Here is a 52,341-nt window from a genome sequence, read left to right as displayed (position 1 = left end):
GCCGTTGTGGGTGATGGTGACGGTGCTGCCGGCTTCGGCGCTGCCGGTCAGCGTCGGCGTCGCGTCATTGGTGCTGTCGCCATCCTCGAGCGCACCAGTGATGGCTTCCACATCATCCGTCGCGGCGGTGATGGTCGGGGTATTGGGTGCCGTGATGTCAGCATCCTGCGGCACGGTAACTGCGGTGGAAGCTTCGCTCACGTTCCCAGCGGCATCGGTCGCGGTGGCGGTCAGCTCGGTGCCGGCTTCCTGTGTGGGGGACAGCTCGACCGAGAAGTTGCCATCCGCATCGACAACGGAGCTTCCTACGCTGTCGCCGGCGGCATTGGTGACCTCGATAGTGGCGCCGGGCTCACTGCTGCCGGTGAGGATGTTGCCATTGGTCTCGTCGAGGACAGGCGCCTCAGGCGCTGTGGTGTCCTCATTCGAGGAGGAGTTGTCATCGCCAGTGGCAGCGGCCACGCCGACACCGGCGGCCACGGCAACGCCGCCTGCCACGAGGCCAGCGGTGCTGATGCCAGCCCCCGCGCCTGCGCCCGTTGCAGCTTCTGCTCCCGCAGTGCCCGCACCTGCTGCTGCGGTAGTGAGTGCCGTCTCTGCCGTCGTCAAGGTCGCGGTACTGGTGAAGGGTACGGCCCCTCCAGCGCCAGCTTCACCCAGACCCACCTGAAAGAGCTCACCGGCGAACTCATCGCCTTGCAGATACAGATGGCTGAGCTCGGTGGGGTCTGTGTAGAAGTTCTCGATCGTGATCAGTTCCCCGTTTTCGAGGGTGACAAGCAGGTTGTCTCCCTGGCGGGTCATCGCCTCGATATCGCGAGGGTGAAGGTTCAGACTGACATCCGATGCTTCATTGAGGGGGATAGTGTCGACTTCGCGCAGGATAGCTTCCTGATTTGCGAGTTGGCCATGGGGGGCGATCTTGGCAGAGACTGGCATATGCGAATCCTCAATGGACTTCTTGAATGCTTTCCCGACTTCTTATTAATTATCAATAATCAACACGTTATTATGGCTCGGATCACTTTTCTAGTACTCAGGCGTCAATCTCTTGCGTTGGAGTATAGTTTATTCGTGCATCTGTTTTCTTTCGGCTGTGAATTTTCATGACTCAATGTCTCGTTACCTCCGTGAGCCACTGCTTTAGTGGAAGCTATGGAGCCGAGTGTCAAATTCAATAACGCCTGGCAGAAGCATTTGGATCATGCGCTGAGTATGGTTTTTCTAATCGCCAGTGCGACTAAAGATTAAGTAGAGCTAACTGGTTAATTTAGCGCCAAAAAATGATATTAATTTAAGGTATGCTTATAAACTGTTGGCTGCTGAGGTTTGGAATACGTTGTTTAAACGCATGAAATATGTTTTCGAGTAAGCAAAAAAAAGGCGCCACCCGTGAGGGTGGCGCCTTTGTCGTCCGTGGCGTGCCTTGTATCAATCAGCGCTGAATGGGGCGGGCATTCTCTCCGCCTTGCCATTCACGGTAGGCGTCGATCTGTGCCTGGGAGGCTTCGATCGGCGTCTTCATGACAAACCAGGTGACGGGCTCAGAGCATGGTGGGGTGGTAAGCGAGCCGGAGTACTGCCAGCCGGCATGTTCGCGTGGCAGCAGCAGGTTGGCAGACAGGCCGCTTGTCAGGGTCTCGGAGAGGCCGCGCTGAGGCAGGCGACTCAACAGGCGGCTTAGGGCCAGGTTGTCATGTCCTTCCTCGACCAGAACGGCCAGCACAGCCAGCTTGCCTTCCGGCGTGCTATGCACCAGATGGATTTCCATGGCGGCACGCTTGCCGTCGATGGCATGCTCTGACGGAATATGCAGGTGCACCTGCGACAGGGTGTACTGGATGCCATCCAGCGACATGGTATTGCCGCTGGCCCCTTCGATCTGCAGGGTGTGGCCCGTATCGCGCGTGACGAGCAGCGGCGAGTGGTAGTCGAGGTTCGGGCCCGCTTCATTCAGCGTGCGTGACTGGCTATCGATGTCGATCGGCGACTGCTGGCTGCCGGCCGAGCACTCAGCATAACCCGGGGTGAGCTCTCCCCAATGCTCGGGGCCATTGGCTCCGGCATTGGTGCCGTCCGCTGATTCATCCGCATAGCTCCACTCAGTGACCGATGTGCCCGGGGCGGGCGACGTAGTAGTGTCATCGGCGAGTGCCGGCAAGGATGACGAGGTGGTGGCAAGCAGCACAGCCACGGCAAGTGGGCGTAACAGTGCGCGGGGCGACGAGGAAGAGGCTGGCATTGAGTTGTCCTTGCTCAAGAGTCCGTAACCGATCAGTGTCCTGAGCCGCCGAAGGCAGTCAGAACTCAGATGAATGAAGGCAGTCAGTGTGCCGGACTCAGGGGCGAGGTCAAGATGACGCTGGAGTGTCACTAGGGCGTCGCATTCCAGCGTCAGTCTTCGCGGCTGTCATCGCGTCAGTAGTAAAGACAGTTGTCAAAACATGGTGGAGAGCGGTGTCAACGCTCGAGCCACAGGCATTCCACGTCGTCACCATGGTTGATCTGTGCATGGGGCGGAATCACGGCCAGTGCCTGAGCGCCGGCGCAGGAGGAAAGCACCGCCGAGTTCTGGTCCGGGAAGGCATGTGCCTCAAGCTGTCCATCACTGCCGGGCGACAGGGTGACGCGCAGATGATCCTGACGAATGGCAGTGTCGGCTGAGAAGGCCGCGCGTACCGTGAGACGTTTCAGTTCGCGCAATGCCGTGCAGTCGGTCATCTCGCCCAGTAGCGGACGAAGGAACAACCAGCCACCGACCCAGCTGGAGACCGGATTGCCCGGGAGGCCCACGACACGCACCGCGTTACCCCGGGGGCTGGTGATGCGCCCCAGCGCCAGCGGTTTGCCCGGTTTGATGGCCAGACGCCACAGATCCAGACTGCCGAGCGCTTCGATGGCGGGACGGACGTGGTCTTCCTCACCGACGCTGACCCCACCGCAGGTGACGATCAGGTCAGCCTGTTGCGCCGCCGAAGCGAGGGCGTCACGAGTGGCCTCGAAGGTATCGGCCACATTGAGCGGTGCCAACACCACCTCAGCTCCGAAGTCGCTGAGCATCTGGCTGAGCATCACGCGGTTGGAGTTGTAGATCTGGCCGGGCTTGAGCGGCTGGCCGGGTTCGATCAGTTCATCGCCGGTCGCGAACAAGGCCACTCGTACCTTACGGCGCACCATCACGTGACTTGCCCCCTGGCCACACAGAAGGCCCAGCGCGGCAGCGTCCAGTCGCGTGCCCGCCGCGAGCAAGCGATTGCCCTTGCTGACATCCCGGCCTTGAACGCGAATGTTGTCGCCGCGGGGGCGAGGCCCGGGCAGCCAGGCCAGAGTGGTGCCATCTTCGCCTTCACGCAGTGTCACCTCTTCCTGCATGACCACCACGTCGGCGCCGTCGGGGATTTCCGCCCCGGTGAACAGGCGCGCGCAACTCGCCACGGCCAGTGGCGTGGCAGGCTGACCTGCCGCGATACGCTGACTGATCGGCAGCCAGGCACCGTCACCGATGTCCGCCACGCGGGCGCAGTAGCCATCCATCTGGGAGTTGTCGGCAGGCGGCACGTCAAGCTCGGCATGCACGTCCTCGGCGAGCACACGTCCTGCGGCGTCACTGACTGCCACGCGCTCGGCTGGCATCAGCGGACAGTTGTCACGGAGCGCGGCGAGTGCACTGGCCAGGGGCGCCAGCCCCTTGGCACCGACAGGCACGGCGTCGCAGCCACATTCTGCCGCCGCGGAAGGCGACGGGCGAGAATGCGGGTCTTTACTGGCGTCAGTGGGCATGGGTTCCGCGCTCCGGGATCACCAGGTTGGCGAAGTTGCAGGGGCGGTGGCGGCTGTCGAGCTGCTCCTTCAGGATGCCGTTCCAGGCCGTCTTGCAGGCGCCGGTGGAGCCGGGCAGGCAGAACACCACGGTACGGTTGGCCAGCCCCCCAAGACAGCGGCTCTGGATCGTCGAGCTACCGACTTCCTGGTGGGAAAGCTGACGGAAGAGTTCGCCGAAGCCCTGGATTTCCTTGTCGAGCAGCACGCGAATGGCTTCCGGCGTGGAATCACGTCCGGTGAAGCCTGTGCCGCCCGTCGTCAGGATGACCTGCACGGCCGGGTCCGCGATCCACTCGCTGACCACGGCGCGCAGCTGGTAGACGTCATCGGGCACGATACGCTTTTCATGAAGCGTATGGCCAGCCGCCGTCAGGTTGTCGACCAGTGCGTCCCCGGAGCGGTCATTCTCTGCGGTGCGTGTATCGGAGACGGTCAATACTGCGATGGTGAGGCCGATCTGTTCGTCATTGCCGCTCATGATCAGTCCTTCTTGCCTTGTTGACGTGCCTCGAGCGCTGCCAGCTGCTCAGGGGTCGCCTTGGCCTGGTGATGTGTTTTCCACTCGGAATAGGGCATGCCGTAGACATGCTCGCGCGCCGCGTCGTAATCGAAGCTCACGCCGCGCTCCTCGCCAGCGGCCATCAGCCACTTGGACAGGCAATTGCGGCAGAAGTCGGCGAGGATCATAAGATCGATGTTCTGGACATCCTTGTTGTCATCCAGATGCTTGAGCAGACGACGGAACGCGGCCGCTTCCAGCTCGGTGCGGGTCTGGTCGTCCAGTTGGCTCAGGTCTTGTACGGCTTGAGGGGTCGGGTCGCTCATCGAATTCTCCTGAGAAGGCGCAGCTGGCGCCAGCCTTCATGCTGTCGGGGTGCCTGGTGGGCCCAGGCGGGATATCTGAAACTTTACGCAACTAATGCAGAGCTGTGAACCAGCGCTGCACGCCTGTGGTTTGGCAGGCGGGTTGGCCGGTGGAGTGCCAGTGGGTGGCAGAGTCGTGAAAGAGTCTGCGCGGGCAAGGGAGAAAGCGAGCGCGGGCAAGCGAAAACGCCCGGCAGGCGAACCTGACCGGGCGTTTCTTCACTCATCCAGCGGATGTCTGACGCCGCGCTAATTCGGACGTTGCTGACGTGCCAGGCTGTCGTCAGGTGCCGTGGCGGGATCTGCTGCCTGGTCCGCCGCTTCGGCCTGCTTGACCTCGTCGTACCACAGATTGTGGTGCTGCTTGGCCCAGGTCTCATCGACATAACCGGTCTTCATGCCCTCGAAGGCGCCCTCGGTACCCGCGGTACCGATATAGATGTGGCCGAAGGACACCGCGATCAGCATCAGCGAGGCAATGCCGTGGAAGACATTGGCCCACTGCATGTTGTCACGCGTCTGGCCGAAGATCGGGAAGTCGAGTACCAGTCCGCTGGCAATCACCACCAGGCCGACCGTCGCCAGAATCCAATACCAGGCCTTTTCCCCGCCATTGGCGAAGCCGGCGTCCGGATGCTTGCCCTTCATCATGCCGCCACCCTGACGGAACCAGTCAAGGTCATGCTTCTTGGGAATATTGAGCTTCAGCCACTTGGCCAGCACTAGGATCAGCATGATCGAGAACAGGGGGCCCACATAGTTGTGGATCACCTTGGTCGCCATGATCATGTTGGCCCAGAACACATCCCCGAACACATTGCGGAACACGAACTTGCCCCACAGCAGATTGATGCCGGTAATGGCCAGCGTCAGGAACAGCGTCGCCAGCGTCCAGTGCATGGCACGCTCCAGCGCCGTCCAGCGCAGCATCAGCTTGCCGCTACGCGGGTGGTCCAGATTGTTGCGTCCTACCAGCAGGTAGAAGATCACCAGCACGGCCAGCATGCCACCCAGTGCGATCAAGCCACCCGGCGAGATCCAGCGATTGCGGATCTGACGCCAGGTCTCGCCGCTCTGGTTGATCAGGCTGTAGTTGGAATCATGACGGCTGTCGATGGAGTTGCCCCCATTCTTGACCTGCCGCCAGGTATCGGCGTCCACCGTGCCGACCGCCTGACCGATCTCGCCGTCAGGGTTCGCGGCCAGTGCCTGAGGAGCCAGCCAGAGACTGGCCAGCATCAGGCACAGGAACATGGCGACCACGGTCAACCGTGAAGCTGTAAAGTGCGCGCGCATGTCGCCTCCTTACCCCTTGCGGGCTGCGTCGTAGGCCAGGTGGTCCGCCTGCTGAACGCTGCTGGTGGTCAGATTGGCAGAGGTTTCCGGATGACTGGCCTTGTCGACCGGCGACCAGGCGCCGTCTTCATGGCCACGGTAGACCACACGTTGACGGAAGATGTCGGAGACTGTCTTGGCATCGCCGGCCAGCAGGGCCTTGGTGGAGCACATCTCGGCGCACAGCGGCAGCTTGCCTTCGCTGATGCGGTTGGCGCCGTACTTCTCGAACTCTTCTTCCGGGCTCTCGGCCGGGCCGCCGGCACAGAAGGTGCACTTGTCCATCTTGCCGCGCTCGCCGAAGGCGCCTTGCTGCGGGAACTGCGGGGCGCCGAACGGGCAGGCGTACAGGCAGTAGCCGCAACCGATGCAGATGTCCTTGTCGTGCAGGACGATGCCGTCATCGGTCTTGTAGAAGCAATCGGTGGGGCAGACCGCCATGCACGGCGCGTCATCGCAATGCATGCACGCCACCGAGATGGAGACTTCACTCGGCTTGCCGTCATCCAGGGTCACCACGCGGCGACGCTGAACGCCCCACTCGGTTTCGTTGGCGTTCTTGCAGGCTGTCACGCAGCCATTGCACTCGATGCAGCGCTCTGCATCACACAAAAATTTCATCTGGGCCATGGTGCTTCTCCTTCACGGCCTGTCGCCGGGTTCCTCGGTCAACAGGCCGGATGATTCTGGTAACGGTTACGTCCGATCGTGTCTTGCGCTGCGCCCAAACCGCGTCACCGGGACGCGGCCATCACTCGAGTCAGGCGAGGCTGACGCGGCACAAGGTGACCTTGGTTTCCTGCATCAGGGTCACGGGGTCGTAGCCGTAGGTGGTCGCGGTGTTGGCCGATTCACCGAGCACATAGGGCACGGTGCCTTCCGGATAGCGGGACTCGAGGGATTCGCCTTCGTAATGCCCACCGAAGTGGAAGGGCATGAAGACGACATCCGGGCCGACACGCTCGGTGACCATCGCCATCACCTTGACGCGGCCGCCTTCGGCACCCTCGACCCACACCATGTCGCCGTCCTTGATGCCCTGGTTATTGGCCAGGGCCGGATTGATCTCGACGAACATCTCCTGCTGCAGCTCGGCCAGCCACGGAATCGAGCGTGTCTCTTCGCCACCCCCTTCGTATTCCACCAGGCGGCCCGAGGTCAGGGTGATCGGGTACTTGGCGCTGACGTCCTTCTCCTGAATGGAGGAGTAGAGCGTCGGCAGGCGATAGATGGACTCGGAATCCGGCCAGGTCGGGTAGTCCTTCACCAGATCGCGACGCGCGGTGTACAGCGGCTCGCGGTGCTTGGGAATCGGGTCCGGGAAGGTCCACACCAGGGCGCGTGCCTTGGCGTTGCCATACGGCATGCAGCCATGCTTGATGCACACGCGCTGGATACCGCCGGACAGGTCGGTCTTCCAGTTCTTGCCCTCCGCCGCCTGCTTTTCCTCGGCCGTCAGATCATCCCACCAGCCCAGCTGCTTGAGCAGCTTGTCGGTGAACTCCGGATAGCCATCCTCGATCTCGGCGCCCTTGGACCAGGAGCCTTCCGCGAGGATGTTGGTGCCGTTGTGCTCCACGCCGTAACGCGCGCGGAAGTTGCCGCCACCCTCGGCCACCGTCTTGGAGGTGTCATACAGGATGGGCGAGCCCGGGTGCCCCATCTCCGGCGTGCCCCAGCACGGCCACGGCAGGCCGTAGAAGTCGCCATTGGCCGGGCCGCCACGGGCCTTGAGCGTCTCGAAGTCGAAGGTGTGCCAGTTCTGCTGGTGTGCCTTCAGGCGCTCAGGGCTCTGGGCGGTGTAGCCCACCGTCCACATGCCGGCATTGAACTCGCGCGTGATGTCCTCGACGACGGGCACGCTGCCCTCGACCTTGATGTTGCGGAACAGCTCGTCGGCGAAGCCCAGTTTGCGAGACAGCAGGTACATGATCTCGTGGTCAGGCTTGGACTCGAACATCGGCTCGATGACCTGATCGCGCCACTGCAGGGAGCGGCTGGAGTTGGTCACGCTGCCGGTGGTCTCGAACTGGGTCGCGGCCGGCAGCAGGTAGACGCCGTCGGTACGGTCGTGCATGACGGCGGCGATGGTCGGGTAGGGGTCGACCACCACCATCATGTCCAGCTTGGCCATCGCCTTCTTCATCTCCGGCCCGCGGGTCTGGGAGTTGACGGCATGACCCCAGTAGAACATCGCCTTGAGCGCGGTCCGCTGGGAGATGCGGTCCGGGTTCTCGAGCACGCCATCGACCCAGCGCGAGACGGTGATGCCGTTGGTGTGCATCGGCTTGCCGTCGTGGTATTCGGTCTGGTCGTAGCGGTTCTGGATCCACTCGAAGTCGACGTTCCAGACCTTGGCCCAGTGCTTCCACGCGCCTTCAGAGAGGCCGTAGTAGCCCGGCAGGGAGTGGGACATCAGGCCCAGATCCGTGGCGCCCTGGACGTTGTCGTGGCCACGGAAGATGTTGGCGCCGCCACCGGACTTGCCGATGTTGCCCAGTGCCAGTTCCAGGATGCAGTAGGCGCGGGTGTTGTTGTTGCCGGTGGTGTGCTGGGTGCCGCCCATGCACCACACGACGCTGCCCGGACGGTTCTGGGACAGGCGACGCGCGACGTCGAGCATGTCGGCCTCGGGTACGCCGGTGATGCGCTCGACTTCCGCCGGCGGGAACTTGGCGACTTCGGCACGCACTTCATCCATGCCGTAGACACGCTGCTGGATGTAGGCCTCATCTTCCCAGCCGTTCTCGAAGATGTGCCACAGCAGACCCCAGATGTAGGCGACATCGGTGCCCGGACGCAGGCGTACGTACTTGTTGGCCTTGGCGGCGGTCCGCGTGAAGCGCGGGTCGACGACGATGATCTCGGCGTTGGAGCGCTCCTTGGCCAGCAGGATGTGCTGCATGGCCACCGGGTGCGCTTCGGACGGGTTGGAGCCGATGAATAGGATCGAACGACAGTTGTGCATGTCGTTGAAGGAGTTAGTCATCGCCCCGTAACCCCAGGTGTTCGCGACCCCGGCCACCGTGGTGGAGTGACAGATACGCGCCTGGTGATCGACATTATTGGTGCCGAACAGGGCCGCGAACTTGCGCATCAGGTAGGCCTGTTCATTACTGAACTTGGCCGAGCCCAGCCAGTAGATGCTATCGGGGCCATGCTCCCTGGTGAGCTCGAGCACCTTGTCGCCGACTTCCTCGATGGCCTGCTCCCAGGAGAGCTTCTTCCACTTGCCACCTTCGAGCTTCATCGGGTACTTGAGGCGACGGTCAGAGTGACCATGCTCACGCAGCGATGCACCCTTGGCGCAGTGCGCGCCGCGGTTGAAGGGGTGATCGAAGGCGGGTTCCTGCTTGGTCCAGACGCCTTCCTGGACCTCGGCATAGACGCCGCAGCCCACGGAGCAGTGTGAGCAGATGGTGCGCTTCGTCTCGACCGGGGCATCAGACACTTCGGTCTTGGCTTCGGCGCGTTTCATCATCGGGGCGGCCATGAAGCTCGCGGCGGCAAGGCCGCCGGTGGCGACACCGCTGCGTTTCAGGAACTGGCGGCGGTTGATTCCGAGTCCTGAGGTCTCTTTGGCAGAGGGGGTGGGGGTCAGTCGCATGACATCATCTCTCCTCGTCACCCGAATCATTGCCCGGGCCGCGTCAGCGGGTCAGGGGGCAATGTCGGGAGCGGCGGTCTTTCAGATCAGGGGCAGTCCTGATCCGTGCCGACTTGTCACTGTCGATGGCGGGCGGAAAGCTCTCCGCGCTGCCCGTTGTTCAGGCCGCTGGCCGAGCGCATGGCGCTGGCTCTGGGCACTGTCTGTCTGGCATTCAGTCACGCAGGGTGGCGTAGAAGGCCCTGACGTGATCACTCTCGCGATAATTGTCAGTGCCCTTGTCCTTGACGGGGGCCTCTGGCTCGGCCTGGTCCGGAATCACGGCACCGGCCAATGATCCTGCTGCGGCAACCCCTACGGTGCTGGCGCCTAATACGCGCAGGAATTTGCGGCGCCCCTGGCGCGCCTGGTTATGGCTGTCTTTTGCGTCATCAGTCTTCATGCTGATCTCCTGTCGGCAATGCTGCTGGGTGATGCGAGATGGATAGCGTTGCAGTCTCGAATGTTGCTTCACGTCATGCGTGACATCAGTGTCTTGCGTCGGGCGCCACCCTGGCTGGCATGACGAGCTGGACGGTCTCGGCCGTCACCTGCTCGCCAGAGTTGTTTTCGGTAGCCGCATGCAGCGGGATCGAATCACCGAGGTTCAGGCGCTCTGCCCGCAGAAAGGCCTGCCCCAGGTAGCCGACGGCGGCATAGAAGGGGCTCTCGCGTCCCGCGAGGTCGGCGCAGCAGCGCTCGCCCCAGCTGGCCACATGGCGGCGGAAGAAATTGACCTGCTCGCCGGGCACCTCATCGATCAGCATGGCCATCACTTCGCACAGTGCGCCGAGATGATCCTCGGGCTCATGCACATCGCTTTGACGTTCGAAGCCGAGGCGTTTCAGGTCCTGGCGCAGGGCAACCAACGGCATCTCCATCAGCGAGCCGGTGAGGTACCAGCTGGCGTAGGGCACTACCTCGCCCTGCACCACGCCTACCAGGCTCTGGAAGAAGTCGTCTTCCAGGCGGCGCGAGTCGCTGACGCGGGCGGCCAATGACAGCGACGCCAGCGCACGCGGCAATTGTTGCTCGGCAGCCCCGGGCAGGCTGATGGCGTCATGGTCGAGTTCGGCCAGAAAGCCGATCAGTTCCGCATCCGGCGCTGCGCGCAATAGCCGCGCCAGTAGCCGGTAGAGGTCGGCGCGCAATGCCTGCTGTTCTTCACTATGGCCTATCAGAGAGTCGGCCGCAGTGGTGTCAGGTGCACGATCGTCAGTCCCACCTGCTGCAAAGTCGTCGGGAGTCGACGTGGGTGATGTCATTGGCTCACACCTTGAGTTGGGCATCGGGATTGCGTGCCATTTCGTGCCAGATGTCCTTGACGCGGCAGTCGCTGCACATCTTCAGGCGCAGTGCACCATCGCCCTGGAAGTAGGCATGCGAGGCCAGTTTGGTCTGCATCGCCGTGATGGTGGCGGTGGAGCCGAACGGCGTGCCGCAGCTGATGCAAGGGAAGGGCACATCCTGCTTGATCAGCTGCGGTTCGCGGCGCACCTCGGGCTGCGGAGCAAAACCAGGCGTAAGGGTGATGACCTGCTCCGGGCATGCCTGCTCGCACAGGCCACACTGCACGCAGTCACCTTGAGTGAAGGATAGTGCAGGTGACGTGCGATTGGCCGAGAGGGCGCTGGTCGGGCAGACGGCGACGCATCCCTGGCACAGCGTGCAGTTGTCGCTGTCGACGTTCACCACGCCGAAGGGCGCGCCTGCCGGCACGGCGACGCTGTCCTGCGCCAGGTCCGCGACTGACAGTGTCGCCAGGTGATCGAGCACGCGATTGAGGCGTTCGCGCTTGCCGAGGCGTGCCTGTGGCTGACCCAGCAACCAGTCACGGGCGATCGGCTGACTGGGCTGCTGCTCTTCTTCACTGTCCGCGCCTGGTGCCAGAGCGACACACAGCGGCGTGATCAAGGGCAGGGCTTCAGCCTCACGGGGATCCATTTGCGGCAGGGGGGGAGGCGGCGAGACGAAGCGAATGCGCGGTTCGCCACTGTCCGCATTGGCAAGCCCCATGCTGTCGAGCAGGGTCAGTGCCAGGCGACGTTCGCTATCAAGCTGCTGGTGCTGGCCTGCGGGCAGGTCGTGGGGTAGTTCGACGATGACTTGCGTCGCACCAAGTGCGAGTGCGGCCAGCCACTCGTCATGGCCGGTGGCGGAGATTTCCTCGAGGGTGATATCAAGGCTGCGTTCCTGGTCGACATTCGCCAAGGCAGTCTGCGAGGCAGGGGATTGCTCCAGGCGATAGCGCAGCAGCGGGTAGAGGCCGCCGCCATCCTGATAGCGCTCCAGCAGGCGCTGGATCTGCTCCATGCGCTGCTCGGCCGGGGGCTGGGTGAAGCTCAGCGCGCCGGTCGGGCAGGCGCTGACGCAGCTGGCCGCTCCGTGGCACAGGTAAGGATCGATCTCGATATGCGCATTGCGACGACCAGCCACCGAGAAGATGGCATCGGCACTGCACGATGCCAGGCAGCGCGTACAGCCGATATTGCCGGCACTGGCGTGCGCGCAGGTATCGAGATTGACGGTCACGTAATTCGGTTTGTCGAAGTTGCCGATCAAGCCCGCGAACTGCATGGCCCAGGAGGTCAGCTGTGATAGTGATTGCTGGGCGGCTTCGGCATCGGCGACCAGCTGGTCCAGCTCGGCCATGACGTCCGCACCGGCTTGCAGATAGCCGGGCGGTGGCAGTTCCGCCTGGTTGAGCGGCTGGCTGGACAGGTCGGCGACCAGGTCGAAATGGGTCGCGCTGCCGGCACCTTGCGGCGCCAATGCGGCGGCCAGATTGACGCCATTACTGGCAAGGCTGAACTGGCCGAGGTGACCGCTCAGCGCGAGCATGTCACGCGGAGCACTGTGTATCGGCAGGGACTCGCTGGCGGCGAGATGCTGTTCATCCATCGTCACCAGCGCACTGTTGTCCTGCTCACTGATCAAGAGTGCCACCGGCAGCTGAGCGGTAGTCGGCAGGCGGGTCAGCAGGCTTGCCAGTGCGCGCACTCGCGCCTCGCTGCCGATGATCACGGTGCGTCCCTGACTGTGATAGCGGATGGGGGCGCTACCGGCATCCGTCGCCAACAGCGGCAGACTGGAGGCAGGCGAGCCACCCATGGCGGATGACAGGGCGCGTTGGCGTGCTTGTTGATTGAGGGCGCGTTGAGCGCTCTCGAGGCTTGAGCTGAGCATCCTCATCCTTATTCGGTCGTGGCGGACCTTGCATGCAAGCTGCCGTCAGGTGGCAGGCGGATGATGCAGGTCCCGGTCGTCGCTGATTCTCGCGGCCTCACTCGGTCTTTCGCGGTGAGGGCCGGGTCGGCGATCGACAGTCGTTCAGTGGGGATTCATGACAGGCCAGCTGTCCTTGCAACATATTGATGACATTGCCGTTTTCACGCCCGGCGCGCGCAAGGCGCGGTCAGGTCGCGCAGGCGCTCATCACCGCAGGCGGTTGACGTTTGTCATCATCTTCAAGGGTTGGCATGTCATGCTGAATCTTGCCTGTGCGTTGCAGTCAGTGCGCCTTGATTAGGCGCGTCAGGGTGACTCATGAGGCATCAGGATGACCTTGGTCAGACGTGCTCGGCTTGCTCGTGGGTCATAATGACTCATGTCGAGTCGCGGCGTGTCATCCTGACGCCCTGGTGTGGCTTGTGGTATCGGCCTCTAGTCACGCTTGTAATGGGCGACACGGCCCTCATCTGATTCGGGTGCTGTCTCGGTCGAGTCTTGCGCAAGTATCGCTTGCGAGTCAGACGACTCGACTATCTCTTTCCTGGGTGTCGCGTGTGTCTCGTTCAATGGCGCCTCACCGTCATTAGCCTGCTCAGCGATCTGGTAGTCTGTCTCCTGCGCCGTATCCACCTCGGGTGTCTCGCTCGCCTCATCGAGCTTTTCCAGGCCTTCTTCGACCCTACGGGTCCAGCTGCGCAGCGTGTCGGCGACACCTTCGGCGAGCGGGCGCATCTGGGAAAAGTCTTGGTCGTAGTCATCCAGCCCATCGCGCTCCGAGTGCTCGCCACCCATGAAGATGCGTCGCAGCGCACGCTGGCGTAGCGCCGGGTCTACGCCGCTCTGCATGAAGGCGCTGATGTCGGCGTCTGGGGTCAGGGTGTCGGGGTCTGGCAGCTCGATGGTTGGCGTTTCAGCATTGTCAGCGTCCGATGCGTGCTGATCGTTCTCGGCAGCTGCCTGTTCTGATGCCTGCTCTGCTGTGGAGGAGCTATCGCCGCTCGGGGTTTCGTGCACCGAGACGCTCGCTGCTGAGGTGGCAGCGCTATGGTCAGAGACGACTTCCGCCTGTGAGGGCGGGAGGGCGTCGTCTTTGGTTCCCTCTGTGCTGTCCGGCTGTGCCAGTTGATCTTCACGGCGGGTGTCGCCTTGCTTGCGGCGTGACCAGCGCGAGAACAGGCCTTCATTGGCCGGGCTTGCGTTATCGTCGTGCTGGCTCATGACGTGCTTTCCGTACCATTACCGGGCTGATGCGCCCTGTCGGGTGTCGCGGCGGGCTGCTCTGCCTGACTGGCGCGCCCGGCGCCCTTGCGTTTCTTCTTCTTGCCTTCGTCGATGCGCTCACCGTGACGCGCGAGGTAGGCTTCCAGCCACACCATCAAGGCAGGGGGCATCGGCACGTCCAGCACCAGCTGGTCGCCATCCATCCACTGCGATGCCACTTCCTGGCAGGCTGTTACCACGCGGGGCTGCATGCCGTCGGCTTCGCGCTCATCGCATTGGACGAACAGACGCGGCTGCTCGCAGCGCAGGTTGTAGCGGTAATCGGTGCGCTCGGTGAGGTGAAGCTGCAGTGGCAGGGTGCGGCGATGCGCTACTTCTTCAGCGGCGGCAGGCTCTGCTGCGTGCGAGTCTGTCTCTGGCGTTGCAGAGGGCGAGAGGTCGGCAATCCGCCAGGTGTCGATGCTGAAACGCCCCAGTTTCTGCGTGGTGGGTGCCAGGGTGATGCTCAGCCAGCGGGTGTCGTCACTGCGGGGAGGGATGGATTCAGACATGGCTTCCTTGTTCACTGCTATACCCGCAAGCGGGTCTGAAAAGAATGCTGCGATGGTGCTGGTTTGCAAGATACATGCCGGCGCTTGCGATATCAGGGTCTTCATCAGTCAGTGCGGGGACAGCTCTGCCATCGGACTGGTACTCTACTGCGATTCAGCGCAAGAATTGCCATTCCCACCGGCTCGATCAGGGAGACCCGAGTTCATGATGCCCTCTGCACGGCCAGCGATCAGTCGCGCCACACTACCCACTACGCTGGACATCGAAGTCATGGATGAGCGCGGTGAGCGTCATCAGCAGTCCATTGCCGCTGAGCGCTCGCTGACCATCTATCTCAATCGTCGCGAGATCGTCACCTTGATGACCCTGGGTGCCGAGCCTGAGGCATTGGTAGCCGGTTATCTGCGCAATCAGGGCCTGCTGGGTGAGCTTGAGGACCTCGAGGCGCTGCAGGTGGATTGGGAAGTCGAGAGCGCCTCGGTGGTGACGCGTCATCTGCCTGAGGATATCGAGCAGCGCCTCGGCAAGCGCACCGTGACCACCGGCTGTGGGCAGGGCACGGTATTCGGCAATCTGCTGGAGCGCCAATCACTGGCCGCGTTGGACGCAGCCCCCTTCAGTCAGGCCTTGTTGTATCGCCTGCTGGAGGCGCTGGCGGCGCACAACGCGACCTATCGCAAGGCCGGTGCAGTGCACGGTTGTGCCCTGTGCCGCGATGATGAAGTGCTGGCGTTCATCGAGGATGTCGGCCGCCACAACGCCGTCGATACGCTGGCGGGACTGAGCTGGTTGGCGCCCCTGAGTGATGATGTCAGTGATTATCAGGGGGCCAATATCTTCTACACCACCGGTCGTCTGACTTCCGAGATGGTGCTGAAGGTGGCTCAGGCGGGGGTCTCGGTGCTGGTCTCACGCTCCGGTGTCACGCAGAAGGGAGTGGAGCTGGCGGAACGCTTTGGCGTGTTGTTGATTGCGCGCGCCAAGGGGCGCCACTTCCAGGCGGTGGACCCTGCCGGGCGGCTGGTGCTGGACGCCATCCCCCCTCTGCGTGCAGGCGACGCCCTCAAGTCGTCTCGCCATGACGCGTCAGGCAAGCCATCTTCATCAGCCTGCGCAGCCGGGCACGACAAGGAGGGGCAGTGATGAGCCGTCTCTGTTCGCCGCTGGGCGTCAAACCCTCACAGGGCATTTCCTCCGAACTCGGCGCACCTTCAGGCAGCTCTGCCGCTGAGACTTCAGGCGAGTCCCTGAATGCAGCCACTGGCCGGCAGGCTCCGGTCCCCCACGACAACCCCTTTCTGACGGTGCAGGAAGTTGCGCGCCTGCTGCATCTCAACGAGAAGAAGATCTATCAGCTGGCCAGTGACGGCACCATGCCGGCGACCAAGGTGACCGGCAAGTGGTTGTTTCCGCGGCGACTGGTGGAGCAATGGATTCTCGAGTCCAGCCATCATGGTGTGCTGGCGGATCGCCTGATGATCACCGGTAGTGATGACCCGCTGCTGGCCGCGCTCTCCATGCGTCTCAATCAGCAGCATGCCGGTAGCGCCTTCTATGGCATGAGCGTGACCGGCACGCGTCTGGGGCTTGATCTGCTCAGTCAGGGGCGTGCTGACGTCTGCGCCATTCACTGGGGGCGCGCGGAGGAGGCGGCGCTGCGGCATCCGGCGCTGATTCGCGGTCACGATGGCTATCGCCAATGGGTGATGGTGCGGCTTGCGCGCCGCACTCAGGGGCTGATCATCCGCAATGACGACCGCCATCTGTCCATCGACCCCAGCGGGCTGTTCGGCTCGCAGCGGCGTTGGGCGGTGCGACAGGAGGGGGCAGGTTCGCAACGCTTCCTGCAGGAGTGGCTGTCCGGCCATCAGATGCGTGCCGAGCAGCTTAACACCCTGGCGATCGCCTATTCCGAGCGGGAAGTGGCGTCGATGGTGGCGCGGGGCGAGGTGGATGTCGGCCCCGGCACGCTGTCGGCCGCCAATGAGTTCGGCCTCGGCTTCGTGCCGGTCTGTGAAGAGGCCTTCGACCTGGTGGTGCCGCGCAATGTATATTTCCGCGATCTCTTCCAGGGATTGCTGGACTATCTGGCGACGCCGAAGGGCATCCAGCTGGCGCAATCCCTTGGTGGCTATGATCTGCGCGAATGCGGTCAGTTGATCTGGCGCGGCGACGCCGCACAGCACGATTGAGACGCTCAGTATTGAGACGCTCGGTACCGAGGCGCTGAACGCCCGGCGGTTGCTGGCGGCCAGGCCCGGCAGAAGCCATATGTGCGTCATCCAAAAAAAATCGCCCATTAGCGCATGGCTAGTGGGCGATTTTTTATTTCGGGCTGACGGCGAGCATGGTCAAGTAAGTCATTGTTTCGAATGGGCGGCTGGGTGGCGCTCGCATGACGATAATCTTGACGGTTTAGCTTCTCGCCAGCGCGTCCTGCGTAATCCAGCTCGGCTCAGCTGACTTCAACACAGCCCAGCACACTTCAATACGGCTCGTCTCACTTCACATCAGCTCAGCTCGGGTCCGAATCATTACGAGTGCACACCGACAGCACGATGGCATCTTCTTCGCTGGTAGAAACCAGGGCGTGACCCATGTCGGAGTCGAAATAGATACTGTCGCCATCACCGAGCGGCAAGGGTTCATAGAATTCCGAATAGAGCAGAATGCTGCCCGCCAGAACCATCAGGAACTCCTCGCCGTCGTGACGCACCCAGTCGGGGAAGTCATCGAAGCTGCGTGCGCGCACGCGAGTCTTGAAGGGAATCATGCGTTTCTGCGCCAACTGCCAGGACAGCAGCTCGTGCTCATAGGTCGGTGTCGGGTGTGATTTGCCATCACCGACGCGCGTCAGGTCGCGACGCCCGAGAGTGCCAGTCTGGCGCTTGGGCGGGCTCAGTAGCTGCGGCAGGTCGATGTTGAGACCATGAATCAGCTTCTGGACCGCCGTGAAGGTCGGCGATATCTGCTCATTCTCGATCTTGGACAATGTCGAGCGTGCCAGCCCCGTACGCTGGCTGACATCTTCCAGCGTCCAATGATGGGAGAGGCGGATCTGTTTCACGCGTTCGCCAAGCTTCAGGGGCTCAACGAAGGGTTTGCGACCGGAGGCGATCCGGACGGCGGCGTCCTTGTCTGTCGGTGTGCTCATGAGAGTGGCTTCGCTATGGCGTGATATTGGCGGCGCACGACATCGAGTGTCGCAGCGCTGTCAGCTGGCGATAAAGTTTACTATCGGAAACTTTATCGCCAGCTTATCACAGCATGGCAAGGGTGCATCATCCCGGCACGTAGTCAACATGGTTGTCTGCGACATGGCTGTCTGTGACCTGGCTGTCTGTGACCTGGCTGTTCGCGACACCGAAGGCTCGCTGGTACTCGCTTGATGCAATGACAGGTTTCCTGGCTGCGGGAAAACTGTCGTGAGGTGTGGTGTGCGCCAGGGGGAAGCCACCGGTGCGGGGAGTGCTCAGCACTAGAACAGCCAGGCGCTAGAACAGCGGGTGATCACGCTCATCCTCGGCGGGCTTGGCAAGTGGCGACTGGGCGCCGTCTGGTGTGCCAGAGGCGGAGCGGGGTGGAAGGGAGCCCACGGTGGGAGGCGCGAAATCGAGCTGATCTGGCTCTTGTTTCTGTGACTCGGGTCGCTCTGACATGGGTTGCTCAGAAGCCGATTGCTCTGGAGGGTGCTGGTCGGGGCGTTGGCTGCTGGCACGCGCATCGAGGCCATCCTGCATCGGCAAGCCTACCAACGCCTTGAGGTGCGCCTCGGTGCTGCGTCCCAGCGCTTCCAGACAATACCCGCCCTCCAGCACGGAGACGATGCGCCCGTGGCAGTGGCGCCGCGCGACATCCATCGCCAGCAGGGTTACCCAGTAGTAGTCGTCATCTTCCAGGCACAGTTCCGCCATCGGGTCTTCGCGGTGTGCATCAAAGCCCGCCGAGATCAGGATCAACTCCGGCTTGAAATCATCGAGCTTCTTCAGCCATTGGGCTTCAATGGCGCGCCGGAAGACCAGTGAGCCGCTGCCTTCGCTCAAGGGCGTATTGTGGATGTGCTTCCAGCGACTCTCCAGGTATCGCCATGGGTACATGGCGTTCTGGAAGGAGGAGCACACCAGGGTATCGGGATCATGCTTGAAGATATCGACGGTGCCGTTGCCCTGGTGCACATCGAAATCGAGGATCGCGATGCGCTTCACGCCGTAATGCTGGCGGGCGTGCAGGGCGCCCACCGCCACGTTGTTGTAGAAGCAGAAACCCATCGCATCGGCGCGTTCGGCATGGTGGCCCGGTGGGCGCACGGCGCAGAAGACGTTGTCGGCCTGATCGCGCATCACCTGGTCGACCCCGCGCACCACCGCGCCGGCGGCCAGTCGCGCCGCGACCAGGCTGTCGGCACACATCACGGTGTCTTCGTTGATGGTCAGCAGCTGCCCGGCCTGGGGTGGGCATTTCTCCAGCGCCTGCAGGTGCCGCATGGGATGCACGCGCGCCAGCTGCTCAAGCGTTGCCGCTCGCGCACTGTATTGCTGGACATGCTGGATCACGCCACTCAGCGCCAGCTGACGCTCGATGGCCTGCAGACGCAGTGGGCTCTCGGGATGCGTGGGGCCCATGAAATGTTGACCGCAGTCGCGATGGGATATGTAGGAGGTGATCATCGGCATGCCTGCGTGAGTGTGCGGGTCATAATGGTCTGCACCATGACGTAACAGTAAGAGTCGTCTATGGCATGAGCCAGTCGCCGATGGTCTACCTTGTTTCACGCATGAAGGGCGCGAGGATGTCTGTTCAGACCTGCGCTTTCGCGGCATGCTGCTCATATCGCGCTGATGAGGCGCAACCGCTGACAGGACAAGCCTATGGGAACGCGATTTCTGCGAAATTTCTTCGAGCCCGCCAGTATCGTGGTGATCGGTGCCTCGGAAAAACCGCATTCACTGGGCGGGCAGGTACTGCGTAATCTGCTTGAAGGTGGCTTCAAGGGCGCCCTGACGGTGGTCAACCCCAAGGGTTATGAGACGGTGCATGGCGTGGCGTGCGTCAAGCGGGTCAGTGAGCTGGAACAGGTACCGGATCTCGCCATTCTATGCTCGCCGCCGGACACCTTGCCGCGTGTGGTCGAGAAGCTGGGACGGCATGGCGTCAAGGCGGCGTTGCTGATTTCGGGAGGTGTCGCACCGACGCCGGTCAGCTCGCTGGCCCGCGTCACCGGCAAGGGGCTCGAGATGCTGTCACGCCGCGACGGGATTAACTTCTCTGCCCCGCGTCTGCCCGGCATTCACAGGTCCACTACTGACAAGCCTGCCCCCGCACCCTCCATCATCGAATCGTCTGCCAATGAGGCCGGTGAGACTCCAGCATCGAGTGCCGAGCGCTATCCGCGGATCGCCGACAGCACGGACGACGTGCTGGATGCCTCGCAGGCACGTGAGCCGGGTGTAGAAGTCCCGCGTATTCACCGTGATCAGGAAAGTCTCAACAGTCGGTTGCTCAAGGCTGCCCGAGGCAGTGGAATTCGCCTGCTCGGACCGGAATGCATGGGCATCTGCGTGCCCAACCGTCACCTGAATGCCTCATTCAGCGGGCAGCCAGTGGCCAAGGGCAAGGTTGCCTATCTCGGCCAGTCGGGGATGCTGGGCAATGCGATGATCGACTGGGCGGCGGGGCGCGGCATCGGCTTTTCGCATCTGGTGACCCTGGGCGACAGCGTCGATGTGATGCTGCCCGATCTGATCGACTACCTGAATCAGTACGGGCCGTCGCAGGCCTTGCTGTTGCACCTGGAGCGCATTCACGACCCCATGCACTTCATGACCGCGCTGCGCGAGGCGTCCCGCAATCGACTGGTGCTGGCGATAAAGAGTGGCCGCACGCCAGAAGCCGACCTGTTCGGCACACATGTCACACGTGGGGTGCCCAATCGCGACCGGATCGTCGATGTTGCTCTCGCGCGTGCCGGGGTGGTGCGTGTCAATGACAGCGAAGACATGTTCGATGCACTGGAGACGCTGAATCGCATGAAGCCGTTGCGAGGTGATCGGCTGGCGATCGTCTCCAATGGGCTGGGTCCGGCCTTGCTGGCCATCGACAAGTTGATGGCGGGTGGCGGCAAGTTGGCCGAGCTGAGTGATGAGAGTCGTCAGGCGCTGCTCAAGGCCGAGCTGGATGTCAGCCTGCCGGGGCGCAATCCGGTGGATCTGGGTGGCAATGCCACGCCGGAAGATTTCCTGGCCGCGGTCAATATCGTGGCCAATGACCGTGGCGTTGACGCCGTGCTGGTCGTGCATGCACCGACACGCCTCGCTCCCTCACGGGCAACGGCCGAGGCCCTGGTGGCGCATCGCAAGCAATTCCGACGCAACCTGCTGACCAGCTGGATGGGGCTCGAACAGGCACTTTCGGCCCGCCATGAATGCCATCTGGCCGGAATTCCGACCTATCTGTCACCTGAGAAGGGCGTCAAGGCCTTCCTGCAGATGGTCGATTACCACCGCGTGCAGACACTGTTGCAACAGACGCCACCGAGCCTGGCCTTCTCGACCAGTGCCGAGATCCGCGCCCGCGCCCATGACCTGGTGCACAGCGCACGGCGTGCGGGCCGTGAATGGTTGACCCACTCGGAGACGGCGCAGGTACTCGATACCTACGGCATTGCCACCGCGCCCAGTCGCTATGTGCTTGACGCTGCCGAAGGCGCGCGCGCCATCGTCGAGTTGCAGCGTTCTGCCACTGATGACGACACGCCTTCTCGCCAGGGCCCCTATGCGCTGCGTGTGGTGCATGAACACAACAGTCGACCTTTTCGCTACCGCCGCTACCCACAGCGGCTGTCCTCCGGGGTGGTGCAGGACCTTTCCGGCCCGGAGGATATCGCGCTGGCGATTCGCCGCATCACCCAGAAGGTGGCGGAGGGCGATGCCGAGCGCGGCCGCAGTGAGCACGAGCGTACGCGCATTCATGAGTTCTGCCTGCAGCCGATGCAGCGTGGCAAGCACTCGCTGCAGTTGAGCGCAGGTATCACGCGCGATGACGAATTCGGCCCGGTGATCGTGTTCGGTATCGGCGGTTACAAGGTCAATGTGCTGGCGGACCGCCAGGTCGCCTTGCCGCCGCTCAACATGACCCTGGCGCGAGAGCTGATCTCACGCAGCCATGCTTCCCGCCTGATCGCCGAGCACTCGCCGGATCCGGAGCGCGATTTCGAACGCGTCAGCACGTTGTTGATCAAGCTCTCACAGTTGGCATCGGATTTGCCTGACATAAGAGGGTTGGAAATCAATCCGTTGTTGCTCAACCGCGAGGAAGCCGTGGCGGTGGATTTCGCGCTGGATCTCGGCAAACCGGCTCGTTTCGCGATCATGCCGTACCCTGAAGAGCTGCGTGAATGGGTGTCGCTGGACAATGGCATGCACGTCGAGGTGCGTCCGATACGCGGTGAGGATGCACCCTTGATCACGGCCTTCCATGCCAGGCTCTCCGAGGAAAGCATTCGTTTCCGCTACTTCCATCACAAGGCGGCGCTGACGCAGCGAGATCTCGCGTTGCTCGCCCAGATCAACTACGACCGCCAGATGGCCTTCATCGCCGAGCGTGAAGTGGAAGCACAATCAGGTGAGTCACCGCAGCGCGAGATGCTGGGGGTGGTACGGGTATGGAATGACCCGGACAACATTCGCACCGAGTTCTCCGTCATCATTCGTGATGACATGCAAGGCGAGGGGATCGGCAGGTTGTTGATGGAGAAGATGCTGCGTTATTGCCGCTCACTGGGCACTCTGGAGATGGTCGGCAAGATCATGATCGACAACCACCCGATGCGCGCCTTGATGAAGCACCTCGGCTTCACCTGTCGCTACAACATGGAGGAGCAGGTCATCGATGCCAGCATCCGTCTCAACGAGCCGGTCAGTGATTGGCAGCACCTGAGGCTGGAAGCCAAGGCCTGATGCGCATTGTTGGTGCATGGTCTGTGCATGAGCAGATTCATCGCCATGTGCAGGGAGTTGTGACGGTCACGTGCGTGGCTTGCCTGGTGATTCTCGGCAATACGCAATGCGTGACGGGCTTGAGAGCATTGGATCAACAACGATGCCCAGTATCGTGATTCAGGGAGGTATCGGTTGCGGGGTCAGGCACATACCACCTTGGTCGTATAAACGTATGTTCGTGTTTGAGCGCTTATCAATAAAACTGTATTGTAATTACAAATATAAGAATCCTTTATGGATTATGGCGCAGGGGATGACACAGTATTCTGTCAACAGGTTGGCAAGCTAAGCTTGCGGGCAGATTACGCGATTTCAGCGGCAGAGAGAGCCATTCTCCCTGCCGAGTGAAGTGCGTAATGAACTGAATCTGTGGATATTTCCTGCCCGCTGACGACAGGAAAGCCAATGACTGACACTCGCGACGTGAAGATTCGAGTGCGCAATCTGAGCAAGGTGTTCGGCAATCAGCCCGACAAGGCGCTCAAATTGCGTGATGAGGGCATGAAGCGCCCTGAGATCCTCGAGAAGACTGGCCAGACGTTGGGGCTTTCCAACGTGGAATTTGATGTGATGGAAGGCGAGTTGCTGGTCATCATGGGGCTGTCCGGCTCCGGGAAATCGACCCTGATCCGCTGCCTGAACCGGTTGATCGAGCCGACGGAGGGCGAGATCCTCATCGACGGCGATGATGTCGCCAAGCTGGATGACAAGTCGCTGCTGCGCTGTCGTCGCAAGCATTTCTCGATGGTATTCCAGAATTTTGCGCTCTTCCCGCACCGTACCGTGCAGCAGAATGCCGAGTTCGGGCTTGAGGTGCGCGGCGAGGAGAAGGAAGTCTGTTATCAGCGCGGTCGCGATGCGCTCAAGCAGGTCGGCCTTGAGGGCTGGGAAGATGCCTATCCCCGCCAGCTCTCCGGCGGTATGCAGCAACGTGTCGGCCTGGCACGAGCACTGGCCAACGACTCCACGGTGCTGCTGATGGATGAGGCCTTCTCGGCGCTTGATCCCCTGATCCGCAAGGACATGCAGCAGGAATTGCTGGCGCTTCAGCACAAGATGAAGAAGACCACCATCTTCATCACCCACGACCTTGATGAAGCCCTGTCCATCGGTGACCGCATCATCCTGCTCAAGGATGGCGAGATCGTGCAGATCGGCTCCCCCGAAAGCATCCTCACTTCCCCGGCCAATGATTATGTGGCGCGCTTCGTCGAAGGCGTCGACATGTCGCGCATCCTCACCGCCCGCTCGGCGATGACCGACGTGCGTGCCACCGCACGGGATGATGATGGCCCGCGCACGGCGCTGCGCAAGATGGGCGACAACAGTCTCGACAGCCTGTTCGTGGTGCGTCGTGATCGTACGGTACTCGGGATCATCACCGCCGAGGATACCGAACGTGCCGTGCGCGAGAATCTGACCGATCTCTCGAGCATCATCCACTCCGATTGCTGTCAGGTCTCGCCGGAAGAACCGTTGCACAACCTGTTTGCGATGTTTGCCGGTCATCACCATCCGCTGGCGGTGGTCGATGAACAATCCCGCCTGTTGGGCGTGGTGATCAAAGGGTCCGTACTCGCGGAACTGGCGGAAGCAGGGGAGGCACACGCATGAGCGACGCAACCGGTTTTACCATCCCGAAGATAGAACTGGGGGACTGGATCGAGACGGGGCTTGATTACCTGACGACCAACTACTCCGGTATCACCCGCGGCATCTCCAAGTTCACCGAGACCGGCATCGACGTCTTGAACGATGCGCTGATGTGGCTGCCCGAGTGGGCGCTGATCGCCCTGGTGGCCTTGCTGTGCTGGCGGCTGGCCGGCACACGCCTGGCCATAGGCTCCGTACTGGGGCTGGGGCTGATCTGGAATCTGGATCTGTGGGACCCGATGATCGAGTCCCTGACCCTTGTGGTGATCGCCACCCTGGTCGCCGTGGTCATCGCGGTGCCGCTGGGGATACTGGCGGCACTCTCGGACCGCTTCTACAAGGTCATCATGCCGGTCCTGGATTTCATGCAGACCATGCCGGCCTTCGTCTACCTGATTCCGGCGATTCCCTTCTTCGGCATCGGCTCGGTTTCCGCCATCTTCGCCACCGTGATCTTCTCGATGCCGCCGGCGATTCGCTTCACCACGCTGGGTATTCGTCAGGTGCCCAATGACCTGATCGAAGCGGCCGATGCCTTCGGCGCCACCCGCAGCCAGAAGCTCTTCAAGCTACAGCTGCCGCTGTCACTTCCCACCGTGATGGCCGGTATCAACCAGACCATCATGCTGGCACTGTCGATGGTGGTGATCGCGGCCATGATCGGTGCCGATGGCCTGGGGAATGAAGTCTGGAAAGCCATCCAGCGCCTGCGTCCGGGAGATGGTTTCGAAGCGGGTATCGCGGTGGTCATCCTGGCCATGCTGCTCGACCGCCTGACCCAGACCTTCAGCAAGGAAAAGAAGCCCCGTTCATAAGGGGATTCACCAGCGGCCTCCGTGTGCTTTTTGGCTATACGGAGGCCGTTTCGAGCACTTTCCATACCCGACTCAACGTTTGACTGTCGAGATGACGACGCGCCGTTGGCCGTCGACAAGCGATCTTCGACATATGTGCTTCGTTAAACAATGAGTAAATTCGAATAAAGGGGATAACGATGAACAAGCAAGATGCCTCCCGCACTACCTTAAACGTCACCGCGAAGATGAATGCCGCCACCAAGGCTTTGCTGCTCGGCGCTGTCATGTCTTCCTCACTGGCCGGCGCAAGCGCCGTCTATGCCGCTGGTGATAAGGGCGATGTGACGCTGGCCTACGTCGAATGGTCCTCTGAAGTCGCTTCCACCAATGTGGTCAAGGCGGTGCTCGAATCACAGGGCTATAACGTCGAACTCAAGGCGTTGTCTGCGGCGGCGATGTTCCAGGCGGTCGCCTTCGGCGATGCCGATGGCATGGTCGGTGCGTGGCTCCCCACCACCCACGAAGACTACATGGCCAAGATTGCCGACAAGGTCGACGACCTGGGCGTCAATCTCGAAGGCACCAAGCTCGGTCTGGTTGTACCGGCCTACAGCAAGCTCGAGACCATAGACGACATCAAGACCCACGCCGATGACATCGATGAGCGCATCGTCGGTATCGAGCCGGGCGCAGGTCTGACGCGCCTGACCGAGCAGGTGCTGGAGGACTACGATCTCGAGGACATCGACCTGACCACTGGCAGTGGCGCGACCATGACTGCCGCGCTGAGCAATGCGATCAAGGGTGAGCGTGAGATCGTTGTCACCGGCTGGACGCCGCATTGGATGTTCGCCCGCTGGGACCTCAAGTACCTGGACGACCCGAAGGGCGTCTACGGCGGTGCCGAGGAGATTCACACCTTGGCGCGCAAGGGACTCGAGGAAGACATGCCAGAGGTCTACGCGATTCTCGACAACTTCGCCTGGACTCCGGCTGACATGGGCGAAGTGATGCTCAACAACCAGGAAGACGATGCTGACCCCTACGAAACCGCCAAGGCGTGGGTGGAAAGCCATCAGGATATCGTCAAGGAATGGCTGCCGGCCGCGGCTGAGTGATGTCTGAGGCATGACTCACTGAATGATGAATGACGAAACGCCCCCACAGGGTCTCCTGTGGGGGCGTTTCGTTATGTGCCTGCAATGATGCGTCGCTCACGCTCGGCGAGATCAGCCTGACTTGATCAGATCGGATGGGGTCAGAACGGGCGGGTTTAGAAAGGACAAGGACTGCGCACTTCCATGCGCTCACCGCTTACAGGGTGGTCGAAGCTGATCATCTCGGCATGCAGCATCAGACGCTCGGCCATGAAGAAGGCCTCATCCGTCGCATAGAGGTCGCAGCCCAGGATCGGGTGGCCGATCTGTTGGCTATGGATGCGTAACTGATGCGTGCGGCCTGACACCGGCGTGAATTCGACGCGCGTGCGCGCCGGATTCTCCAGGCGTTCGATGACGCGGAAATCACTGATGGCGGTCTTGCCGGTCTCGTGGCAGATCTTCTGCAGCGGGAACTGGTCGACGTCCTTGGCGATGGGCAGCGAGATACGCCCGCTATCTTGCTCAAGATGGCCATGCAAGATAGCGGTGTAGGACTTGCCGATGTTGCGGTCCTGAAACTGGCGCGTCAGGTTGCCGTTGGCCGGCTTGTTGAGCGCGACTAGCATGATGCCCGAGGTGCCGAAATCCAGCCGATGCAGCAGCTTGGCACTGGGATATTCCTTGACCAGGCGATGATGCAGCGAATCCAGATTGAGCGGATGCTTGCCGGAAAGGCTGAGCAGGCCACTGGGCTTGTGGATCAGCAGGATGTCATCGTCGGCGTACAGCACCGCGTAGGTTTCGTGGCAGACGGGAACGATGAACGGGTCGGCTTGTGGCTGCATAAGGGCTCGTCAGTGACGTCAAGGGGGGCGGGGCGATACGGCAAGGGGCGCAAGCGCTGGCGCGGTCTAGAGCACCAAGGCGGTCTAGAGCGCGATATCCTGCCAGTGATACTCATACTCGTCGTCCTCACCATCCTGGGGCGCACGACCGATGAAGAGGCTGGCGGTGAAGGCGCGAACGAAGATCACCTGGCTGCCATCAAGGGCAGTCAGCAGCTCACCTTTCTTGAGTTTCTTGATCTTGCGCTTGCGCGCTGCGGCAGCATCACGCGCCGCGCGGGTGTCGGCGCGCCACTGGGCGGCAATCTCACCCGGCGCCGTCGACTGTTCAAGTAGCTCCTGGGGGCATTGCAGCGGAATGTCTGCCGTGCCCTCGTCACGGATATGGTATTCCCAGCGGCTGGGATCCCCATTCTTGGGTGCCTGCATCAGGTGCTGGCGAATGAAGGTATGGCCGTGAGGATGTTCCAGCACGGTATACAGCACATTGCCGACCACGGCGTGATCGACCAGCGAGATGCCATGACTGTCGGACGGGGTGTAGCCGGCCAGCAGACGGTCTACCAGTGTCTGACGTGCCACCTTGGGGGTGCCGCTGTCATCCCAGGCCATGAAGCCTCCATTTGAGCGTGTCTGGCATCGTAGGCCATGCCTGAGGCACCGTGGAGGGCGCAGGCAGTCTGGCATTCGAGAGGCCGAAAGGGCGGCCATTGTCCGGTTTGTGCTCGGCGAGGGCAAGCCGCTGACCGCGTGAATCTGCACCGTGGGCTCTCAAGGAATAGCGCAGGCGATAGCAGTAACGGCACTCTTGCGACAACCCGAGCGGCAACGCAAGAGGCCCCGCATGAGCGGAGCCTCGAGAAGAGCGCTGTGTTGGCGCAGAGTGGCTATCGGCATGGACTGGCTAGCAGGTCAGGGCGCCAGCAGCTGCTTGTGCCATTCGCCGTCTTCGGTGTCCAGGCGCTGGTAGCGCACGCGATCGTGCAGGCGCGAGGGCTGACCCTGCCAGAATTCGATCATCTCCGGCATCACGCGGTAGCCGCCCCAATGCTCCGGACGCGGTACCTCGGTGGTGGCATAGACCTGCTCGAAGCGACCCTGACGCTCGCTGAGCCATTCGCGATCGGGGATCTCGACACTCTGCTGCGAGACCCAGGCGCCCAGCTGGCTCTCCTTGGGGCGTGAGGCGAAGTACTGATCGGAGGTGGCATCCGCGACCTTCTCGACGCTGCCTTCGATGCGCACCTGGCGCTCCAGCGCGGGCCACCAGAAGGTCAGTGCGGCGAAGGGCACATTGGCCAGTTCGCTGCCCTTGTGGCTCTGATAGTTGGTATAGAAGATGAAGCCTTCACTGTCGCAGCCCTTGAGCAGCACGATGCGAGCATGCGGCTTGCCCTGGCTGTCGACGGTGGAGAGCGTCATGACATTGGCGTCGTTGTCATCGGCGGACAGGGCACTGGTCAACCACTCCTGAAACAGCTCGAAGGGCTCCAGCGGTGTATTCGCAAGGCTCAGGCCATCACCGGAATAGGTTCTGCGCACATCGGCGATATCGCGGTTCATGGTGGGCTCCCTTGATGAATTGCTCATGTAATGACATGACTGTGACCGCTCACGTGCTGGATCGCAAGCCTCAGACGCTGCCCAGCTGCAGCCATGCCATGTAAAGCCCGGTGCCGACGGCAATCGAGAGCAGCGCATTGCGTCGCCACAGATGCAGTCCCGCTACGCAGAGGGCCGCGACCAGCATGCCGGCGCCCTCGGCACTCTCGAGCCAACTCCGCCAGGCCGAGATACGGTCCGCGGATTCAGACATGTCAGGCAGTTGCATGGCCGACAGCGAGACAATGATCAGCACGACCATGACGATGGCCGGCAGATAGCGGCCCATATGCAGAATCAGCGGATGGGCTGAATGGCGGGACAGGAACACGAAGGGCAGCGCGCGCGTGGCGAAGGTCGCGCCGGCTGACACGGCGATCAATAGCAAGGCCTGCAGGGTCGTCATGGGGTGGTGTGCTCCGAGGCTTGGTTGTGCTCAGTCTGGCGAGCGCCAGACGTGCCGTGTGGGGGATGATCGTTACGCGGGGCTGGCGTGACGTGTGGCTGTTGTTTGCCTCGTTGGTAATGATACTGCCCGAGCAGGAGAGCGCAGGCAGTCGCGATGCTGCCCAGCAACAGTTGGTCTTCTGGCAGCAGCCACAGGCCAGCGAGCGTGACCAGCAGACCCAGCATGAAGGGCCAGCGCTCACGCAGGGCGAACCACTGTTCGATGCCCAGCACCACGAACAGCGCCGTCAACGCGAACTCGATGCCGCTGCTGTCAAAGCTGAGCTGTCCGGCAGCCAGACCCAGCAGCGTCCCCAGTACCCACCAGGATTGGTTGAGGAAGGTGATGCGCAACATCAGGCGCTGGTCATCACGGCGCGCCACGGGATCATCGCGTTCGCCGCTGCGTGGCAGGCTGGCCAGCAGCGAGTAGGTTTCATCGGTCAGCCCGAAGATGAGGTAGAGCTTGCCAAGGCCCGCCGCGCGGAAGCGCTCCAGCAACGACAGGCCGTAGAAGAGGTGGCGCGAATTGAGCAGCAGCGTGGCCACGAAGACCTCGGTGATGCCGGCGCCTGCACCAAGCAAGGCCACCGCCAGGAACTGGCCGGCCCCGGCCAGGATGACCAGTGACATGATAAGGCCCAGCCATGGGCTCAACGGCAGCTGTGTGAACAGCACACCGAAGGCAGCGCCAAGCGGGATATAGCCGAACATCACCGGCAGGGTCTGGTTGAGTGCCTGTTGCCATAGATGGCGACTGCTGACTGGCTGCGGGGGAGACGAGCCCGGACAGGTGGTATCGTCCCGGTAGGCGTGCGAGGTACTGGCCGTGGATGGCGGTGACATGGCGAGAGTTCCGTTCTGCGCATGAAGACGGGCGACACAAGCAGGGGGCCTTCGAGAGGCCGAGTCCCGGCAAGCCGCAGACAATCCATGCAGCATATAATGTCATCAAGCGTCAGGCGATGCTGCCAAGGTGGCAGCTGGCAGTGGAAAATGCTGAATCAGCGCACCACTGCTGATATTTCACATGTCTCATGGCGCCAAGGCGGATTGATTTACCGTGAGTCGCCAGGCCATGGCCACCTAACACCAATATCATGCTGGTATGGGGGCTGATCGCCCTGCATCTGATGGCCATCGTCTGGCATGGCCTGCGCGGTGAGTGGCTGACCTGGGCGATGGTGCATGGCCGCAAGCATTTCAGGCGCGATGAATCGGTAGTGGATGAGGGCGAGCCAGTGCCATCTTCACGGCCACACAGGCGGCTCGCACTGGGGTTGGCGATCGGCATTGCCGTTCTGGCCATCTGGCAGGGGGCACAGTTGCCGTAAGCTCTGCGCGCTTTCACTCATGCATTCGCTCTGACTTTTCTCTCCCTTTCGCCCTCAAGCATGCCAATACGCAAGAGCGCCGCCACGAGCGGTCAAGACAAGTGTGTTATCAGGCCGATCATGGCAAAGCCTCGCTGTGGTCAACTCGCGGACGCCGACTCAGCATGGGCGGCGCGTGATGGTTTGAGGAGACATGCTGGAATAAAAGGTGGGTAGCAGTGGGGAAGGCGGCAAGCCGCCGTGGGAAGGTGCAAACCGATACCCGCCATTCTCGTCGGCTATTTTACGGCTATTCTAGTCGCCTGTTCTGGACGGCTATTCTAGTCGAACAAGGCGCGACGAGAAGGGCGGGCAATGGAGAGGTCAGGGCTTGATCAGGCCTGCGGCTGGCGCTTGAGGTTGCGCGAGCGGAAACGGGCGTAAGCCATGCTGGAAATGAACAGCCCCAGCGCCGCCAGTGCTTCCAATACCCCGATGACGGCGTGGCCAGGCACACCGGCCAGCATCACGCCCTGCATGATGTAGAGCAGGCTGACGAACGCCAGCCAGACATGACCACGTGCCCGGCGGGTGAAGATGGCGGGCAGAAACAGTGCGATGGGCAGCAGGCGGATCAACAGCGGCAGCAGTCCGCTGTTCTCGCTCTGCGCCATCAGCTGAATGCCGCCGATCAGCAGCAGCAGGGCGACGGCCGCAAAACTTGTGATCACACCCCGACGACTCTTGGCTTCGAGCGCGTCGAGGCCCTGCTCACGTTCCAGTCGTTCAAGCCAGGCACGCATCTATTTCGTCTCCCTGAGAGGTTGCATGGCAAGGGCCAGGCGAGCGATACGCTTGCCTTGCGCCAGTGCCAGGCGCTGTTCGTTGTCATCGACATCGTTGTCGCCACGCTTGCCGCTGACGTGGGTCGTGCCGTAGGGCGTACCGCCCTGGGTGGTCTCGAGCAACTCGGTGGCGCTGTAGGGCACACCGGCATACACCATGCCATGATGCAGCAGCGGGATCAGCATGGTGATCAGCGTGGTTTCCTGACCGCCATGCAGAGAGCTTGAGGCACTGAAGGCGGTGGCAGGCTTGTCGATCAAGGCGCCGTTCATCCACAGCTCACTGGTGGCGTCCAGGAAGTACTTGAGCGGCGCCGCCATGTTGCCGAAGCGGGTCGGGCTGCCCAGCGCGAGGCCCGCACAGTGACGCAGGTCGTCCAGCTCGACATACATGGCCCCGCTGTCGGGGATTTCCGGCTCGGTCTGCTCGCAGGTGGCCGAGATCTCGGGCACCCGGCGCAGGCGTGCCTCGACACCGCTGATGGACTCGATACCGGCGGCGATCTGCTCGGCCAGCGTACGGGTCGCACCATGGCGCGAGTAATAGAGGACGAGGACGTACGGCGTCGCGTCGGGGGTCGTTGCGGACATGGGCTTCCTCAGGTGGATGACAATCTATCGAAAGGGGCAAGCGCGGCGCTTGCGTGAGCATACCCTGTCCTCAGGGGATCAGGCGTCGCTCAACAGCACCAGCACATCTTCGGGCGGGCGACCGATGACGGCGCGCGTGCCATCATCGAGAATCGGCCGCTGCATCAATTTCGGCGTTGCGGCAATCGCGTCAAGGCGTTGCGCATCGCTGGGGTCGACAAGGCCCAGTGCCTTCCACTCGGCTTCGTTCTCACGGGTCAGAGCCCGCGCGCCGCCTTCCACTCGGGCGGCCAGGGCCTCGAGCTGCTCACGATCAAGGGGATTATCCAGATAGCGGACGGTCTCGAAGGCATCGCCCTCGAGGCGTGCGGTCAAAAGCGCCAGTGTTTCCCGTGACTTGGAGCAGCGTGGGTTATGGTAGAGTTTCAATATTGACATGACTGTCTCCGTTTCCGGACAGGTGATGGATTTCACGCAAGCGCTACTGGCCATGGCCGGCGGTGGCGAATGAATCAGGCACGCATTGTAGAGGGGCGCACAAGAATGCCACAACTGCCAGGGATCTCGCGGGTCATGCCCGCCATCGGCGTCATCCTCAAGCTGGTATCACGTTTCAACTATCACGACGGCAAGAAGACCGCGTCAGCACTGACCTATACAACGCTGTTCGCCATCGTGCCGCTGATGACGGTCATCTATGCCATGTTCGCCGTCATTCCTAGTTTCGACGGCGTGGGCGATCAGCTGCAGACGACGGTGTTCTCCCAGTTTCTGCCCTCGACCGGCGCTACGGTGCTCGAGTATCTCAACGAGTTCTCCGGACAGGCGCGCAATCTGACCTCGGTGGGGCTGATCTTCCTGTTCGTGACCTCGGTGATGATGATGATCACCATCGAAGGTGCCTTCAATGCCATCTGGCAGGTGCCGGAAGGGCGCAAGGGCCTGTCGAGCTTTCTGATGTACTGGGCCGTCCTGACGCTGGGGCCGCTGATGCTGGGCTCGGGCTTTTTGCTGTCGTCCTTTCTGACTTCGCTGTCCTTCTTCGACTCGGCCGCCGAGATGCTGGGCGGCAAGGCCCTGCTGCTGCGTCTGTTGCCGCCGCTGTTGAGCGCTGCGGCCTTCACCTTCATTTATGCTGCGGTGCCCAACTGCAAGGTTCGCCTGCGTGACGCCGCGGTCGGCGCGCTGACCACGGCGCTGGCGCTGGAGTTGGCCAAGGCGGGATTTTCGCTTTATGTGACGCATTTCCCGTCCTATCAGGCCATCTATGGCGCCTTCGCGGCCGTGCCGCTCTTCCTGCTGTGGGTGTTCCTGTCCTGGTGCATCGTGCTGCTGGGGGCGGAAGTCGCGGCCTGGATGGGCGAGCGCTCCAACGCTGACTGGCATCGCTGGCCGCCGTTCTGGCAGACCCTCGGCGCCGTGATGCTGCTCAAGGATGCCCATGAGCGCGGTGAGCCGCTGTCCGATGACCGCCTCACGGAGGTGCTGGGCAGTCGTTATCGGCGTGTGCTCAAGCCGCTGATTGCCGAGAACATTGCCAGTCAGACCCAGGATGGCCAATGGGTGCTCGGGCGTGATCTCAGACATTACTCGCTGTGGGAGATGGCGCACGCCTTGCCGTGGGAATTGCCGGCCGGAGAGGCGGGCGAAGCGCCGCATCCGCGTCTGGAACCCCTGCGTGAAGCGCTGGCACGTGCACGTGCCGCCGAGAAGGAGCGCATGACCTGTGGTCTGGTCGAGGTGCTGCCCAGTGTCGGCGAAGTGGGTGATGAGGCCGCGCCTCAAGAGGAAAAAGAACTGAAAGATCCGCAGCTTGCGACTTCCTGAGCTGCACTGGGACGTGATTGCAAGGTGACAGTCTGATGCCGAATGGGCAGAATGCGCACCCTGTGCCGTCTGCTCACCCCGACGGGGGAGGCGGATGCCAATGCCGACGCTGTTGCCCCGATGCCGAAATCGATGACGCCTCAGGCGGGCACCAGTGATTGACGCCAAGGAAAAGGCCCGACAACTGTTCGGGCCTTTTCCTTTGCCTATTGTCTCTCGCGCATGAACCGGAATCGCACGCCAGACTTGCCGCAATTCGGCTTGTACGCTGAAGAGCCCGGGTGAGGTATGAGCGAGGTGTGGGGGAGAAATGGGCGAGTCAGGTCAGCTGGCGGCTGCTCGCCGATCAGACACGCAAGTGAAAGGTTGGCATGCCAGGCTGGCGACGGCGTCTTGCTCGCAGGTTGATGCGATCTTTGCGCCAGCGTCAAAACGAACGGAGAGACGAGGCGAGAGTTGGCAGTCCGCCGGTGGGAAGGCACGATGGAATTGACGATGTGGCGTGCCAGTCCCTGGCGCGCCTGACATGCATGAGGGCGCTGTTCGCGGTGCCCGCTGGAGGTGACAACTCGCCGATGAAAAGCTCTGCTCCTGAGAAGACCCCGCTGGTCAAGCTACGTGGCATTGCCAAGACCTTTGGTAATCGCAAGGTGTTGGACAGCCTTGACCTGGATTTGAACGATGGTGAGTTCGTCACGCTGCTGGGCCCATCCGGTTGCGGCAAGACCACCGTGCTGAGAATGATCGCCGGCTTCGAATCGCCGGATGTCGGCACCATCACGCTCGAGTCGACGGTCTTGCATGAGCGTCCCGCTCATCAGCGTCCGGTCAATACCGTCTTCCAGAGCTATGCGCTGTTTCCGCATATGAATCTCTACGACAACGTGGCCTTCGGGCTGCGCATGGAAAAGGTCGCCAAGGCCGAGATTCATGAGCGGGTGCGCGAAGCACTCGAGATGGTGCAACTGGCCCATCTGTCGGACCGCCGCCCGGACCAGCTCTCAGGCGGGCAGCAGCAGCGCGTCGCGATTGCCCGAGCCGTGGTCAAGCGCCCCCGCGTCCTGCTGCTGGATGAGCCGCTGTCGGCGCTGGATTACAAGCTGCGCAAGCAGATGCAGAACGAGCTCAAGCGTCTGCAGCGTCGCCTGGGCATCACCTTCGTGTTTGTCACCCACGATCAGGAAGAGGCGTTGTCGATGTCCGATCGCGTGGTGGTGATGCGCGAAGGCGGCATCGAGCAGATCGGTACGCCGCGTGAGGTCTATGAGTCCCCGAGCACGCTGTTCGTGGCGCGCTTCGTCGGTGAGATCAACCAGCTGGCGGCGCAGGTCGTGCGCCCCGCGGCGTCCGCCGGACGCATCGAGCTAACGCTGCTCGGTCAGACGCTGGAGCTCAGTAGCCATGGCCGCACTTATCAGGGCGGAGAGGCGGTGCAAGTGCTGTTGCGCCCGGAAGACATGCGACTCAAGGGCGCCGAGGACAGCGAAGGCTTCCCGGCGCGTGTCATCGAGCGCAACTACAAGGGCATGACGCTGGATACGGTACTGGAGCTCGACAGCGGTCAGCAGTTGTTGGCCAGCGAATTCTTCGACGAAGATGACCCTGACTTCGATTACCGCCTCGGCGAGCGCGTGCGCGTCAGCTGGGTGCCGGACTGGGAAATCATTCTGCCCGATGATGAGCCAGCCGTGACGGAGGCGGGTGCATGAGTCTGGTACGCAACCCCTTCAAGACCGCCACCCTGGCCGTCATCTGGGGCTGGCTGATCGTGCTGGTACTGGCCCCGACGCTGTTGGTGGTGCTGGTCAGTCTGATGCCGGAAAACACCGGACAGCTGCTGGGCGGTGAGCTGTCGCTGAGCACGCTGTGGCAGGGCTTTCTGACCAACTATGGTCAGATGATCAGCCCTGTGTACCTGAGCGTCTTTGGCCACTCGCTGTGGATCGGCCTGATCACGACGCTGATCTGCCTGCTGCTCGGTTATCCCTTCGCGTGGATGATCTCACGGGCCAGCCCGCGCCTGCAGCCCTTGCTGTTGCTGTTGGTGATCATTCCGTTCTGGACCAACTCGCTGATCCGCATCTACGCCCTGCGCACGCTGATCGCGACGCGCGGGCTGCTCAACGATGTGCTGATGAATCTTGGCCTGATCGATGCGCCGCTGCGCCTGCTGTATACCGAGGAGGCGGTGATCGTGGGACTGGTCTACATGCTGCTGCCGTTCATGATCCTGCCGCTGTACGCCGTCTTCGAGCAATTGAGTCGCCCGACGCTGGAGGCGGCCCGCGACCTGGGCGCCAATGGCCTGGCCACCTTCCGACATATCGTGCTGCCACTGACCATGCCAGGCATCATCGCGGGCGTGTTGCTGGTGTTCCTGCCGGCGATGGGCATGTTCTATGTCTCGGACCTGCTGGGCGGCTCACGCCATCCGCTGATCGGCAACATCATCAAGGGCCAGTTCCTGGAGGCCAACAACTGGACCTTCGGCGCAGCGATCAGCGTGATGCTGACGCTGGCGATGGCATTCCTGCTGCTGGCCTATTACCGCAGCGTCAAGCTCTTCAAGCGTGAGGTGACCCTATGAAGGCGAGCGCCGCGCTGCGTTGGTTCAGCCGCTGTTATCTGACGCTGATCTTCACGCTGTTGTATGTGCCGATCCTGGTATTGATCGGCATCTCGTTCAATGATTCACGCAACCCCTTCGTGTGGGGCGGCTTCAGCCTGCGTTGGTACGACAAGTTGCTGGGCAATGGCAATCTGATGGAGGCTGCGCTCAATACGCTGTGGCTCGGGGTGACGGCGGCGACGCTGGCGACCCTGATCGGCACTCTGACGGCCACCGCGCTTTATCGCTATCGCTTCCGTGGCAAGCCACTGCTCAATGGCATGCTGTTCACGGTGATGATGATGCCGGACATCGTGATGGCGATCGCCTTCCTGGCGCTGTTCATTGCGTTGGGGATCCAGCTGGGCTATTTCTCGCTGCTGGTCTCGCACGCCACCTTCTGTCTGCCGTTCGTGGTGATCACCGTCTATTCCCGCCTGACGGGCATCAACCCGCAGTTGCTGGAAGCGGCGCGTGATCTCGGCGCCAGTGAAGCCCGCGCCGTCTGGCACGTGCTGGTACCGGCGCTGATGCCGGCGATCGCTTCCGGCTGGCTGCTGAGCTTTACCCTGTCGCTGGATGATGTGGTGATCTCGACCTTCGTCACCGGGCCGACGTTCGAGGTGCTGCCATTGCGGATCTACTCGATGGTGCGACTGGGGCTCAAACCTGAAGTGAATGCATTGGCAACCCTGCTGTTGGGGCTGTCGCTCTGTCTGCTGTTGATTTCACAGTTGTTGCTCAAGGAGAAAAAATAACATGCAAGGTACCCGTTTCCCGCTGCGCGCCGCTGGCCTGATGGCTGCCGTCAGCCTGGCTTCCGTGGCCACATCCGCCCCCGTACTGGCTGCGGATGACAGCGACAAGGTCCTCTACGTCTACAACTGGACCGAGTACATGCCCGATGAGGTCATCGAGCGCTTCGAAGAGCAGACCGGTATCGATGTCGTCTATTCCACCTTCGATTCCAACGAAGCGATGTACGCCAAGCTCAAGCTGCTGAACAGCGACAACAGCTACGACCTCGTCTTCCCGTCAACCTACTATATCGACAAGATGGCGCGTGAAGGCCTGCTGCAGAAGCTGGATGTCAGCAAGCTCGATCATTTCGAGGACCTCGACCCCAACCTGGTCGATCGTGACTTCGACAAGGGCAACCAGTACAGCGTGCCTTACATGTGGGGCAGTGCCGGTATCGGTTACAACCCGGACTATGTCGAAGAGGGCGCGCTGACCAGCTGGAACGATCTGTGGAACGACAAGTATCGTGACAAGCTGCTGCTCTCCAATGACATGCGCGAAGTCTTCCATGTCGCGCTGGCAAGCCTCGGCTTCAGTGGCAACACCACGGACCCGGACGAGATCAAGGCGGCTTATGAGAAGCTGACCCAGTTGATGCCCAACGTGCGCGCCTTCAACTCCGATGCGGCGCGCGTGCCCTTCATGCAGGGCGAGGTCGATGCCGGCCTGATCTGGAACGGTGAGGTCTATCAGGCCAACCAGGAAGGCGTGCCGGTCGAGTATGTCTATCCCGAGGAAGGCATCATCCTGTGGATGGACACCATGGCGATTCCGTCCAACGCGCGTCACGTCGATGCGGCCTATCAGTTCATCGATTACCTGATCAGCCCGGAAGTCAGCAAGGAAATCAGCGAGTACGTGGGTTACACCACGCCGAGCCTGGCGGCCAAGAACATGATGGACCCGGAAGTGCGTGACAACCCGGTGGTCTTCCCGACTCAGCAGGATCTCGCCCGCGGCGAATTCCAGACCGATGTCGGCGATGCGCTGTCGATCTATCAGAAGTACTGGGAGCAGCTCAAGACCGGGCATTGATCCGCCCTTGATGCGTGATGACGCAAGAAATCACGTCAGCGACTTGAGCTGAACCGACGCCCCGAGGCATGCTCTGTCTCGGGGCGTCGTCGTTTGTCGACCTTGGCTGCGCGCTCCACGTAATTGACACGTCCTGGTGAAGACTGGAGGGTGCCATGTCACGTTTTTCCCCTGCAATGATGTCGGCGGCGCATGCCCGTGAGTTGAGCAGTGCCGAGGCGGATGATCTGTTCAGTCGTGAGATGCAAGGCGTTGCTCCCCTGACGCGCGGCAAGGACCGCGCCGATGTCACCACTGTCCGCAAGGGCCCCAGCGAGGCTCAGCTGGCACGGCGTGAAGACGCACAGAAGGCCGTGGGCAACGAGCTGGACGGGCTGTCCGACAGCTACGTGGAGCATCTCTCGCCGCACGACCCGGTCGAGTTTCGCCGCGATGGCATCCAGACCGGTGTGCTGGAGCGCTTGCGCCAGGGCGGCTACCCACCTGAGGCGCAGCTCAATCTGATGCGTCGTCCGCTCATCGAGTGTCGCCGTGAGGTGCATCGCTTCATTCAGGATGCCTGGCGCAGCGAGTTGCGCTGCCTGCTGGTGATTCATGGCAAGGGGCGTGACAGCGAATCGCATGCCGCCTTGATTCGTGCCTACCTGGTGCACTGGCTGGAGCAGATGCCCGAGGTGCAGGCCTGGAGCAGTGCCACGCCGCGCCATGGTGGGTTGGGGGCGACGCTGGTGATGTTGCGCAAATCCCGCGCGGCGCGTGACAACAACCGCGAACGGCACCAGAAGCGGCGCGGCTGATCGCCACGAGGAGCAAATCCCGCAGGCAGTCAAATCAGACAACAGCAAGCCGACAATAGACACAAGAAAGCCCCGCCGGCCGCGATCATCGCGAACTGGCGGGGCTTTTTCATGCTCATGGCTCAAGCAGACTATTGCACGCTGTAACCGCGACCAGTGAAGCAGGCACTCAGCGCGCGGCGATAGGTGTCTGCGTTGCTGGCGGTCATGGGCGGCGCCGCGGAATTGGCTTTGGCGCCACTCTGCTGATTGGCCCAGCGATGGCACTCATAGCGATCACGCGCTTGCTTGTCTTGGCTCTGGCCCTTGGTGGGGTAGGCGATGACATCGACCGCTGCGGCCGTGAGTGTCGCCTGAGCGGGGGGCCTGGACCGGCAGATACTGCTGCTGGCTCTCTTCCCACAGGTAATAGGTGCCTGCCGCCAGGAAATACAGCGTAGCGCCCACCCAGACACCACGCGCCCCTGCGGGCAGGCCATGACCGTGCCCCGGGCCACCCGGTACCCAGCGAATCAGCCGACCGGGCTTACCATGCCCGATCATGATGTCGGGGCCTATGTAGCCCGGACCATCGAAACGCCCATGCCCTGGTCCGGCCATAGCAGACGTGGCCGGCAGGGCACTCAACAGGGCGAGAGCAAGCGCGAGATAGCGTAGGGGGGGGCCTTGCCGGAATGACGATTGCGACTCATGCGTTTACTCCTGTGTAGACAGCATGGCAATTGAGTGTGCTGATGGTGTTGGAGGCCAGCGTGCAAGCATCAAGAAAACAAATGGCATTGTGCGCCAAGAGCGTGGCGAGAAGTTGGACGGTAGTTGGACAAGATATTGGCTGCTTAGTTATTAGATGATATTATTTCCAAGCGATTTGATTATTTTTTTTCATTATAGTGTCGTGTGCCAGCAAGGCGTCGACACCGGTCATGACTGCCTTGCAGTACACTCACAAGGAAATCCTCATGCGCAATACTCCTGCAGCGGGCGGTGGCGAATCTGCCAGTGACGCGCCGCGCTCCGGCCTGTTTGCCAAGGTCAACCCACCGGTCTTCTTCGGTGCCAATGCCATCGTATTGATGCTGGTCATCTTCACGGCGGCCTTTTCCGGTACCGCTATGTCGATATTCGAAGCGGTTCAGAGCTGGATCACCAACACGGCAAGCTGGTTCTACATCCTGTGTGTCGCCATCGTGCTGATTTCGGTGGTGTATGTCGGCTTCTCACGCCATGGCGAGATTCGCCTGGGGCCGGACCACTCATTGCCGGACTACAGCAACGTCACCTGGTTCGCGATGCTGTTCTCGGCGGGCATGGGCATCGGCCTGATGTTCTTCGGCGTGGCCGAGCCGGTGATGCACTTCCTCAATCCGCCGACGGGTACCCCGGAACAGGTCGAGACCGCACGAGAAGCGATGAAGCTGACCTTCTTCCACTGGGGGCTGCATGCCTGGTCGATCTACGCCATCGTCGCGCTGATTCTGGCCTACTTCAGCTATCGCCATGACCTGCCGCTGACGCTGCGCAGTGCCTTGTATCCCCTGATCGGCAAGCGCATCTACGGCCCGATCGGCCATGCGGTGGACATTTTCGCCATCGTCGGCACCGTCTGTGGCGTCGCCACTACGCTGGGCTACGGCGTGGCACAGGTCAATGCCGGGCTCTCGCACCTGACCGGCATGCCGAACAACGACTGGACCCAAGTCGCGATCATCGTCGTGATCACCGGCCTTGCCACCATCTCGGTCGTGACCGGCCTGGACAAGGGCATCCGCATCCTGTCCGAGATCAACCTCGGCCTGGCCGTGGTGCTGTTGCTGTTCGTGCTGCTGCTCGGCCCGACCGCCTTCCTGCTCAAGGCGTTCGTCCAGAATTCCGGCTTCTACATGGCGGATATCGTCGGCAAGACCTTCGAGCTCTACGCCTACGAACCCAACGATTGGATCGGTGGCTGGACGCTGCTCTACTGGGGCTGGTGGATGTCCTGGTCGCCGTTCGTCGGCATGTTCATCGCGCGTGTCTCGCGTGGTCGTACCATCCGTGAATTCGTGATCGGCGTGTTGTTCGTGCCGGCCGGTTTCACCCTGCTGTGGATGACCATCTTCGGCAACACCGCCATCTCGATGATTCTGGAGCAGAACGTCACGGCGCTGGTCGACACCGTCAACGACAACTATTCGCTGGCCCTGTTCACCTTCCTCGAGCAGCTGCCGCTGTCGTCCATCACCTCGGTGATCGCGCTGGTGATGGTGATCGTGTTCTTCGTCACCTCGGCGGATTCCGGCTCGATGGTCGTTGACATGCTGGCCTCCGGCGGTCGTGAAGACACTCCGACTTGGCAGCGTATCTACTGGGCCTTCGCGGTAGGTCTTCTGGCCATCGTGCTGATGCTGGCCGGTGGACTGGGTGCGCTTCAGACCGCCACCATCGCCACGGCCTTGCCGTTCGGCATGATTCTGCTGGCCGCGATCTTCGGCTTGCTGCGCCAGCTCAATCTCGAGTCTGTCAAGCGGCGCTCGCTGTCGGTGAACACTGCCGCCGCGACACCGATGGGCGAGAAAGGCAACTGGCGCAAGCGTGCCCAGCACCTGATGAGCTTCCCGACGCGCGCCATGGTTCGTGGATTCCTGCGCGGCACCGTCGCGGAAGGCATGCAGGAGCTGGCCGAAGAACTGCGCAGCCAGGGGCTGGAAGTCGACGTCACCACCAGCCGTGATCGCGTCTACTTCAATGCACGTCACGGTGAGGAAGATGACTTCATCTACGGTGTGCGCATTCGTTCCCACCTGCGTCCCGACCTCAATCTGGACCAGGAAGATGAGGGGGATGAAGAGGACTACTGTCGAGCCGAAGTCTTCCTCAAGGAAGGCGGTCAGTCCTACGACCTGATGGGTTACAGCAAGGACCAGGTCATCAATGACCTGCTCGAGCAGTACGAGCGCCACATGCACTACCTGCACCAGCTGCGTCTGAGCCAGTCCGTCGGTCAATGACCTGACGGGCAGTCAGTGACGCTTCACGCGTCGTCATGATACAGAAGCCCCTTGTGGAGAAATCCGCCAGGGGCTTTTGCCTGTCTGGATGAGCCTCCTTGCGAGAACCGGCCTGGACATTGCCTCTGTCGAAAGACGCAGGAATGGGAGGCCTCTATTTCTCGGCTCAGTCATTAGCTCTGCTTATCCAGGCGACGTCGAGATCTTATTTGTCTCGCAAGCAGGGGGGCTCTAGCATGGATTCTTCCCACAAAATCGCCTACTGGCAGGGACCTGATGACATGCCGCGGTGCTGTCGCCTGCCAGGGTTCCCGCCCATGACTGACCGAAGGTGAACGCGATCTGCCCGCAATGTCTTCATGACGGCTGAGGTTCCTTGAGTCTCGGCATCCGCAGTCATGAACGACGTAACCGCAGTCATGAACGACGTAACCGCTGTCATGAACGACGGTACCAATGTCACGAACGACGTCAGCGGCATCATGAAACATGACAATAAAAACCTGTCACGAGGTAGGAACATGTTGAAAGGAAAGGAGCTGGATGCACTCATCGAGCAGCGAGGTGTCCTGAAGGGGCTCAACTCGACGCTCGGAATCACCGCGATCACCATGACCGTGTTCTTCATTCTCTATGCGATTCTGTTGGGCAAGACGGCCAGTGATCAGTTTCTGGGCATCAAGTCCTGGATAGAGAGCACCCTGGGTTGGTACTACGTGCTGGTGATGTTCTCGACCTTCGTGGTCTGTCTTTACGTGATGTGTTCGCGTGTCGGCAAGATTCGGCTGGGGCGCGACGATGAGCGTCCCGAGTTCAGCAATTTTGCCTGGTTCTCGATGCTGTTCGGCTGCGGGACCGGCGCAGGCATGCTGTTCTTCTCGATGTCCGAGCCCATGATCCATTTCGCCAGTGACTGGAGCGGCGGCAATCCGTTTTTGAGTGCTGACGTCAAGGCGGCCGTTGCCGCCTTCTTCGAGGCCAAGCAGGCCGCCCTGGCGAGTGGTCTCATGCCGGGGGACGAAGGCTTCCCGGTGCCTGACAGCCGCGTCGCGGAAGCGGCCGCCGGTGGCATCAAGCTCACCGTCTTCCACTGGGGCACGATCGCCTGGGCCATGTATGCCATCGTCGGGCTGTCACTGGCCTATTTCGCCTTCCGCAAGGGCCTGCCGCTCTCGATGCGCTCGGCTCTCTATCCGCTGATCGGCAACCGGATCTACGGGCCCATCGGACACACCGTCGATATCCTGACCGTGTTCGGCACCATTTTCGGCATCGCCACGACGCTCGGTCTGGGCGTCGAGCAGATCGGCTCCGGCTTGATGTCACTGGGCCTCATCGAAGAGAAGTCGCGCATGGTGACCGTGGTCTCCATCGTGTTGATCAGCGTCATTGCCACCTTGTCAGCGACCAGCGGCGTGGCACGTGGCATCAAGCTGCTTTCCACCTTCAATACCTGGGTCTGCCTCGGCATCCTTGCCTACTTCCTGCTGGTGAGCGACGCCAACTATCTGATCGCGAGCTCGATCACCGCGCTCGGGGATTACCTCACCGATGGCGTCTCGATGACACTGTGGACGGCACGCACGCCAGACGAGCGCGTCTGGCAGGGCGGCTGGACCATCTTCTACTGGGGCTGGTGGATCGCCTGGGCCGGTTTCGTCGGCATGTTCATTGCCCGCATCTCGCGCGGCCGGACCATTCGTGAATTCATTCTCGGCGTGATGGTCATCCCCTCCATCGTCGCGCTGGTCTGGTTCGGCGTCATCGGCTCGGCGGGGATCTATCAGTCCCTGTACGGGGCCGACATGGGCACCTACACGGCTGCGGTCACCAATTGGGACTACGCCGGTACCCTCTACCACTCGTTCGAGGTGCTCACGCCCGGCATCGCCGCGACCGTGGCCAAGGTGGCGGCGCTGGTCGTGGTGATCATTTTCTTCGTCACGTCAGCGGATTCCGGCACCTTGGTGCTGGGACGTCTGTTGGCCTTCGGTCGTCGCCCTCCGGTGCAGCAACGCATCATCTGGGGCATGATGCTGGGTGCCGTGACCTTGATCCTGCTGTTGCTGGGGGGCGATCAGGCGCTCAAGTCCTTGCAGGCTGCCTCAATCGCTGGGGCCTTGCCGTTCACCTTCGTGCTGATCGCGATGATGTTCGGGCTGTTGAAATCGCTGCGTGCGGATGGCGAGTCGCTGATCGAGAACGAGGAGCACATCCGCAAGATGATCGAGAATGAGGTCCGCGACCTCTCCTGAGTTGCTGTTTGTCAGACGCAGGCGCCTGACGCATGCGTTCGGAGTGCAAGACATGAGGCCTCTGCCCCCTGGGCAGGGGCCTCGGTGTTTCTCGCTTTCATGTCAGTGCCGTTTACCTCCTGGGCTCAGGGCTGTTTCCCTGCTCCAGAGCAGGCCTGCGCATGTCACCAAGGTCGCAAGGCAATATCAAACGTACGTATGTTCCAATGCTGGCAGGTCCATCGATTCCGCCAACGGCGCGCAGCTTCGGTTTGGGGCTATGCTGTCGACAGTGAAGGGCCAACAGGCTGACACTCACCCGACGGAGCCCAGCAGCGTCTCACCACGATGACTTACGACGTCTTGCAAGGACGTCTACAACAACAAGGTAGCGGGGGCAGTGACGCCGAGCGCCCCACGTACTGATCAAGGAGCAACGCCATGCATGATCCCCTAGCGGCTCGACCCGATGAGTCAGGCAAGTCCACTAACGTCTCCATTAATGACTTGAATACACAGCCTGCCCGCCTGGCAAATGCCTCGCCCGACGTTTCGAGCGCACAGGCAACGACAGGCGACATGAGCGGCATGTCGTGCCTGCGGTCTTCTCAGGAGGTGGATTTCAGCGGCTACGACTCCCTGATGGACATGCTGGAGAAGGCCTGCTCGGCGCATGGCGAGCGCCCTGCCTTTACTTGCATGGACCGCACCATGACCTTTGCGGAGCTGGATGCGACCAGTCGTCAGCTGGCGGACTGGTTCCAGCATGAGACCGACCTCCAGCCGGGCGATCGGGTCGCCATCCAGTTGCCCAATACGTTGATGTTTCCGGTGGTGGCCTTCGCCGTGCTGCGGGCAGGCCTGGTGCTGGTAAATACCAACCCGCTGTATACCGAACGTGAGATGGAGCATCAGTTCAATGATTCCGGCGCGCGGGCATTGGTGGTGCTGGCCAACATGGCGGACAAGGTCGAACGCGTGCGGGAGCGCACTGGCCTTGAGTATGTGCTGGTCTGTGAATTGGGCGACATGCATTCGGCCTTCAAGCGGCTGTTGATCAATACCGTGGTCAAGCACGTCAAGAAACTGGTGCCGAGTTACCACCTGCCTGACGCCATTCCGCTGCGCACGGCCATCTCGCAGGGCAAGGCCGAGCGCTGGGAGCGGCCGACACTGGCACTCGATGATATCGCTGTGCTGCAGTACACCGGCGGCACCACCGGGGTCGCCAAGGGCGCGATGCTGACTCACCGCAACCTGCTCGCCAACATGCTGCAAGGCAAGATGGCCCTGACGCAGGGTTTGAACCCCGGCCATGAGACGCTGGTGGCGCCGTTGCCGCTCTATCACATCTACGCCTTCACCATTCATCTGGCGTGCATGCTCAGTGAAGGCAATCACACCCTGTTGATTCCCAATCCGCGCGATATCCCGGGCTTCGTCAAGACGCTGCAAAAGCACGACTTCACGATGTTCGTCGGCCTCAATACGCTGTTCGTGGCGCTGTGCAACAATCCCGGCTTCCAGGCCCTGGACTTCTCGAAGCTAAAGATCACCACCTCAGGAGGCGTAGCGCTGACGCGCAAGGCAGCAGAAGAGTGGAAGCGGGTTACTGGCAGTGATATCTCCGAGGGCTACGGCATGACCGAGACCTCGCCGATCGTGTCGTTCAATCCGCTGGATGCCATACAGCTCGGCACCATCGGTCGGCCGATGCCCTCCACCGAGGTGCGTCTGTATGACGATGAAGGCGCGCTGGTGGCGATGGGGGAGCCGGGCGAGCTGTGCGTGAAGGGGCCGCAGGTGATGAAGGGGTATTGGCAGCGTGAGCAGGCGACGAAAGACAGCTTCACTGCCGATGGCTTCCTGCGCACCGGTGACATCGCGGTCTTCCAGGACGATGGCTATATGCGCATCGTCGATCGCAAGAAGGACATGATCATTGTCTCCGGGTTTAACGTGTATCCCAATGAGGTCGAGGACGTCATCGTGCGTCACCCGGATGTGCTCGAGGCTGCCGCCGTCTCCGTGGTGGATGAGCGCAGTGGTGAGGCAATCAAGTTGTATGTCGTGCTCAAGGACGGCGCAGAGCTCGAGGCGGATGCGCTGCGAGACTGGTCGCGCAAGGAACTGGCCAGCTACAAGGTGCCGCGTCAGGTGGTCTTCATCGACGAGTTGCCCAAGACCAACGTCGGCAAGGTGCTCAGACGTGAACTGCGCGACTCGCCGCCGGAATCTGCCTGACCTTGCCGTTGATTTCTCCCTGTTGGTGACAGCCTGAAACACGGAGCTTAAACACAGCCCTTGAAACACGAACGCCCCGCTCATTGAGCGGGGCGTTCGTGTTTACGATACGTATTGCAAGGCCAGGCGCTGGTGCGAGCGCCTGAGCCTGCCGTCAGGCGTCCTTCTTGTGCTGGGGCGCGTTGTAGATCTCGAGATCCAGCTCGTTCTCGGACTTGCCGACCAGGGTAGTGACCATCAGATCGCCCGCGACATTCACGGTAGTACGTGCCATGTCGAGGATACGGTCGATGCCGGCGATCACCGCGATGGCTTCCAGCGGCAGGCCTACCTGGCTCAATACGATGGAGAGCATGATCAGGCCGGCGCCCGGTACACCGGCGGTGCCGATGGAGGCCAGCGTGCCGGTCAGCACGATCATGCCGTAATCCATCATCGACAGCTCGATGCCGGTCATCTGGGCGATGAACAGTGCTACCACGCCCTGGTAGATGGCGGTGCCATCCATGTTGATGGTCGCACCGACCGGCAGCACGAAGCCGGAGACACCTTCCGAGACGCCGAGGTTCTTCTGGGCGCAGCGGATGGAGATCGGCAGGGTACCGGAGCTTGAGGCCGAGGAGAAAGCCACGACCAGTGCATCGACGATACCGCGCAGATAGCGCACCGGGTTCAGCTTGCCCAGCGTCGCCAGCAGGCCGGAGTAGACCACCAGCACGTGCACGATACTCGCCAGGTAGGCCACGCCGATCACCTTGGCCAGCGGCAGCAGCACATCCAGGCCGTAGTTGCCGGAGACATGCGCCATCAGGCCGAAGACACCGAACGGCGCGAAGGCCATCACGAACTCGGTCAGCTTGTACATCACTTCAGCGAAGCTATCGAAGACGCGCACTACCGGCTCGCCCTTGTCGCCGATCATGATCAGTGAGATGCCGATCCCGATGGCGAAAACGATGATCTGCATGATGTTGCCGTTGGCCAGCGCATCGATCGGGTTGCTCGGCACCAGGTCGACCAGAATCTGCACCAGCGAAGGCGCATCCTTGGTTTCCATCGCCTTGTCGAAGTTGAACTCGAAGCCGGCACCCGGCTGGAAGATGCTGGAGGCCAGCATGCCGATGGCGATCGCGAAGGCGGTCGTCAGCAGGTAGAGGGCGATGGTCTTGCCGCCGATGCGGCCCATCTTCTGCGGGTCACGCATCGAGGTGATACCGACCACTAGGGTGCTGAAGACCAACGGCACGATCAGCATCTTGATCGCATTGATGAAGATATCGCCCAGCGGCTTGAACATGCTGGCGCTTTCTCCCATCAGGGCGCCAGCGAGTATCCCCAGGGCGAGGCCGCCCAGGATCTTCTGCCACAACGGCAAACGGCGCCACAGGTTAGGGCGGGAGGAATCACTCATGGAACTGTCCTTAGGTGTCTAGCGATGATCATCGCTGATGATGCTCAGGGCGCGCCCGAGTCTGTCGTCTCGATGCCTTGTCACGATTGCGCACTGCATTAAGCACTTTTTTGGTGCGGGAAGATTAACAGTCAGCCTTCACTCACCCTCTGCACCTTTAGTCGCAAAAAAGCGTTCTTACACGCGAATTCAGCTTTCCATGCAGAACGCGCATGAGCCCATGCCGCAAAAGGTTCCACCAAAGAAGTAGTTGTCAGGCAGGCATATCGTCTGTCTTTACGATACCTTGACGTTAACGTTAACTGTTAGGCCGCCAGAGCGACTTTCCACTAGTCTGATGGTAGGCACTGTTGCCATCGTCGAATCGACAGCTTCCGGTTCGACATTCCTGAAGGTACGTCATTGCCTGCCCAGCCTCACGAGGGCTGGGTAATCCCTCAAACGCCTGATCGGTAAGAGAGGACGCTGAGCATGTCCGATACAACAACACGCGGACCCGCCTCCCCGGGGACTGCGCCGCCCGATGGCTTGCAGCCAGAGCTGAATGACCTGACCGCCATGCCGACGGCAGACCAGATCGCCCCGCAGGGGCCGACGGTGCTGCATCATCTGGCCTTCATGACCGGCGATGAACTCTGCATCCCGATCTTCAAGCGCCTGCGTCAGGACGGCACCCTTTATCCCGTCGATGAGTCGCAGGTACAGGAAGAGCCGTCACAGGACGCTTCACCTAACGAACGCGACCCGATCGAGCGCGATCCGATCGAGCGTGACACGGCGCTGAAGATCTACCGCACGATGCTGTTCACCCGGGTGTTGGATGAGCGCATGCTGGCTGCCCAGCGGCAGGGGCGCTTGAGCTTCTACATGCAATGCACTGGCGAGGAAGCCACGGTGATTGGCAGTGCGGCGGCGCTTCAGGACGATGACATGATCATGGCGCAATACCGTGAGCAGGGTGCGCTTGCCTGGCGTGGCTTCAGCTGTGACGAATTCATGAACCAGATGTTCGGCAACGAGCGCGACTACGGCAAGGGCCGTCAAATGCCGATCCATTATGGGTCGCGTGACCTGCACTACATGACCATCTCTTCACCGCTTGCGACCCAGATCCCCCAGGCGACCGGCTATGCCTACGGCCAGAAGCTGGCGGGCAAGGGGCAGTGCACCATCACCATCTTCGGTGAAGGGGCCGCCTCCGAGGGCGATTTTCATGCCGCCCTCAACATGGCCTCCGTGCATCGGGTGCCGTGCATCTTCCTGTGTCGCAATAATGGTTATGCCATTTCCACCCCGTCATGCGAGCAATTCGCCGCCGATGGCATCGCACCACGTGCCTTCGGCTATCACATGCAGAGCATCCGGGTGGATGGCAATGACGTGATCGCCGTCTACGAAGCCACCCTGGCGGCGCGCAAGATCGCGGTCGAGACCAATCAGCCGGTATTGATCGAGGCGATGACCTACCGTCTGGCGGCGCACTCCTCTTCGGATGATCCCTCCGGGTATCGCAGCAAGAAGGAGGAGGCCATCTGGCGCGACAAGGACCCCATTCTGCGCATGCGCAACTGGCTGGAGGCACAAGGCTGGTGGAGCGAGGAGGAGGAAAAGGCCACTGGTGATCAGCTGCGTCGCGAAGTGCTTGAGTCCATGAAGCGCGCCGAGAAACTGGCGCCACCGGCGTTGGACACGCTGATCAGTGATGTCTACGACACGCCGACGCCGTTGCTCACACAGCAGCTCGAAGACGTGAAACAACATATTCGCAAGTACCCGCACGCCTACCCCAAGGGCGCCGCCAGCATGGGATTCACTGCGCAGGAGCTGGAAGACAGCCGCAAGGTGTATCAGGAACGCCATCAGCGTGTAGATGGAGGCCAGACATCATGAGCGAGCAGATGAGTGAACAGCCGTTGGAGAAAACGCCAGTGACAGACTCAGCGACAAGCGACTCAGCTGCGGCGGGTTCAGCGGCGAAAGAAGCGTCTGCCGCGCCTGGCAGCAAGGATGCAGCTGTCTCGGCCTCGGGCAAGAAACAGATGAATATGCTGCAGGCGATCAACAATGCGTTGGATATTGCCATGGCCGCCAATCCCCGTGTGGTGTTGTTCGGGGAGGATGTCGGGGTGTTCGGTGGTGTCTTCCGAGCTACCAGCCACCTGCAGGACAAATACGGTCGAGAGCGCTGCTTCAATACGCCACTCACCGAGCAAGGCATCATCGGGTTCGCCAACGGGCTGGCGGCACAGGGGTCGACGCCGGTGGCCGAGATCCAGTTCGCCGACTACATCTTCCCCGCCTTTGACCAGATCGTGAACGAGGCGGCCAAGTTCCGCTACCGCTCCGGTGATCTGTTCGATGTCGGCGGCCTGACGATTCGCACGCCCTATGGTGGCGGCATCGCAGGCGGGCTCTATCACTCCCAGTCGCCCGAGGCGTATTTCGCGCATACCCCGGGCCTCAAGATCGTGATCCCACGCAACCCCCACCAGGCCAAGGGCCTTCTGCTGGCAGCGATTCGTGATCCCAATCCGGTGCTGTTCATGGAGCCCAAGCGGCTCTATCGCGCCTCGGTAGGCGAGGTGCCAGAAGCCGATTACGAACTGCCCCTGGGCGTGGCCGATGTCATTCGTGAAGGCCGCGATATCACGCTGCTTGGCTGGGGCGCTCAGATGGAAGTCATCGAGAAGGCCGCTGCGCTTGCCGAGCAGGATGGCATCGACTGCGAGATCATCGACCTGCGCAGCATTCTGCCCTGGGATATCAAGACGGTGTGTGACTCGGTGCTCAAGACCGGTCGTCTGGTGGTCAGTCATGAAGCCCCGCTGACGGGAGGCTTTGCCAGCGAGATCGCCGCCACCGTGCAGGAGCATTGTTTCCTGTATCTCGAGGCGCCGATCCGGCGCGTCACTGGCCTTGATACGCCGTTCCCGCTGGTGCTCGAGAAAGAGCATCTGCCGGACGAGCTCAAGATCTACGAGGCCATCAAGCAAAGCTTGAATTACTGATGACAGGGAGTGATGCGCGCCATGAATGATTTCATCCTGCCCGATATCGGCGAAGGCATCGTCGAGTGCGAGCTGGTCAAGTGGTTGATCAAGGAAGGCGACGTGATCGAGGAAGATCAGCCGGTGGCCGAGGTCATGACAGACAAGGCGTTGGTGGAGATCCCCGCGCCCCATGCCGGAACCGTGGTCAAGCTTTACTGTCAGGAAGGCGAGATTGCCCGTGTCCATGCGCCGCTGTTTGCGGTTGATGACGGCGTTGGCAGTGATAGTGGGAGCGAGAAGACCGGACACGGCGAGCGCGAGGATGATCCCGCCGGCGATGTCATGACGGTTGCAGCGCCTGCTCGCTCGACGGCACCGACTCAGTCAGCCGCCAGCCAGGCGGCCAGCAGTCAGTCGGATGTCGCTGCGTCAGCGTCTGTCAAACCAGTCAGCAATGGGGCAGCTAGCACACAGACAGCCGCGGCCCTTGAACGACGCTCGCGTGATTTTATCCTGCCGGATATCGGTGAAGGCATCGTCGAATGTGAGGTGGTCACCTGGCACGTCGCGGAAGGCGACACAGTGGAAGAAGACCAGACGATCGTGGATGTGATGACTGACAAGGCGCTGGTCGAGATCACCGCCTCGGAGCCCGGGCGTATCGTGCGCTTCCATTATGCCCAGGGCGAAAATGCCCGAGTGCATACGCCGCTCTATGCCTATGTGCCTGATGAAGAGGCAGAGGCTGAGAGCGCTGAGAGCACTGAGAGTGAAGTCACCGCGCCTGAACACAAGCAGGGGCAGCCAGAGTATCTGGCGGAGCACCGCCGGGAGGGCGACGACAAGAGCGACAAAAAGAGTGGGCAAGACGGGAGTCACGGGGAGAGCCGGCCTCGCATACCCGCGGCCCCTGCCGTGCGTCGCCTGTTGCGCGAGCATCAGCTCGAACTCCAGGCCATTGCTGGCTCGGGGCGAAACGGCCGGGTGCTGAAGGAAGATGTGCTGGCTTATCTCAAGCAATCCGAGGCTCGCGAGACTGACGTGGTGCCTGATGATGCTCACAAGGTCGGCGAGGCTGTCGAGACCGACAAGGCAGCTGCCGAAGCGTGTGTTGTGGCCAGTCACGAGGAGAGGTCGTCACGCCTTGAGTCGAAAGCGGTACCGCTCAAGGGGGTCGCGGCGGTGATGGCTCGGCGCATGGTGCAGGCCAGCACGCAGATCCCGCATTTCCATTACGGCGATGAGCTCGATATCACCGACCTGCTGGCGTTGCGGGCCCGCCTCAAGGTAAGCGCCGAGCAGCAGGGCATTCGCCTGACCCTGATGCCGTTCATCATGAAGGCCATGGCGCTGGCGGTCATCGAGGAGCCGATTCTCAATGCGCGCCTCAGTGAGGATGAACGCGAGATTCTCTATCAGGGCACCTGCAACATCGGCATGGCGGTGGACAGCGCCAGCGGCCTGATGGTGCCGAACGTGAAGAGCGTCGAACGCCTGAGCATTCTCGAGATCGCGCGTGAGGTCGGGCGGCTGACCGAGGCTGCGC

Annotated in this window: 42 protein-coding genes and 2 pseudogenes (1 of these 44 only partly in view); 20 read left to right on the top strand and 24 right to left on the bottom strand. The window is 61.7% G+C overall.

The window, feature by feature from the left end; translation table 11 throughout:
* The 13 genes from QQF40_RS07620 to QQF40_RS07560 all read right to left on the bottom strand — a co-directional run.
* Positions 1 to 939: Ig-like domain-containing protein (locus tag QQF40_RS07620; protein WP_285460904.1), on the bottom strand; the 939-nt coding region annotated here is incomplete at its 3' end.
* 496 nt (positions 940 to 1,435) lie between these two features.
* Positions 1,436 to 2,242 (bottom strand): carbonic anhydrase, encoded by an 807-nt coding sequence (locus QQF40_RS07615; RefSeq protein ID WP_285460903.1) that lies wholly within the window; start codon positions 2,240 to 2,242, stop codon positions 1,436 to 1,438.
* A 218-nt stretch (positions 2,243 to 2,460) separates the two neighbouring features.
* Positions 2,461 to 3,780: a molybdopterin molybdotransferase MoeA gene (locus QQF40_RS07610; RefSeq protein WP_285460902.1), complete on the bottom strand. Its 1,320-nt coding sequence runs from the start codon at positions 3,778 to 3,780 to the stop codon at positions 2,461 to 2,463.
* Positions 3,770 to 4,300 (bottom strand): molybdenum cofactor biosynthesis protein B, encoded by a 531-nt coding sequence (gene moaB / locus QQF40_RS07605; protein WP_043333541.1) that lies wholly within the window; start codon positions 4,298 to 4,300, stop codon positions 3,770 to 3,772. The genes QQF40_RS07610 and moaB overlap by 11 nt, the downstream gene beginning before the upstream one ends.
* Positions 4,301 to 4,302: 2 nt before the next feature.
* Complete coding sequence (locus tag QQF40_RS07600) at positions 4,303 to 4,647, bottom strand: DUF1244 domain-containing protein (protein ID WP_285460901.1); 345 nt, start codon at positions 4,645 to 4,647, stop codon at positions 4,303 to 4,305.
* A 288-nt stretch (positions 4,648 to 4,935) separates the two neighbouring features.
* Positions 4,936 to 5,982 (bottom strand): formate dehydrogenase subunit gamma, encoded by a 1,047-nt coding sequence (locus tag QQF40_RS07595; RefSeq protein ID WP_502871423.1) that lies wholly within the window; start codon positions 5,980 to 5,982, stop codon positions 4,936 to 4,938.
* A 9-nt stretch (positions 5,983 to 5,991) separates the two neighbouring features.
* A complete protein-coding gene (fdh3B, locus tag QQF40_RS07590) occupies positions 5,992 to 6,651 on the bottom strand; it encodes a formate dehydrogenase FDH3 subunit beta (RefSeq protein ID WP_285460900.1) in 660 nt (219 codons plus the stop codon).
* 130 nt (positions 6,652 to 6,781) lie between these two features.
* On the bottom strand, positions 6,782 to 9,628 hold the full coding sequence (locus QQF40_RS07585; protein ID WP_285460899.1) for a molybdopterin-dependent oxidoreductase: 2,847 nt from the start codon (positions 9,626 to 9,628) through the stop codon (positions 6,782 to 6,784).
* A 214-nt stretch (positions 9,629 to 9,842) separates the two neighbouring features.
* On the bottom strand, positions 9,843 to 10,070 hold the full coding sequence (locus tag QQF40_RS07580) for a twin-arginine translocation pathway signal (protein WP_285460898.1): 228 nt from the start codon (positions 10,068 to 10,070) through the stop codon (positions 9,843 to 9,845).
* Between the two features lie 85 nt (positions 10,071 to 10,155).
* A complete protein-coding gene (locus QQF40_RS07575; protein WP_285460897.1) occupies positions 10,156 to 10,932 on the bottom strand; it encodes a TorD/DmsD family molecular chaperone in 777 nt (258 codons plus the stop codon).
* Positions 10,933 to 10,936: 4 nt separating this feature from the next.
* Positions 10,937 to 12,853, bottom strand: coding sequence for a 4Fe-4S dicluster domain-containing protein (locus QQF40_RS07570; protein ID WP_285460896.1), 1,917 nt, complete (start codon positions 12,851 to 12,853; stop codon positions 10,937 to 10,939).
* A 477-nt stretch (positions 12,854 to 13,330) separates the two neighbouring features.
* Positions 13,331 to 14,116: a DUF3306 domain-containing protein gene (locus QQF40_RS07565; protein ID WP_285460895.1), complete on the bottom strand. Its 786-nt coding sequence runs from the start codon at positions 14,114 to 14,116 to the stop codon at positions 13,331 to 13,333.
* Entirely contained in the window at positions 14,113 to 14,670 is a 558-nt protein-coding gene (locus QQF40_RS07560; RefSeq protein ID WP_285460894.1) for a DUF3305 domain-containing protein, read from the bottom strand. The genes QQF40_RS07565 and QQF40_RS07560 overlap by 4 nt, the downstream gene beginning before the upstream one ends.
* A gap of 208 nt (positions 14,671 to 14,878) precedes the next feature.
* Here QQF40_RS07560 and QQF40_RS07555 point away from each other — a divergent pair, with 208 nt between their 5' ends.
* Positions 14,879 to 15,814, top strand: a complete 936-nt coding sequence (locus QQF40_RS07555; protein WP_285460914.1) for a formate dehydrogenase accessory sulfurtransferase FdhD — start codon at positions 14,879 to 14,881, stop codon at positions 15,812 to 15,814.
* Complete coding sequence (locus QQF40_RS07550; RefSeq protein WP_285460893.1) at positions 15,814 to 16,863, top strand: substrate-binding domain-containing protein; 1,050 nt, start codon at positions 15,814 to 15,816, stop codon at positions 16,861 to 16,863. The genes QQF40_RS07555 and QQF40_RS07550 overlap by 1 nt, the downstream gene beginning before the upstream one ends.
* A 323-nt stretch (positions 16,864 to 17,186) precedes the next feature.
* On the opposite strand, the gene QQF40_RS07545 is transcribed toward QQF40_RS07550, so the two are convergent.
* Positions 17,187 to 17,825 (bottom strand): helix-turn-helix domain-containing protein, encoded by a 639-nt coding sequence (locus QQF40_RS07545; protein WP_166017857.1) that lies wholly within the window; start codon positions 17,823 to 17,825, stop codon positions 17,187 to 17,189.
* A gap of 580 nt (positions 17,826 to 18,405) precedes the next feature.
* Positions 18,406 to 19,338, bottom strand: a pseudogene (locus QQF40_RS07540) (histone deacetylase family protein); the annotation flags it as partial.
* Positions 19,339 to 19,539: 201 nt separating this feature from the next.
* On the opposite strand from QQF40_RS07540, the gene QQF40_RS07535 reads away from it, so the two are divergent.
* The 4 genes from QQF40_RS07535 to QQF40_RS07520 all read left to right on the top strand — a co-directional run bounded on the left by QQF40_RS07535 (position 19,540) and on the right by QQF40_RS07520 (position 26,236).
* Entirely contained in the window at positions 19,540 to 22,626 is a 3,087-nt protein-coding gene (locus QQF40_RS07535; RefSeq protein WP_285460892.1) for a bifunctional acetate--CoA ligase family protein/GNAT family N-acetyltransferase, read from the top strand.
* 447 nt (positions 22,627 to 23,073) lie between these two features.
* Positions 23,074 to 24,282, top strand: coding sequence for a quaternary amine ABC transporter ATP-binding protein (locus tag QQF40_RS07530; RefSeq protein ID WP_285460891.1), 1,209 nt, complete (start codon positions 23,074 to 23,076; stop codon positions 24,280 to 24,282).
* The gene (locus tag QQF40_RS07525; protein ID WP_285460890.1) at positions 24,279 to 25,136 is read left to right on the top strand and encodes an ABC transporter permease; all 858 of its coding nucleotides are present in this window, start codon (positions 24,279 to 24,281) and stop codon (positions 25,134 to 25,136) included. Before QQF40_RS07530 ends, QQF40_RS07525 begins: the two co-directional genes overlap by 4 nt.
* 179 nt (positions 25,137 to 25,315) lie before the next feature.
* Positions 25,316 to 26,236 (top strand): glycine betaine ABC transporter substrate-binding protein, encoded by a 921-nt coding sequence (locus tag QQF40_RS07520; RefSeq protein ID WP_285460889.1) that lies wholly within the window; start codon positions 25,316 to 25,318, stop codon positions 26,234 to 26,236.
* A gap of 155 nt (positions 26,237 to 26,391) precedes the next feature.
* Here QQF40_RS07520 and QQF40_RS07515 read toward each other — a convergent pair whose 3' ends face one another.
* From QQF40_RS07515 to QQF40_RS07495, 5 genes are all read right to left on the bottom strand, one after another.
* Positions 26,392 to 27,063, bottom strand: a complete 672-nt coding sequence (locus QQF40_RS07515; protein WP_285460888.1) for an RluA family pseudouridine synthase — start codon at positions 27,061 to 27,063, stop codon at positions 26,392 to 26,394.
* Between the two features lie 84 nt (positions 27,064 to 27,147).
* Positions 27,148 to 27,675, bottom strand: a complete 528-nt coding sequence (locus QQF40_RS07510; protein ID WP_285460887.1) for a hypothetical protein — start codon at positions 27,673 to 27,675, stop codon at positions 27,148 to 27,150.
* 300 nt (positions 27,676 to 27,975) lie between these two features.
* On the bottom strand, positions 27,976 to 28,626 hold the full coding sequence (gene pdxH / locus QQF40_RS07505; protein WP_285460886.1) for a pyridoxamine 5'-phosphate oxidase: 651 nt from the start codon (positions 28,624 to 28,626) through the stop codon (positions 27,976 to 27,978).
* A 70-nt stretch (positions 28,627 to 28,696) separates the two neighbouring features.
* Positions 28,697 to 29,071, bottom strand: a complete 375-nt coding sequence (locus tag QQF40_RS07500; RefSeq protein WP_285460885.1) for a branched-chain amino acid transporter permease — start codon at positions 29,069 to 29,071, stop codon at positions 28,697 to 28,699.
* Positions 29,068 to 29,958 carry an AzlC family ABC transporter permease gene (locus QQF40_RS07495; protein ID WP_285460884.1) on the bottom strand — a complete coding sequence of 297 codons (891 nt, stop codon included), beginning with the start codon at positions 29,956 to 29,958 and terminating at the stop codon, positions 29,068 to 29,070. Before QQF40_RS07495 ends, QQF40_RS07500 begins: the two co-directional genes overlap by 4 nt.
* Positions 29,959 to 30,212: 254 nt before the next feature.
* Here QQF40_RS07495 and QQF40_RS07490 point away from each other — a divergent pair, with 254 nt between their 5' ends.
* Positions 30,213 to 30,446 carry a hypothetical protein gene (locus QQF40_RS07490; RefSeq protein WP_285460883.1) on the top strand — a complete coding sequence of 78 codons (234 nt, stop codon included), beginning with the start codon at positions 30,213 to 30,215 and terminating at the stop codon, positions 30,444 to 30,446.
* 374 nt (positions 30,447 to 30,820) lie between these two features.
* On the opposite strand, the gene QQF40_RS07485 is transcribed toward QQF40_RS07490, so the two are convergent.
* The 3 genes from QQF40_RS07485 to QQF40_RS07475 all read right to left on the bottom strand — a co-directional run bounded on the left by QQF40_RS07485 (position 30,821) and on the right by QQF40_RS07475 (position 32,299).
* Entirely contained in the window at positions 30,821 to 31,228 is a 408-nt protein-coding gene (locus QQF40_RS07485) for a DUF2069 domain-containing protein (protein ID WP_285460882.1), read from the bottom strand.
* Positions 31,229 to 31,861: an NAD(P)H:quinone oxidoreductase gene (wrbA, locus tag QQF40_RS07480; protein WP_285460881.1), complete on the bottom strand. Its 633-nt coding sequence runs from the start codon at positions 31,859 to 31,861 to the stop codon at positions 31,229 to 31,231. It lies immediately after the preceding gene.
* 78 nt (positions 31,862 to 31,939) lie between these two features.
* Entirely contained in the window at positions 31,940 to 32,299 is a 360-nt protein-coding gene (locus QQF40_RS07475) for an arsenate reductase family protein (RefSeq protein WP_285460880.1), read from the bottom strand.
* Positions 32,300 to 32,404: 105 nt separating this feature from the next.
* Between QQF40_RS07475 and QQF40_RS07470 the strand changes: the two genes are divergently transcribed.
* The 9 genes from QQF40_RS07470 (at position 32,405) to QQF40_RS07430 (ending at position 46,394) form a co-directional block, all read left to right on the top strand.
* Positions 32,405 to 33,688, top strand: coding sequence for a YihY family inner membrane protein (locus tag QQF40_RS07470; protein ID WP_285460879.1), 1,284 nt, complete (start codon positions 32,405 to 32,407; stop codon positions 33,686 to 33,688).
* Positions 33,689 to 34,263: 575 nt separating this feature from the next.
* The gene (gene potA, locus QQF40_RS07465; protein WP_285460878.1) at positions 34,264 to 35,397 is read left to right on the top strand and encodes a spermidine/putrescine ABC transporter ATP-binding protein PotA; all 1,134 of its coding nucleotides are present in this window, start codon (positions 34,264 to 34,266) and stop codon (positions 35,395 to 35,397) included.
* Positions 35,394 to 36,275 (top strand): spermidine/putrescine ABC transporter permease PotB, encoded by an 882-nt coding sequence (potB, locus tag QQF40_RS07460; protein ID WP_285460877.1) that lies wholly within the window; start codon positions 35,394 to 35,396, stop codon positions 36,273 to 36,275. Before potA ends, potB begins: the two co-directional genes overlap by 4 nt.
* Positions 36,272 to 37,054, top strand: a complete 783-nt coding sequence (potC, locus tag QQF40_RS07455; RefSeq protein WP_043333579.1) for a spermidine/putrescine ABC transporter permease PotC — start codon at positions 36,272 to 36,274, stop codon at positions 37,052 to 37,054. The genes potB and potC overlap by 4 nt, the downstream gene beginning before the upstream one ends.
* 1 nt (position 37,055) lies before the next feature.
* A complete protein-coding gene (locus tag QQF40_RS07450) occupies positions 37,056 to 38,132 on the top strand; it encodes an ABC transporter substrate-binding protein (RefSeq protein WP_285460876.1) in 1,077 nt (358 codons plus the stop codon).
* Positions 38,133 to 38,287: 155 nt separating this feature from the next.
* Positions 38,288 to 38,929, top strand: coding sequence for a DNA endonuclease SmrA (gene smrA / locus QQF40_RS07445; protein WP_253063693.1), 642 nt, complete (start codon positions 38,288 to 38,290; stop codon positions 38,927 to 38,929).
* A 959-nt stretch (positions 38,930 to 39,888) separates the two neighbouring features.
* The gene (locus QQF40_RS07440; protein ID WP_285460875.1) at positions 39,889 to 41,916 is read left to right on the top strand and encodes a BCCT family transporter; all 2,028 of its coding nucleotides are present in this window, start codon (positions 39,889 to 39,891) and stop codon (positions 41,914 to 41,916) included.
* 521 nt (positions 41,917 to 42,437) lie between these two features.
* Positions 42,438 to 44,171, top strand: a complete 1,734-nt coding sequence (locus QQF40_RS07435; protein ID WP_285460874.1) for a BCCT family transporter — start codon at positions 42,438 to 42,440, stop codon at positions 44,169 to 44,171.
* Positions 44,172 to 44,729: 558 nt separating this feature from the next.
* Positions 44,730 to 46,394, top strand: a complete 1,665-nt coding sequence (locus QQF40_RS07430) for an AMP-binding protein (RefSeq protein WP_285460873.1) — start codon at positions 44,730 to 44,732, stop codon at positions 46,392 to 46,394.
* A 154-nt stretch (positions 46,395 to 46,548) separates the two neighbouring features.
* On the opposite strand, the gene QQF40_RS07425 is transcribed toward QQF40_RS07430, so the two are convergent.
* Complete coding sequence (locus QQF40_RS07425; RefSeq protein WP_175088739.1) at positions 46,549 to 47,805, bottom strand: dicarboxylate/amino acid:cation symporter; 1,257 nt, start codon at positions 47,803 to 47,805, stop codon at positions 46,549 to 46,551.
* A gap of 558 nt (positions 47,806 to 48,363) precedes the next feature.
* Here QQF40_RS07425 and QQF40_RS07420 point away from each other — a divergent pair.
* The 4 genes and pseudogenes from QQF40_RS07420 to QQF40_RS07410 all read left to right on the top strand — a co-directional run.
* Positions 48,364 to 49,695 carry a thiamine pyrophosphate-dependent dehydrogenase E1 component subunit alpha gene (locus tag QQF40_RS07420; RefSeq protein WP_502871425.1) on the top strand — a complete coding sequence of 444 codons (1,332 nt, stop codon included), beginning with the start codon at positions 48,364 to 48,366 and terminating at the stop codon, positions 49,693 to 49,695.
* Between the two features lie 149 nt (positions 49,696 to 49,844).
* Complete coding sequence (locus tag QQF40_RS07415) at positions 49,845 to 50,813, top strand: alpha-ketoacid dehydrogenase subunit beta (protein WP_285460872.1); 969 nt, start codon at positions 49,845 to 49,847, stop codon at positions 50,811 to 50,813.
* A gap of 12 nt (positions 50,814 to 50,825) precedes the next feature.
* Positions 50,826 to 50,993 (top strand): annotated as a pseudogene (locus QQF40_RS17145) (biotin/lipoyl-containing protein); the annotation flags it as partial.
* 312 nt (positions 50,994 to 51,305) lie between these two features.
* Positions 51,306 to 52,341 carry the 5' portion of a 2-oxo acid dehydrogenase subunit E2 gene (locus QQF40_RS07410; RefSeq protein WP_502871424.1) on the top strand. Its footprint extends 305 nt past the window's final position, so the window shows 1,036 of its 1,341 coding nt (coding positions 1–1,036); its start codon is at positions 51,306 to 51,308; the stop codon falls past the right edge of the window.

Source organism: Cobetia sp. LC6, from assembly GCF_030264805.1.
In the GTDB taxonomy this organism is placed as follows: Bacteria; Pseudomonadota; Gammaproteobacteria; order Pseudomonadales; family Halomonadaceae; genus Cobetia.
This window is presented reverse-complemented; position numbering and strand designations above follow the sequence as displayed.

Excerpts from the sequence above, each read along its gene's own strand:
- QQF40_RS07615 (WP_285460903.1), bottom strand. The coding sequence starts at position 2,242 with ATGCCAGCCTCTTCCTCGTCGCCCCGCGCACTGTTACGCCCACTTGCC.
- QQF40_RS07610 (WP_285460902.1), bottom strand. The coding sequence starts at position 3,780 with ATGCCCACTGACGCCAGTAAAGACCCGCATTCTCGCCCGTCGCCTTCC.
- moaB (WP_043333541.1), bottom strand. The coding sequence starts at position 4,300 with ATGAGCGGCAATGACGAACAGATCGGCCTCACCATCGCAGTATTGACC.
- QQF40_RS07600 (WP_285460901.1), bottom strand. The coding sequence starts at position 4,647 with ATGAGCGACCCGACCCCTCAAGCCGTACAAGACCTGAGCCAACTGGAC.
- QQF40_RS07595 (WP_502871423.1), bottom strand. The coding sequence starts at position 5,982 with ATGCGCGCGCACTTTACAGCTTCACGGTTGACCGTGGTCGCCATGTTC.
- fdh3B (WP_285460900.1), bottom strand. The coding sequence starts at position 6,651 with ATGGCCCAGATGAAATTTTTGTGTGATGCAGAGCGCTGCATCGAGTGC.
- QQF40_RS07585 (WP_285460899.1), bottom strand. The coding sequence starts at position 9,628 with ATGCGACTGACCCCCACCCCCTCTGCCAAAGAGACCTCAGGACTCGGA.
- QQF40_RS07580 (WP_285460898.1), bottom strand. The coding sequence starts at position 10,070 with ATGAAGACTGATGACGCAAAAGACAGCCATAACCAGGCGCGCCAGGGG.
- QQF40_RS07575 (WP_285460897.1), bottom strand. The coding sequence starts at position 10,932 with ATGACATCACCCACGTCGACTCCCGACGACTTTGCAGCAGGTGGGACT.
- QQF40_RS07570 (WP_285460896.1), bottom strand. The coding sequence starts at position 12,853 with ATGCTCAGCTCAAGCCTCGAGAGCGCTCAACGCGCCCTCAATCAACAA.
- QQF40_RS07565 (WP_285460895.1), bottom strand. The coding sequence starts at position 14,116 with ATGAGCCAGCACGACGATAACGCAAGCCCGGCCAATGAAGGCCTGTTC.
- QQF40_RS07560 (WP_285460894.1), bottom strand. The coding sequence starts at position 14,670 with ATGTCTGAATCCATCCCTCCCCGCAGTGACGACACCCGCTGGCTGAGC.
- QQF40_RS07555 (WP_285460914.1), top strand. The coding sequence starts at position 14,879 with ATGCCCTCTGCACGGCCAGCGATCAGTCGCGCCACACTACCCACTACG.
- QQF40_RS07550 (WP_285460893.1), top strand. The coding sequence starts at position 15,814 with ATGAGCCGTCTCTGTTCGCCGCTGGGCGTCAAACCCTCACAGGGCATT.
- QQF40_RS07545 (WP_166017857.1), bottom strand. The coding sequence starts at position 17,825 with ATGAGCACACCGACAGACAAGGACGCCGCCGTCCGGATCGCCTCCGGT.
- QQF40_RS07535 (WP_285460892.1), top strand. The coding sequence starts at position 19,540 with ATGGGAACGCGATTTCTGCGAAATTTCTTCGAGCCCGCCAGTATCGTG.
- QQF40_RS07530 (WP_285460891.1), top strand. The coding sequence starts at position 23,074 with ATGACTGACACTCGCGACGTGAAGATTCGAGTGCGCAATCTGAGCAAG.
- QQF40_RS07525 (WP_285460890.1), top strand. The coding sequence starts at position 24,279 with ATGAGCGACGCAACCGGTTTTACCATCCCGAAGATAGAACTGGGGGAC.
- QQF40_RS07520 (WP_285460889.1), top strand. The coding sequence starts at position 25,316 with ATGAACAAGCAAGATGCCTCCCGCACTACCTTAAACGTCACCGCGAAG.
- QQF40_RS07515 (WP_285460888.1), bottom strand. The coding sequence starts at position 27,063 with ATGCAGCCACAAGCCGACCCGTTCATCGTTCCCGTCTGCCACGAAACC.
- QQF40_RS07510 (WP_285460887.1), bottom strand. The coding sequence starts at position 27,675 with ATGGCCTGGGATGACAGCGGCACCCCCAAGGTGGCACGTCAGACACTG.
- pdxH (WP_285460886.1), bottom strand. The coding sequence starts at position 28,626 with ATGAACCGCGATATCGCCGATGTGCGCAGAACCTATTCCGGTGATGGC.
- QQF40_RS07500 (WP_285460885.1), bottom strand. The coding sequence starts at position 29,071 with ATGACGACCCTGCAGGCCTTGCTATTGATCGCCGTGTCAGCCGGCGCG.
- QQF40_RS07495 (WP_285460884.1), bottom strand. The coding sequence starts at position 29,958 with ATGTCACCGCCATCCACGGCCAGTACCTCGCACGCCTACCGGGACGAT.
- QQF40_RS07490 (WP_285460883.1), top strand. The coding sequence starts at position 30,213 with ATGCTGGTATGGGGGCTGATCGCCCTGCATCTGATGGCCATCGTCTGG.
- QQF40_RS07485 (WP_285460882.1), bottom strand. The coding sequence starts at position 31,228 with ATGCGTGCCTGGCTTGAACGACTGGAACGTGAGCAGGGCCTCGACGCG.
- wrbA (WP_285460881.1), bottom strand. The coding sequence starts at position 31,861 with ATGTCCGCAACGACCCCCGACGCGACGCCGTACGTCCTCGTCCTCTAT.
- QQF40_RS07475 (WP_285460880.1), bottom strand. The coding sequence starts at position 32,299 with ATGTCAATATTGAAACTCTACCATAACCCACGCTGCTCCAAGTCACGG.
- QQF40_RS07470 (WP_285460879.1), top strand. The coding sequence starts at position 32,405 with ATGCCACAACTGCCAGGGATCTCGCGGGTCATGCCCGCCATCGGCGTC.
- potA (WP_285460878.1), top strand. The coding sequence starts at position 34,264 with ATGAAAAGCTCTGCTCCTGAGAAGACCCCGCTGGTCAAGCTACGTGGC.
- potB (WP_285460877.1), top strand. The coding sequence starts at position 35,394 with ATGAGTCTGGTACGCAACCCCTTCAAGACCGCCACCCTGGCCGTCATC.
- potC (WP_043333579.1), top strand. The coding sequence starts at position 36,272 with ATGAAGGCGAGCGCCGCGCTGCGTTGGTTCAGCCGCTGTTATCTGACG.
- QQF40_RS07450 (WP_285460876.1), top strand. The coding sequence starts at position 37,056 with ATGCAAGGTACCCGTTTCCCGCTGCGCGCCGCTGGCCTGATGGCTGCC.
- smrA (WP_253063693.1), top strand. The coding sequence starts at position 38,288 with ATGTCACGTTTTTCCCCTGCAATGATGTCGGCGGCGCATGCCCGTGAG.
- QQF40_RS07440 (WP_285460875.1), top strand. The coding sequence starts at position 39,889 with ATGCGCAATACTCCTGCAGCGGGCGGTGGCGAATCTGCCAGTGACGCG.
- QQF40_RS07435 (WP_285460874.1), top strand. The coding sequence starts at position 42,438 with ATGTTGAAAGGAAAGGAGCTGGATGCACTCATCGAGCAGCGAGGTGTC.
- QQF40_RS07430 (WP_285460873.1), top strand. The coding sequence starts at position 44,730 with ATGAGCGGCATGTCGTGCCTGCGGTCTTCTCAGGAGGTGGATTTCAGC.
- QQF40_RS07425 (WP_175088739.1), bottom strand. The coding sequence starts at position 47,805 with ATGAGTGATTCCTCCCGCCCTAACCTGTGGCGCCGTTTGCCGTTGTGG.
- QQF40_RS07420 (WP_502871425.1), top strand. The coding sequence starts at position 48,364 with ATGCCGACGGCAGACCAGATCGCCCCGCAGGGGCCGACGGTGCTGCAT.
- QQF40_RS07415 (WP_285460872.1), top strand. The coding sequence starts at position 49,845 with ATGAATATGCTGCAGGCGATCAACAATGCGTTGGATATTGCCATGGCC.